This is a genomic window from Exiguobacterium sp. CH10, from assembly GCF_018617635.1.
GTDB classification, from domain to species: Bacteria; Bacillota; Bacilli; order Exiguobacteriales; family Exiguobacteriaceae; genus Exiguobacterium; species Exiguobacterium aestuarii_A.
Genome location: NZ_JACSKO010000003.1, coordinates 115,344 through 173,014, shown reverse-complemented (window position 1 = coordinate 173,014; position 57,671 = coordinate 115,344). Strand labels below are relative to the sequence as shown.

The window sequence follows — 57,671 nt, the reverse complement described above, 5'->3', positions numbered from 1 at the left end:
TTAACACAGAGTCTCGGCTATTCTGTCACCCTTGAAAACGATGCGAATGCGGCAGCTCTCGCAGAAGCCAAATTTGGGGCAGGGAAAGGATTCGATTCTGTTTTTTATGTAACAGTCAGCACAGGGATTGGTGGCGGATATGTCTATAAACATCAAGTCATTCGAGGGGCGAACGGCAGTACCGGTGAAATCGGAAATATGATTATCCGTTCGAACGGACCAGCTCACCCTGTACTGAATCGAGGCTCTCTCGAATCACTCGCTAGTGGTACGGCGCTCATGAATCGCGCAAGCGAAAAGGGGTATACAAACGTCCCTTCGCTATTATTAGATGATGAGTACCGCCATCACTTCGTCGAGGAACTGGCCAGCGGACTAGCTAATATCATTCATACCGTCGATCCTGATGTGATTGTATTAGGGGGCGGCGTCATGATGTCGGCCTCATTATTTTGGAACGAATTACAACAAGCAGTTTCGAATAAAATGTATCCACATGCTAGTGGAAAAACGTGTCTATGCCTCACTCAATTGTCAGGAGATGCGGGCGTGATTGGCGCTGCCTTTGTCGAAGCATAATGAAATTTGAAAAACGGACGTTCATCGTGAATGTCCGTTTTTCCGTATACAGAAATGAAAAATAAATCAACATTATACTTTACGAATCATTTGCGATTTCTTTTCTAGATTGAGTTAGATTCGTTTACTTTAGCGTGGTAACGTGAAATGATAATGATACCAACTCTTTAAAGTGAGGTGACGGTGTGTCTAACACAGAGCACGAACAAGCGACATCTATTTTGCATCACCTCTTTACCGCCTCATCATTTGTCGGAATCGACTTCGGATCGGGTCCGAACCATCATCTCCTCTATTTCAGTCGCCAAGGATTGGAATCTTGGATTTCCATTGAGGGACCATGGCATGTCCATGCGACGCAAAGTACGTTCGACGAAGGAGAACAACTCGAACAACTCATGCGACTTCGTCGAGAGCGCATCCATCACGTACGACTCGGTCACGAACATCCCCATCTCGAACTCGAATTTGAATCAGGTTCTCTCCTATTCATCAATGGATTTCAAGAACAATTTGAATGTTGGCAAGCAGGTGACGCGCGACCGCTCGGCGGAGACGCCTATCTGTTGGTCGCGATGCCGCAAGGTGAGCTTGCTGTGTTTGCTGACGGAGACGACGAATGAGCGCATGGATGGAGATTGTCTTATACATGTTGGTTGCCGGGGGCGTTAGCCTCGCGATCATCTTATTGCGAAAGATTACGAAAGCATGAAAAAAGCGGCCGAGGCCGCTTTTTTCATTTGACTGATTCTTCTTCATATAAGCTCGCGCCTTGTGAACGAATCACATCTTGGTACCAGAAGAACGATTCTTTCCGTTTTCGTTCTAACGTCCCGGTACCGTCGTCATGTCGGTCTACGTAAATGAAACCGTACCGTTTGCTATACTCACCTGTCGAGGCACTCACCAAGTCGATACAGCCCCAACTCGTGTACCCCATCACTTCAACCCCGTCTTCGATTGCATCCATCATCCCTTTTAAATGGTCGCGTAAGTAATCAATCCGATAGTGATCATGAATTGTTCCATCCGACTCGATTTGATCATATGCACCTAATCCGTTCTCGACGATGAACAACGGGAGCTCATAACGCTCATATAACTTGTTTAAGATGACGCGAAGTCCGGTCGGGTCAATCTCCCATCCCCAATCGCTCGCCTGTAAATATGGATTCTTGACCCCGCTCATGATATTTCCTTCCGCTTCATCTTGGTCTTTTTCTGCCTTTTCAGTACGCGACATATAGTAACTGAGCGAAAAGAAATCAACTGTATTTTCTTTTAGAATTTCAAGATCACCATCTTCCATTTCGAGTTCAATGCCGTTCTCCCGGAAGAAGCGCTTCGCAAAACTTGGATATTTCCCACGTACATGGACATCCCCGCAGAAGAAGTTCATCATCCGCTCAGCATCGTGTGCAAACCACACATCGTCCGGGTTTGAGCTGTATGGATAGACTGGAGCTGCAATGAGCATACATCCAATTTGCATCGTTGGGTCAATCTCGCGTGCCGCTTTCGTTGCGAGTGCACTTGCTACCAGTTGGTGATGAAGTCCCTGATATGTGAGTTGTAATGTATTTTCCTCTTCGCGAACCGCAATTCCTAGACTGAGCATTGGCATAAATTGTGCTCCGTTGATTTCATTGAACGTCAACCAATATTTGACCTTACCTTGATAACGTTCGAATAAGACGCGACTATACCGTTCAAAATATTCCACGAGACGGCGATCACGCCAACCTCCATAATGTTTTGCAAGATGCAACGGCATCTCATAGTGAGAAATCGTGACGAGTGGTTCAATGCCTTGTGCGACCAACTCATCGATGACGCGATCGTAGAATTGAAGACCTTCCTCGTTCGGTTCAACTTCATCTCCATTCGGGAAAATTCGTGACCAAGCAATCGACATACGGAACGTCTTGAATCCCATTTCTTTAAAGAGGGCGATATCTTCTTTGTAGCGATGATAGAAGTCGATCCCTTCATGGTTCGGATACGAATATTCATCATGTAATTCAAAATCAAACGTTGGGTCATGAATGATCTTCATTCGGTGCTTCCCACCAGGCATCACGTCAGCGATCGAAAGTCCTTTACCACCTTCCTGATAACCGCCCTCTAGTTGATTGGCCGCAGTGGCCCCGCCCCATAAAAATTCACTCGATACTTGTTTCATATTGTCTCCTCCTTTGTTATACAATGACGCGCAATACGCCATGATTCGCTTCTACCGCTCCTGTGTAAGTTGGTAATACGTCTAAATAATGATCGGTATTCGTCACAATGATTGGTGTGATCGTGTCATATCCTTCACGAGCGATGGCATCCATATCAAACCGGACGAGCGAATCTCCTTCTTTCACTTTCTGTCCATCCGTCACAAGTGTTTCAAAGTACTTCCCGTTTAATTTAACCGTGTCTAAACCAATGTGAATCAATACTTCCACTCCCGTGTCAGATCGGAGGCCAATCGCATGTTTTGATGGGTAAACCGTGACGATTTCGCCGTCAAACGGAGCATACACGGTACCTTCTGAAGGCATGATGGCAATCCCTTTCCCCATCGCCCCACTTGAGAATACTTCATCTCGAACCGTTTCAAGCGACACGACTTCTCCTTTCAATGGAGCTGAGACCGGAAAGCCTACCTGCTCAGATACAGACTGGGCGACCTCTTGTTCTTGCGACTCGACCGTCGCTTCTTCTTTGTGGAAGACCATTGTCAACACGAGAGCGACCACCGTTGCTACCGCCATTCCGATAAATGCTCCGTAAAATGCTAAATCGACACCCGTTGGAGGAATCATGACCGGAATGCTAAAGATTCCGAGTCCTCCCATCGCATAAGCTGCTGTACCGAACAAACCTCCTACTACACCACCAGCCGCTCCACCAACTACTCCAAACACAAATGGTTTTTTACGCGGAAGCGTCAAGCCATAGATAGCCGGCTCCGTAATTCCAAACACACCTGCGATTGTGGAAGATGTTCCTAACCCTTTCACTTTCGGGTTTTTGGCTTTTAAGGTAATCGCGAGAACCGCACCTACTTGACCAAATGTGGCCATCAATACACCGACAACAATCGTATCCATGCCGACAACCGATAAGTTGTTGATGATGATCGGCACAAGTCCCCAGTGAAGCCCGAACATGACGAGCACTTGCCAGAACGCACCGATGAATGCGATGGCGATGGTCGGACTCAAGTCATATAAGAATGAGTATCCGTTCGCCAACCCTTGACTCGCATACGTCGCGACCGGTCCGATTGCTAAAAACGTTAGCGGAACAACGAGTAACAATGCCATCATCGGCGTTGTGAAGTTTCGGACGGCCTCATGTGTATGGCGGTTGAAGAATGTTTCTACCTTTGAAGACACATATGTCGCCAAGATAATCGGGATGACCGAAGACGCATAACTCATCAAGACGACTGGTACATTGAGGAACGTTAACGACTCACCGGCTCCTTGAATGGCGACAATCGAAGGATAAACGAGCGCTCCCCCGATAATCATCCCAATATACGGGTTCCCCCCAAATTTCTTCGCAGCCGAATGTCCTAAAATCACTGGTAGGAAGTAAAATAGTGCGTCTGCCGCGGCATTTAAGACGACATACGTCCCCATCTCTTGCGTTAATAATCCGAGCGCGACGAGAATCGCAAGTAATCCTTTCAACAGACCACTACCTGCCATCGGTCCGAGGATCGGCGTAAAGATTCCGGCAATCACATCGATCAATCGGTTGAATACACCTGATTTTTCTTCATCCTCGGTTGAAGATGTCTGGAAACCACCAACGTCAACCACCTCTTTGTAGACGTAAGGTACATTGTTTCCGATGACGACTTGAAACTGTCCGCCGCTTTGAACGACGGTGATGATACCATTTTGTTGTTTTAATGTCGCCGCACTCGCTTTTGATTCATCTTTTAGTTTGAAGCGCAACCGCGTTGCACAGTGAAAGACGCTTTTGACGTTTTCTTTACCACCGACATGTTGCACAATCGTTTCTGCCAGTTGTTTGTATTGGTCCATCTTGTTCACTCCTTATCATTTTAGGTAAAAAGAAAAACCTAAATCACCACACAACAAATTGTGTAGTCATTTAGGTTTGGCCTGCATCATCAGTAACCATCCTTAGGGTCGGCGTTCTTTCATTAAGTTTTCGATATGAATCATCATATACAGCCGTTCGTCCATTGATACGTCGTAATGATATTTCGTCGCAATCAACCCGGCGATTTTTTCGACACACTCAAACGCTTCCGGGTATCGTTGCTTCACCATCAGGAACAAGGTTTCGTCACCCGTTGACTTGACCTTCTCTCCAGATGCAAGGCGCTGCACAAAATATTTTAAATGTGTCAAAAAGCGTGCATACGCGTATGACTCTTCGTCCAATTCGATTTGAAAATGGTACGTAATGATCGTCAGAATCGCTTGCGTAGCTCGCGTCATCTCGGTGACAAGATGCAGGTTTTCACCTTTGACACCAGACATCGTCGCATTGACGAGATGTAAGGCAATCGCAACTGCCTCGTCTTCATCAAGTTTGACCTTGTGCCGCTCATTGATCAGTTTAACCGCTTCTTTTCCGATAGCGAACTCCGGAGCATAAAATCGTTTCACTTCCCAAACGAGAGGATTTCGAATTTGGATTCCATCCTGATACCGACTGAGTGCAAAATGAAGGTGGTCTGCTAGCGTCACATATAACGAATCATGGATGGGTTGATCCAATCGTTGTTCAGCCAACCTGACAATCTGCTTCACCGTTTCCATCTCATCTGTCGGCATTTCATTTAAAAAGTGAACGAAACGCTCATAGCTTTCTTTACTCTCGAGCGTAAAGATTTTTTCGATTCGTGTCTGGTCAATTGGATCGCCTGGTCGCTTTTGAAACGCAATCCCGCGCCCCATCACAACCTGCTCTTGACCGTTCGCATCGATGGCTACGACATTGTTGTTGAACACTTTTGAAATATGCATGGTCTCCTCACCTCGCTCTCATTCAACTGAACTGAAAAGAAAAAAACCTAAATTCACACCAGAGTCCAATATGGAGTCATGGCATCAATTTAGGTTTTGCCTGCATCACCAGTAACAATCCCAAAGTGGATTTTCTTCTTTTCGATATAAGCATACTCCCTAGACATCTTGACGTCAACATAAAATTAAAACGCTTACATCGTGACCGTTTTATTCATCGAACAAGACCCGCTGCATCCGCTCTGGCGCATCCAAATAGTCGCGCATGACCTTTACATGTTCCAGATCATCAAACGCTGTCGGGGTAAGCCCCGTCTCCACATGCAAAATCATCGCACCTGGATACGACATCAAAATGGGTGAGTGACTCGCAATGATGAATTGACTTCCCGATTGTACGAGTTCATGCATGCGCGCGAGCATCGTTAGCTGGCGCATCGGTGACAATGCAGCCTCTGGCTCATCCAAAATGTAGAGACCGTCTCCACGAAAACGATGTAGCATGAGGGAGAGAAACGCTTCCCCGTGTGATTGTTCATGAAGGGAACGCCCGCCATACGACTCATAAAATCGTTCAAGATCGGGACCAGATTTCGCCATTTCGTCCACATAACTCGATAGCTGATATGCCGTTTCAGCACGTAAGAAAAAGCCATCTTTCGGACGATACGGGCCTCGAATCGGACGAAGCGCTTCAAACAAAGAACTATGCGTCGACTCTGTTTCAAATTGGAAGGAAGGTGCTCCGCCTTCTGGATTGAATCCGGCCGCCACGGCCATCCCCTCAATCAATGTCGATTTCCCACTCCCATTCTCTCCGACAAGAAACGTGACAGGATGATGAAACGATAGTTCATCGAGTGTCTGAAAAATCGTTAACGTATACGGATAGCCTGTCGAACGGATTCGTTTCCTCTCTAACCGTACCCCACGCAAAAACAAAGTCATGTCCATTCGATCCAAAATGTCGCCCCCTTCTCTGAATCAACCCCGTAAGAAAGTCCTTGTGCTTCAAGAAGTAATTTCGTGATGGCGAGACCTAGGCCATGTCCGTTCGAGCGGTCTCCTTTCACATACATATCCCAAATGGAATGCTGGATGGTAGGGTCAATTCCCTTCCCTTCATCTGTCACTTCTAATCGATTTGGCGTCAGTCTGATGGTGATGCATCCCCCAAGAGGACTCGCTTCATACGCATTTCTCAAGAAGTTCGAGAGAACCCGTTCCATCGCTAGACGATCAGCTTGAATCATTACAGACTCCAATTGTAAATCGAGCGTCACGTCTTTTTGTCGGAACCACTCGGACATGCGTGAAGTCAGTCGACGAATCAAGTCATCTAGTTGAAGCGACTCTATTTCAAGCGGAATCGTACCGGACGACAACTTTGAATATTCGAGCATCTGGTTGACGAGTCGGTCAATCCGGTCCACTTCCTCGGTAATACTTTTCCCGGTCATCGAAATATCCGATGTCTCCACAACACCTAGCTCCAGCATCTCCGCCTCGTTCCGAACGATGGCGAGTGGTGTACGCACATCATGCGTCACCCCGGATATAAATGATTTTTGAAGAGCCTCTTTTTCTTGAAGCGATTCATTCATACGACCAACCGTGACAGTCAAATCTCCAATCTCGTCATTCGTCACATTCGGTAGAGTGATGTCGTGTCGTCCCTCCATGATCGATGCGGTCGCTTGCTTCAACTCCACGAGCGGCTGCGTGAGCCGACGACTCATCCAAAATGTGACGCCGATGGCAACCAACAGTGCCAGGATAAACCCACCTGCTAGGATAAGATAGATTTGCTGAAACTGTGGATTCGAGAACGGTACGGGGCTGTACGTCACGATTTGAATATCCCCATCTTCTTGTAAATACGTCAAGAAGCGGGTGCCGTTCACACTCACTTCGTCCTGAACCGCTAAGTCATTCGGGTCAAGGCTGATCGGCATCATGCGATGCATCCGTCCACCACGTTCGAGCTCGACCCGTTGTCCGTCCTGAAATAGGAGCACGTCTAGTTGACCTGGAATCCCACGTCCCTCTTGAACGGCCTCATACACAATCGCCGCCTCGCGCTCCAATTGTGCATATGTTTCGTCTTCTGCGAAACGTCCAATCAATAATGACGTGAGTCCGAAAGTTAAGAGTGCCATCACAGCAAGTGGTAGAACAGCCGTCCACAGTAATTTCTTCATCAACCGATTCATGACAGTCCCTCTAAGCGATAACCGACCCGGTGAACGGTCTTCAACTGTTCTTTCAGTGTGGGTGATTTATCACGTAGTTGTTTAATATGAGTGTCGACCGTACGTGTATCTCCGACGAACGCGTAATCCCATACGTCGTCAAGCAGGCGATTCCGGTCCAACGCCTCTCCGACGTGCTTCCATAGATACAAAAGTAGTTCATACTCCTTGTTCGTCAGTCGAAGCGGATATCCGTTCTCCTGTACCATTCTCGATTTGATATCGATAGTGAGCGCTCCGAATTGAATCACATCGGTCTGTTTGACGAGACGTTTCAGTCGAATCTCCAGCTCTTTCAAGACAATCGGTTTGACCAAGTAATCGTCTGCCCCGAGCTCCAATCCGAATACGCGATCATCTGCCTCGCCTCGTGCCGTCGTCAAGATGATGGCAGGTGCGGGCTGTTGCGCTTTCAATGTCGGAATCAAGGTCCACCCTTCCCCATCCGGTAAGCGGACATCCAATAAGACTGCATCAAATCGTTGATGCAGCTGTTGTTTCGCCTCACTCAAGGTCATCGCCACAGTCACCTCAAACCCGGCATAGGTTAAAAAACGGGACATGCCGTCCGCCAGTTTTTGTTCATCTTCCACAACGAGTACGTTCATCTCCTATCGCCTCCACATCCATTATATCGCACACATCGAACGTCCCACCGTTTCCCAAAGACAATTTGCAGAAATCTTGCAACTCCCTCACAACTTCTAACGCCTTCAGTTCTACACTTGAAGTAACAAAGGAGGAGATACACATGAAATCAACAAAACTTGCAATCGCCTTAGCGGGTCTTTTAGCCGTCTCGGGCACAGGCGTATATGCCGCGACGAATGACACGACGACTGATGAATCGACAACGACAGCATCCACACAATGCGAACGTGGTGAACGGGGTCCTGGTATGTTCGGTGACCGAGAAGCGGGACATGCCGCTCTCATTGAAGCGCTCGGTTTAACGGAAGAAGAAGTGGATGCGGCTCGCGAAAACGGACAATCACTTCCTGAGCTTGCAGAAGAGAAAGGCATCTCAATCGAAGCATTCATCGATGCGATCATGTCGTCGCATGAAGAAAAACTCGCAACCGCTGTGGAAGAAGGAAACTTGACGCAAGAAGAAGCCGATCAAATCCTTGCGGACCACGAAGAACGTTTTGCCGATGTGACGAGTTACGATGATTTAGAAGATGCTCGCGGCATGCGTGGCGGACGTGAAGGTGGTCGCCATGGGCATGGGCACGGTCCACATCATGACGATTCATCCTCTTCAGATGACGATGCTTCAACAGAGAGCGACAGCAACGTAGAAAATCAAAGCAACAGCTTATAAGTCAAAAGGCAGCCACCGCAAGTGGCTGCCTTTTCATATGACGAGTAATAACAACGCATAACCCAACAATCCGATTAAAAACGCACCAAAACTACTTTCACGTTCAGCAGGCAACTCTTCTTTCATGACGTTCAAAATCACCCCTCCTGCTAAAAAAGCGACAACGATGGACAAGCCGAGTTCATTTACTTCTGCAAATGTACCGACTCCCCATCCTATAAGCACGGCAAGCGCTAAGAAGATGCGCCCTTGTCGATCGTAAAGTTGCTGATGATGCTGACGCAATCCTTGATCGACCGTGATAAAGTGTATGCCGAGCGCCACAAAGTAAAGGAACATCGTGCCATTCGATTGAAACTCACTTTCTGCGAGTACATACCCGATGCTAAACGTATAAAGCGTGAACGAACCGATGTGAATCCAAAATACATACGGTTTTTGTTTGCGTTTATTCGCCGTCGCGAAACGTTCGAGTCCATAGAAGACAGCTAGTCCTAACATACTGATAATCAAGATATGGTTTTCAAGGGAAGCGAAGACGTTATTCCCAATCTCGCCTTCAAATTCGCGTTGATATTCATTTAACTCTGGTAAGAGATGAAGAAATACATAAGCAACGGCAATCCCGCCAGCCACTGACAAAAAACGGCTCCTCGGCACTTCACGCACGTGAATGAGCTTTCCTGAAAAAAAGTGAATCACGGCAAAACCGAGTGCAAACCAAAAACTTAACTCGAACACATAAGCCCCTCCCAGATTAAGACTTCTCTTTATGTGCTCTTACCCTTTCATCGTATGCTACATTCATTTTCGGTTAGATTGCTCTTGTTTCTTTCTTTCTCGAATCTCTTTCTCCACTCGTCGCAACGCTTTTTTCGATCCTCGTGCAAAGTCGTGCGCTTCCTTTCGTTCTTGATACGTCGTAAACAACGTATCCAAATCATAATCAGCCGGATAAAGTTCTGTTGCCCGTGCTTCTAACCGCACACGGCGACTCGGCAACTCTACGTACTCTGCATCCACAAACACTCGTACATGCCGACGCGATGCATCAAACGAATAGACAAGACCGACTTGATTCGTCTCGAGTAGACGAACACGGTCACCTTTTTCAAAACGCTCTGCTTCTTCAAGTGGTACCACTTCCACTTCTCGCGTTATTTTAGATTCATCGACTTTCGTAGTGTCATACGTTTTCTCGTTCATGTAACGAGATGCCTGTTTGAGAATCGCTTCCGGCAACTTCATCTTACGAGCGATAAATAAGGCGTTGCTGTCGCCAGACTGCCCCATGAGAAGTCTGTATTTCGGTTCGAGCGTTTCCGGGTCAAACTGCATCGCAGCGTTCATGAAATCTGGATGCGCTTCAGAATACGATTTGATTTCTCCATAATGCGTCGACGCCACAACGATTGCGCCCCGTTTATATGCCGCTTCTAAAATGGCAATCGCAAGAGCGGCCCCCTCATTCGGTTCCGTCCCACTTCCGATTTCGTCGAATAACAAGAGCGACCGTTTTCCTGCAGTTTGCATGATTTTCGCGACATTGTGCATGTGTGCCGAGAACGTACTGAGCGCCGACTCCAAATTCTGATTGTCTCCAATATCGACGAACACCTCATTGAATGTCGAGATAACCGTATCGGGATGGGCAGGAATATGCAGACCCGTCATCGTCATGAGACTGAGGAGTCCAATCGTTTTCAATACGACCGTCTTTCCGCCGGCGTTCGGTCCCGTGATAATCAAGCCGCGATAGTCCGTACCGATGGCAAAATCGAGTGGCACAGCGCTTTCTAAGAGCGGATGGCGTACTCGTTTCAATTGGATGCGCCCGGTCGCATTCACATGTGGTGTCACGCCATCAATCGACTGACTGTACTTCCCTTTGGCGAAGACCATATCGTACTGGGCGATGACGTCGAGCGTCGCCTCGATGTCAGGAAGGACTTCTGCCACCGCTCCTGTCAACGTCGCTAGTACTTGATACACTTCTACCGCTTCTTCCGTACGTTTGACGACGAGTTCGGCGTTCAATTTTGAAATGGCTTCCGGTTCGATAAAGACCGTCGTGCCGCGATTCGATGTGTCCACAATCGTACCTGCTACTTTATGCTTATATGAAGCTTTGATTGGAATGGTGAAGCGGTCCTGTTTTTTCGTGACGAATCCGTCTTGAATCATCTCACGATTCGCGGCGCTCTTCAAAAATTTGGCTAACCGCTCCTCGATGCGTCCTTCCAAAATATCGACTTGTTTTCGGATTCGTTTCAACTCTTTTGACGCCTCATCGACGACCTGACCGGCTCGAATCGCTTGCGTGATGTCTTCTTCGAGCGTTCGCCATTCGCCCATTCCGGCAGCATATGCGGATAAGAGTGGTGCGAAAAATTCATGTTCGAGCATGAATCGCTTCAGCTTGCGAGCGCCACGTAAAAACTCGGCGACCGCTTCGAGCTCGTTTGCTTCGAGTTGAATCCCTCGCTGTAGTTTCCCGATGATCGTCTCCATATCAGATACCCCGATGAATGGGACATGTGACGTCGCATCTAAAATCGCTCGTGCTTCAGACGTTTCCTGCAGACGTTTCTTCACCGTCGCAATATGGCTCGTCGGACGTTGCTGTCTGAGTAGTCGTCTTCCGAATCCGCTGATGCAGTAACGCTCTACTTTTGTCATCAATTCATTGTATTGTAATTTTTCAAATGTTTGTTCGTTCATGTGTCTCTCTCCTCAAATTGTAGAATCGAGATACCGCGCAAACAAAAAAGCGTCGGTCGATGACGACCAACGCAAAAAGACAGACCGATGTCTGGCAGTTTTTGATGGGCGGTATCTGTAACGGAACATGACGGCATGACAAAAAGACGTGTCATCCGACATTTTTCAGTTCGTTAGGCAGATACAACCTCACTCATCAACATGCAACACCTTTCTTCAATAGATTCGCCCTTACTATACAATAGATTCAGTACCTTGTAAAATTTTAGAGAACGCTTTCAAAAAAAGACTTGTGTCTCAAATCCACACATGTTATGTTGAACGTGAAGAAACGAATAGCGATCACATGTGACTGATTCGATCAGGCATGGGGTAAGACGTACGGTGCATGCCACCCGTCTATACTCCATGCCTGTTTTGTTTTTCCTCGTTTTGCGTTAAGAAAGGATGTAGAAGATATGCTATGGAATAAGTTCATGAATCGACACAAACCGACACTGCACTCGCCAATGGAAGGAGACGTTATTCCACTCGATCAAGTAGCGGACCCGGTCTTCAGTGAAAAGATGATGGGTGATGGCATTGCCATCACCCCGACAGACGGAGCAGTCGTCTCACCAGCTGACGGAGAAATCGTACAAATCGCTCCGACCAAGCACGCTATCGGTATTCGGACCGAGGATGGGGCTGAGATTTTAATTCACGTCGGACTCGACACCGTCGAACTCGAAGGTCGACCGTTCGATCTCCGTGTAGATGTAGGTGACCACGTGAAAACAGGACAGCTGTTAATGACAGCAGACTTGGCTCAAATCCATCAAGCTGGTAAAGACACGGTCACGCCAATGGTCGTGACGAATGGTGGCGCCCTTGCCCATCATTACGCCTTCACATTCACGAAGGAAGCCGTTCCGGGTAAGACAATTATCGCCCGAGTGGAAGCGTGACTCCGAAACAAGGAGGACACATGATTAAGATTAAAAAGATTCTAAACAACAATGCGGTCATCGTCTCGGACGATGGGGAAGAAAAGATTGCGATTGGACCTGGCGTCGCCTTTAAAAAAGCGAAGAATGACATCGTGAATCCCCATAAAATTGAAAAATTGTTCATCATGCCGGAAAACGACAAGTTTCAACAGTTGTTGAGTCGAATCCCAGTTGAACATTTTACCGTTTCCGAAGACATTATTTCGTACGCAGAAAAACGGCTTGAGACATCGTTCAATGAACACATCCACATCGTTTTAACCGATCACATCTCATTTGCCATTGAGCGAGAGATGGAAGGCATCTCACTTCGGAACAAACTGTTGAACGAGATTAAAATCCTTTATCGGAATGAGTACGAGATTGGATTATGGGCGATTGAACACATCGCAGAAAAATTGAACGTCCAAATGCCGAAAGACGAAGCCGCGTTCATCGCGCTTCATATCCATACGATGAAAGTGAAAGGAGGTGATTTACGCAAGACGGTCAAACAGACAACGATTGTCCGCGACATGATTCAATCGATTTCACGACGACTCGATGTATCCATTGAAGAAGATGACTTATCCTATCAACGATTATTAACCCATTTACGGTTCGTCATGGATCGGGTCAACCATTACGATCATCACACGATTGATGAAGACATGCTCCGCATGATTCAGACGAAATTCACGTCTGCCTATGCGTGCGCATCTGATGTCGCAAAAGAAATGGAAGAGACATATGGCATCGTCTTGCCCGAGTCAGAACTTGGCTATATTACGCTCCACATTCAACGCCTACAAGATCAACACCACCAAAAAGGAGGAAATCAAAAATGATGAACTTTTTCCAACGTCTCGGACGTTCCCTCATGTTACCGGTTGCCGTACTTCCAGCTGCCGCGATTCTCATGGGGATCGGTTACTGGATTGACCCAGTCGGCTGGGGATCTGAAAACATTGCAGCTGCATTCTTAATTAAAGCGGGTGCGGCGATTATCGATAACATTCCAATTCTTTTCGCAGTCGGGGTCGCTCTCGGAATGGCTAAAAACCGCGATGGTTCTGCAGCACTCAGTGGACTCGTCGCCTTCTTGACCGTCACAACACTTCTCTCTGCTGGCACGGTCGCCTTATTCCAAGGTGTGGATGTCGAAGCCGTCAACCCAGCATTCGGCAAGATTGCCAACGCATTCGTCGGGATTCTTTCTGGTCTCGTCGCTGCTTCGATGTACAACCGCTTTAGTCACGTCAAATTACCGGATGCCCTCGCGTTCTTTAGTGGGAAGCGTCTCGTTCCAATCATGACGGCATTCTCGATGATTCTCGTATCGGTCGCGCTCTACTTCATCTGGCCGGTCGTTTACACAGGCCTCGTTGGATTCGGGGAATCGATTTCTAAACTTGGCGCATTTGGTGCCGGACTTTACGGATTCTTCAACCGTCTCTTGATCCCAACCGGACTTCACCACGCCCTCAACTCGGTCTTCTGGTTCGACGTTGCAGGGATTAACGACATCGGAAACTTCTGGTCTGGTGAAGGTGAGAAAGGTGTAACGGGAATGTACCAAGCGGGTTACTTCCCAATCATGATGTTCGGTCTCCCGGCCGCAGCACTTGCGATGTACCATACAGCGAAGACAAAACGTAAAAAACAAGCAGCCTCACTTCTTCTCGCAGCTGCATTCGCTTCATTCTTTACAGGGGTAACTGAACCACTCGAGTTCTCGTTCATGTTCCTCGCACCAGTTCTTTACCTTGTACACGCAGTCCTTACAGGAATCTCGCTCTTTATCGCGGCAACGTTCCAATGGACAGCCGGTTTCGGATTCAGCGCAGGACTCGTTGACTTCGTGTTAAGCTCACGCTTGCCGCTCGCAAACCAACCGTATATGCTACTCGTTCAAGGTCTCGTGTTTGCAGTCATCTACTACGCAATCTTCCGCTTCATGATTGTGAAGCTCAACTTGGCAACACCAGGTCGTGAACCGGATGAAGTCGTGGATGCAGTCGCAAGTGAAACGACAGACGGCGAAACGAAAGTCGCACCGGTGGCTTCTGCTTCAGGTAACGAATTCTCAGCTATGGCGAACATGATTTATGACGGTCTCGGCGGTGACAGCAACGTCACAGGAATCGAGTCTTGCATCACACGCCTACGCGTCGATGTCAAAGACATGGATACCGTCAACCAAGATCAAATCAAAAAAGCTGGTATTCCGGGAATTAAAGTGGTCAGCCCGAATCATATTCAAGTCATCGTCGGTACAAACGTTCAGTTCGTCCTCGATGAGATTGAAAAAATTCGTAGCCACCGTGCCGGATAAACGTCGAAAGCCACCTCATTCAGGTGGCTTTTCTTGTTTTTGTGCATAGTGTTTATAGAATTGAATGAAGTAGTAGAGAAAAATCCATGGCAAAAGGTATTGCGTAAGCCACATGAAAATCTTGAGTACTGTATGTACAATATATGGTCCTAATCCTAATAAAAACAATACGACTAGTAAAGAAACTCCTAAACCTATGTATATCTTTTTATCCAACTCATCCACCCCCTTATTTTCCCAATTCAGTGTAACACAAAGAGCCTGCCCCAACCGGACAGGCTCTTCTCACATTTGACGAAGTCGGGAAATTCGCTCGACTGGATCAGGGTGCGTCGAGAACAGACCGCTCACTTTCTTCTTAAGTGGATCAGAGAAGTAAAGTGGTGCAGAGGCACTCGACGCTTGCTCGACCGGTGTCTCGACGTTGGCAATCTTCTCAAGCGCTGAGGCGAGAGCATCCGGGTTTCGGGTCAGTTCCGCTCCACTCGCATCTGCTAGAAACTCGCGATTACGTGAGATCGCCATATTGATCAGCATCGCGATGAGCGGAGCCAACACTAATAGAACAAGTCCGATGATGAGGAAGATGGGATTCTGATTTTGGTCACGTCGTCCCCCACTGATGCTTCGGAAAAATAACATCCGTGAACCGATATCACTCATGATGGCGATGACTGACACGAGTGCGAGTGTGACCGTCGAGAGTCGCACGTCATAATTTTTAATGTGTGCGATCTCATGCGCAATCACACCTTCCACTTCTTCACGAGACAATCGCTCTAGTAGCCCCGTCGTGACGGCGACGGCCGCCTTTTCTGGTTTCAGTCCGGTCGCAAATGCGTTCGGTGACGAATCGTTGATGATAAAGATGCGGGGCATCGGTACTCGCGCGACCATCGCCATATTTTCGACCGTATGCCATAAAAAGCGGTGTTCTTCCACCGATGTCACCTCTTGCGCCCGATTCATCTTCATGACGATATTCGTGCTCGACATGATGACGATGCCGACATAAAACAAGGAGAACACTGGTGTGAAAATCAAACCTGGGATTGCGTCTCCATAGTTCACATAGGAAATGGCCGCTCCGACGAGAAGGACAAATAAGACAAACCCTGTGACGATGAAGACCGTCTTTACTTTATTCTTTCGAATCTGTTCATAGAGGAGCATACTTGCCACCTCGATTCATCAAAACGAGACGCGAACGTTCTCGCGCTCTTCGGCACGCGCCTCAAGCATATCGCGCTTTTCAAAATGATGCACAGAGGCAATGATGTTCGTCGGTACCGATTCGATTTTTGTATTGTACTTCATGACCGTGTTGTTATAGAGCTGACGCGAGTATGCGACCTTGTTTTCCGTCTGCGTCAATTCTTCCTGCAACATCTTGAAGTTCTCGTTCGCCTTCAAATCCGGATACGCTTCACGAAGCGCGAATAGATTTTTCAGCGCCCCGCTCAGTTGATCGTTCACCGCCATCTGATCTTGGCGATTCGACTTCTCACCAAGCTGATTTCTCAGTTCGACGACCTTCGCGAGCGTCTCCTGCTCGTGTTTCGCATAGCCTTTCACCGTCTCGACCAAATTCGGAATCAAATCATATCGCCGCTTCAACTGAACATCGATTTGAGCCCATGCCTCGTCGACCCAGTTTCGATATTTGACGAGCCCGTTGTACATCGAAAAATAGATGAGTACGAGCACGACAACCGCTACAATCGCAATAATCCACCCCATGTTGGCACCTCATTTCTTCATTTTCTCCTGTATTAATTCCCTTTACTCGTATAAGATAAGCTTAACTTTCATAAAAATTAGCAAATGGTTGCAATTCTTAATGCGTTGATCACAAAGGAGTGTACGCAATGGTTGTCACGAATGCCGAAGTACGTTTGACCGAGTTGTTCGAAGAGATGGTGTCTTTACGACGCCATTTTCACCAATATCCAGAGCTATCTTTTCAAGAAGTCGAAACGCCGAAGATGATCGCCTCTTATCTCCGCGAACTTGGGATTGAAGTACGTGAACACGTTGGCGGTAATGGGGTCGTCGGTCGAATCAAAGGCGGTGATGGTCCGACCATCGCGTTACGGGCCGATTTTGACGCGCTTCCCATCCAAGATGTGAAAGACGTCCCGTATCGTTCAAAAGTAAATGGGGTCATGCATGCTTGCGGACACGATGCCCATACAGCGACGCTTCTCGTCCTCGCGAAAGTATTGACCGAGATGGACCTCCCGGGAGATGTTGTGCTGATTCACCAGTTCGCCGAAGAATTGGCTCCTGGTGGCGCTAAGCCGATGATTGAGGACGGCTGTCTCGACAACGTGGATTATATCTACGGTGCGCACATCTGGACACCTCTCCCATTCGGAACGATCGGCGTCAAAACAGGTCCCGTCATGGCGGCAGCCGATCGCTTTGAATTGACCATCACAGGAAAAGGTGGACATGGTGCGATTCCGCAACATACAGTCGATGCCCTCATGGTTGCCGTGAACGTGGCGAATCATCTCCAACAAGTGGTCAGTCGACGCATCGATCCGCTGGAACCAGCCGTTCTCACCATCGGGACTCTCCATTCCGGTCAAGCGTTCAATGTGATTGCCGAAGAGGCCAAGTTGTCTGGAACCGTGCGTACATTCACTTCAGAGACGCAAGAAAAAATCATCACGGATATGGAACGTATGATCCGTTCTGTCTGCGCTGCGAGCGATGCCGAGTACGCGCTTGACTATATAAAAGGTTATCCAGCCGTCGTCAATCATGTAAGAGAAACAGAATTCGTCCGCCAAAGTGCGAAAGAAACCGTCGGCGAAGACGGTGTCATCGAGATGGCACCACTCATGGTCGGAGAAGACTTCGCTTACTATTTAGAACAAGTACCAGGCAGCTTCTTTTTCACAGGCGCTGGAAACCCTGAACTCTCAGCGATTTTCCCTCACCACCATCCTCGTTTCGATGTGGATGAACGAGCGATGCTCCACACGGCTCACATTTTGCTAGGCGCTTTACAGCGTACTTGGATGACACATGAAGAAGAGGATTGATGCAATTCGCATCAATCCTCTTCTTTGACTGGTTCTGTTAATTCAGAAACGAGCACTTGGTCAACTCGTTTGCCGTCCATATCCACGACTTCGAAACGAAGACCGTACGCTTCGACCACGTCCCCCCGCTTCGGAAAATCACCTAATGCGTAAATGACAAGTCCGGCGAGCGTATGATACGAATTGCGCCCTTCATCGAATCGGTCATCCCGAATCTCGAACGTTCGCTTCAAATCCTCAATCCCGAGTAACCCGTCCGCTAAATACGATCCGTCCTCACGACGAACCACTTCCGGTGTATCTTCTTCAATCATCACTTCTCCGACGATTTCTTCTAAAATGTCGAACAATGTGACCATCCCAAGGAATCCGCCGTATTCATCTAAGACGAATGCGATCTCGACACCATTTTTCTGCATCATCTGAAGCACTTGGCTCGCTTCACGTTGCTTTGGCACGATCAATGGTTGCTTGATACGTTTTAAAATTTGTGACGGTTCACGCAATGTCGGTAACGTCAAAATGTCACGCACATCGATATATCCGACAAAGTCGTCGAGTGAGTCGCGACCGACTGGTAACTTGTTATGCTTACTCTCGTAAATCGATTTTTTCATGTCATCCATGTCATCCTCTAAGTCGACCCATTCAAGCGTCGTCCGAGGTTGCATGAGCTCATAAATCAATTGATCGTGAAACGCAAAGACGCGTTCAACTTGTTGCACTTCTTCATGGGCGAACTGACCTTGCTGAGCCCCCTCAAAGAGAAGCTGTTTAATCTCAAGCTCAGTCTCTCCACTCGTTTGTTCTGCCTTTAATCCAAGGAGCTTGAATAAGAAGAGCGTTGATTTCGATAAAATCCAAATGAATGGGCGCATCAACTTGCTGAATAGATCGAGCGACGGAATGATTGCCATCGTGACTTTTTCAGGCGAGACGAGCGCAATCCGTTTCGGGACCAATTCACCAATGATGAGCGACAGATACGTAATAATTGTAACAACGGCCACATAAGCAACGGTTCCGGCATACTGCGTACTCATTCCGGCTTGTTCAAATGCCGATGCGAGCGGTGCCGAGAAGCGTGCGCCCCCGTAGGCCCCGTTAATAATCCCAATCAATGTGATTCCGACTTGAACGGTCGACAACAAATCTGTCGGGTCTTTCGAATAATGAAGCGCAATCTTGGCACTTCGTTTCCCTCGATTTGCTTCAACCTCAAGTTTTGCAGGCTTCGATGAGATGAGCGCAATTTCTGTCATCGCAAAAATCCCGTTCAACACAATCAAAAACAAAACAATCAACAAATCAATCACTATGGAAGAATCCACTTTTTTCATCACCTCAGCTATTTTTAAAACCATACTGCTTCATTTTATCAAAAAATCGTTACCAACCTGTACCCGTTTTGCTCAGAAAAATAGCCACTCCTTATGAAGTGGCTTCGTTGACAGCTTGTTTGGCGATAGCCGCGGTCTGAGACTGTTTAAAGAGAATAACTCCGACGAGCAGGACCGTAAGCCCAACGACTTGTCCAGCCGATAACGTGATTTGAGGCATCCCGAAAGCGCCATATAAATCGACGAGTAACGCCCAAATGAGTTGTGACACGAGGATGAGTGACACGGACAAAGTCGGTCCAAGTAGCTGGATGCTCCGCATAACACAATACACAACACCGACCCCAAGTAACCCACCAAGCCAATAGATGGGTGACACATCACGTAATCCCGAAAGATTCCCTCCGAATAACAGTAACGGAATGATGGATCCGACCAATCCGACGATGAAGACCAACACTGTCGTCGCCCATGCTCCTAAATTTGTATTCATTTTTGCATTGACCGCTGCCTGTACACTAATGAATGCTCCGGCCACTGCTGAACAGATGATCCCAAAAATCATATAATCTCTCCTTACTCATAGAACATACCGTTCGCACGTTCCTTCAATCGTTCACTATTTAATATGACAACTTCTTTTCTCGTTCGCGTGACCAATCCTTCATCGACGAACGCCTGCAACGTCCGATTCAAATGACGATAACTCGTCCCAAGCCATTCGGCGACTTCTTTACGCTTCAGTTGACTCATCTCAGCTTGAAACAGCTCGTTACCCGATTCACTAAGGGAAATCAAATAGCCCGCCAACCGTTCTTCAAGTGTCGACATGAGATGATTGGATGAGGCGTTCGCCTCGATGAACAGTTTTTCGGACACCCCACGCAATAGATGTTCCGTGAATTCGACCGTACGATTATGACGACGAAGTGCCTCGAATGGAATCCTTAAGCAGGTTACCGAACCAACCGCCTCGACAGTATGCAATACGTTCCGACCACTCGCATATTCGATGTCCCCAATGAGCGTCGGCGCAGCTTTCAAACGAAGCAAGCGCAACTTCCCTTCTTCACTGAGTGTATAGATTTTGACGCGTCCTTCGAGCACGACAAACAAGGATTCAATATGCTGATTATTCGAACAAAGCATTGTACCTGATTCATAAGTGACTAAAGAAGAAGCTTCAAGCGTTGCGTTAGAAAAAAGATGATTCCACTGCAATCTTGTTAGTGCATCCATAATATTGATCATGAAAGTTGAACTCCTTACGCGAATGTATAGATTCCAATCCCGACGACCATCAAGACGAGTCCCATGACCTGTCCCGTATTCATCGGCTTCCGTTTGACACCAAACCAACCGTTCAAATCGATGATAAAGGCGCCTAGTAATTGTGCCACAAGCAGGACACAGATTGCCCATGTCACTCCCAGTTGTTGAATCGCTGTCAGTTCACCGAACACGACGAATACACCGAATAGTCCACCTAGACTATAATACCAAGGGACGCGTTTGAAAGCCGTCATGTCTGCATCTCGTTTGAAAAAGTAAATGACGAGCGCTAACAGAAGTCCGACAAAATGGACGATTGTGACGGACATCCATGCCCCTACCGCATCTCCTAGTTTGGCGTTAAAGATTCCTTGTAAAGCAATAAACGTGCCAGATAGTATGGCAAATATAATTCCCATGTCATTCCCCTCTCTCTTCGTCTGACTGTACAAAAAGAATGACCGCTTGAATAGGACATATGTCCAAAAATAAAAAGCAACTTCGAATAACCGAAGTTGCTTCATCTATTTATCCTAGCAATTTGACAAGTTCTTTCCCGACCGCTTCAGAAGACTGCGGGTTTTGACCTGTGACGAGTCGCTCGTCGACTGCCACATTCACTGCCCAGTTGTCGGCTCCTTTGAACTGTCCACCTTGATTGCGTAGTCCCGTCTCAAGTAAGAACGGTACAGCAGAATCGAGTTGCATTTCTTTTTCTTCTGCATCGGTGAACCCTGTCACTTGTTTATCTTTGACGAGCGGTTCATCGTTGCTCAGTTTCACATTGACCAATCCAACTGGTCCGTGGCAAACCGCACCGACAATATTTCCACTCTCATAGACGTTACGAATAACGCGTTGTAGCGTTTCATTTTCTGGGAAATCGACGACTGTCCCATGACCACCTGGCAAATAAATTGCGTCATACGACTCGTCTGCGACTTGATCAAGTCGCGCTGTGTCTTTGAGCAACTCGCGCGTATTTAGAATGTCTTCTGACAAACCATCTTCTAAACTATTCGCATCGATTGGCACGTCTCCACCTTCGATACTCGCGACCGTCACTTTGTATCCTTCTTTTTCAAATAACAAGTAAGGCACGGCAAACTCTTCAAGCCAAAGTCCCGTTGCGTGACCATTTGATAATTGATTCGCTGACGTCGTGACAATCAGTACATGTTTCGACATACTCAATTCCTCCTTCAATAATGAACATACGACACTATTGTTCCCGATTCATCATCCGTTAAACCTGATGAGCTGTCTCGATGTCATAAGGTATGTCTATTTTTGACCTGGTGATTTTTTCATCCTACCTTTATTTCAACATCCTTTTATACTGTAAATGAATCGACATTCCGACCTATGAAGGGGATATCTCGTATGACAAAACGAATGAACGACTGGGGGTTTCTCATTGTTGTCGCCATCATCATCTTGTTACTTGTGCTCGGTCAGTTGCCAATCTTCATGTAATCTTCACGGACATTCCTTCACAAACTTTAGTATGATGGCGTTGTAAGCACTTACACTAAACCCGATATGAAAGGATGAAGTTCACTATGTTAGAACGTATTTTCATCAGTCCGGCTAAGTATGTGCAAGGGAAACAAACGATTGATCGCATCGGAGAGTATGTCGCTCACTTCGGTTCAAACGCTTTACTCATCGCGGATGACGTCGTCTGGGAATTGGTCGGTTCGCGTGTGACAAATTCACTGCAGGCGAGCACTATTGAGGCGACGAAAGCAGATTTTATCGGTGAGGCATCGAAGCATGAGATCACTCGAATCGCCACAGATGCCAAAGAGAGTGGCACAGCGTTCGTGATCGGTCTCGGTGGTGGTAAGACGCTTGATACAGCAAAAGCAGTCGCAGATGAATTGGATGCGCGTATCGTCATTGTACCGACGATTGCATCGACGGATGCACCAACTAGTGCACTGTCAGTCATTTACACAGATGAAGGTAATTTCGAAAGTTATCGTTTTTATAAAAAGAATCCAGATCTCGTTCTCGTGGACACCGAATTGATTGCACAGGCACCGCCACGCTTCCTTGCTTCAGGCATTGCCGATGCTTTGGCGACGTGGGTCGAAGTGCGAAGTGTCCTTTCATTCGGAGGAAAGACGATGGCCGGTGGTGTCCCAACGCTTGCAGCGGAAGCGATTGCTGAACGTTGTGAAGAAGTATTGTTCACGTATGGTATTCAAGCATATGAAGCCGTCAAAGCAAAAGTCGTCACACCTGCGCTCGAAGCGGTCGTTGAAGCCAACACCCTATTGAGCGGTCTCGGCTTTGAAAGTGGTGGTTTGGCTGCAGCCCATGCCATTCACAATGGATTTACCGCGTTAGAAGGGGACATCCACCATTTGACGCACGGTGAAAAAGTTGCATTTGGAACACTTGTGCAACTCGCACTCGAAGGACGTCCTCAAGAAGAATTCGAGCAGTACGTTGCCTTTTATATGGCACTCGACTTGCCGGTCACACTCGAAGATATCAAATTGAAAGATGCATCTCGAGAAGATATCTTGAAAGTCGGAAAAGCCGCCACGGCAGAAGGCGAAACGATTCATAGTGGTTTTGATGTCACGCCTGAAGAAGTTGCAGACGCGATCATCGCAGCCGATCGATATGCCCGTCTTTATCAAGAGCGGTTATAAAAATAGCGAGAGGAAGCTCAGACGGCTTCTTCTCGCTGTTTTTTGGTCGGGATGAACGAAAGGACAATCCCAATCCCCATACAACTGACTGTCAAGAAAAAGAAAGTCAACTGGTTCATATAGATGATATTCGTGAACTGGTTCCATCCTTCTGCGAAAGACTCATTCGTAGATAAACGAATTCCTTCCCGAAGAGACCTCGCTTGCGATTGATTGGTCACCCAGGCAATCCCGGCCATGATGAGACTACCCAAACCTAATACGACTCTCCCGATCGGTCGCACGGATGCTGTGACCCGACGTGTCATACGGACTGTAATCCAAACAAATAATAACAGAAACGGCCACCCAATCAAGAGTACAATCCAGTATACATTCCCTTCACTCGGCGTTTCCGAATACGGGGTCGTCATCACTTCACCAAGCTTAAAAATTACAAACGCGATCAACGTCACGATAAACCATGCTTTTATTAACTTCTCCATCTCAACACCTCGTCCTTAGTATAGCAAAAACACCGTATGCGTCTGCATACAGTGTTTAGTCTTTCGGGCGGACGACGTAGTAAATCAAAATGACGAGCCACGTCCACACTCCTGTGAAAATTCCAATAATCCCGACGATGAAGAATCCGAGCGGAATCATCGATTTCGTTCGATTGTAGTCCTTCCACATATTCGATAGCCCTTTAATATTAAAGTATAAAAAGGCAAAGAACAGGACGAGCAACAACAGTGGTAATCCAAATAAGACTTCCATTCGCTCACTCCTTTCTACGATCTCATTCGTTATGTTTATTGTATCGGATTTGACTCCCCGCTTCATCGGGCCCAAGCTGTATCCTTATCTGACCTAAGGGTGGATAAAAGATGCTCACTCCGTCAAGAAAACGGGAAAAGGAACATCATCTAACCTACGAGGAGGCGTTTTGTCATGAAGTCCCTGCGTATCTTGATCATTTGTCTGCTCTTGTTGCAAACCTCGCCGGTGACGGCGGCATCATCGTCCCCACAACCAGGCTATACCATCAAAACAACCTACCTATACGGTCGTGCGATGCAATCTTCTGCTGTATTGAAGACGTTACGAACGAATGTCCCTGTCCGTTACACCACGTATAACCGAAGTTGGTCCAATGTCTATATCGGGCGTACAAAGTACTTCACTCCGACCGCGAATTTGAAAGCCGGTATCCCGAAGATGCCGACGGCTGATCGGTTACGACTCGTCAATAAAACAAATGGACTCCCGTCCACTTATCGTTCCCCACAACTTGTGACCTTAACCGTCCCAACTGTTTATCAAAAAGGCAGTGAACGTACACTGATGACAGCGGAAGCCGCTTATGCGCTAGCGAAACTGTATTACTCAGGTCGAAAGCAAGGTCATACGTTATACGCACTCAGCGCCTATCGCTCCTATTCAACTCAAAAATCGCTATATACCTACTGGGTCAATACACGCGGAGTCGCATACGCTTCAAAATATGTCGCCCGTCCCGGATACAGTGAACATCAAACCGGTCTAGCGGTGGATATGACGAGTCAACGTATGCGTCTAGGGTTATATGCATCTTTTGACCAATCACCCGAAGGAAAGTGGATGATTCAAAATGCCCATCGTTACGGCTTTATCGTCCGTTATCCGAAAGGAAAAGAAAAAATCACTGGATATAATTATGAACCATGGCACTTGCGCTATGTCGGGGTAACCGAAGCGACGATGATGAAGCAGAAGAACTGGGCGTTTGAAGAATGGTGGAGCAAACGTTGAGTGAGCATCCTTTTTCAGGCATTTCCCTGTTCACGGTATAATGGAATCATCTTATTCATATAGGGGGACATGCGGGATGTGGATTGTCATGAATAAACTAGACGTTGAAAAAGGAAAGGTCGATGCGGTCAAGGCACGTTTCGAGACGACAAAAGGAATCGAAGCGATGGATGGCTTTGTTCGCATGCAAGTGTTGACGGATACGTCCGATGCAGCAATGGACCATGTGGTCATCATGACCACATGGCGTGATGCGGCAAGCTTTGAAAATTGGCGCGACAGCAATGCCTACAAGCACGCCCATAAGAAACGGGATGACGGGACGTCGGAAGTAAAACCGATTGTCCTCGGCAACACCGTTACCCAATATGAGGTCGCGATTGAACACCTCGCCTCAACGGAGCGCGTGTAATAAATCTTGAGGACGGATGATTCCGAGTAGCGGTTCATTAGGACTACCTGTCTCCGTAATCAGGAGGGCGTCGTATCGTGCGCCCTCTTTCATTTGCGTGAAGCAGTGTTGTGCCTCGATCACTGTCGCATCTTTTCGAATGAATCGATACCGATGCATATGTGGGTCATGATGAAGTACATGCTTCACGCGAACTCCTTTGAGTGACAAGTTGGTTCCGTCGATCGTCTCGGCCAGCCAACTGGTCACTCCTTTTTTCGTCAGAAGACCACGCCAAGATCCATTGTCGTGATATACGGGAAACTGTGAGTAGTTTTTATCGCGAATCTCTCGGAGCACTTCTGTCAAAAAATCTTCGGACTGAAACGTCACCACTGATTTCGCAAACAATGGGATGACGAGACGTGGATGAAGCAGTTCCCGTTCAACCTCTAAAATCAATTCGACGAGCGACTCGTGTGGCTCCGCGATAATGAAATCGGGTTCACGCCGCTCATGAACGATGGCATTTCGCAGTTGGCTCATCTGATGTAAATCTTCTTTATACCGATCGATGATTGGATTTTGTTTCGCTAACCGGTTCACCATGTTGCTAAAACTGAAATGCTGGCCATCTCCCATCTCTCGACTCAAGTAGTCCTCGATTCGATGATAGGATGCCAAAAATTCTTCAGCACGACTCATGTGACCACCCTCCTTAACGATACATGTATACCCTCTTTTTCATCGTTTCAGCAGGAAACCGTCCATTCATCCCGAATGACATAGAAATCATCTTGATCATCAAGGAGGGCTGTCATGGCGACTTCAGTTCAATCCACATCCCCGTCTTCACAACAGTCGACATTCCGTGCGGGACTTCGAGCAGGTATTCCTGTTGCCATTGGATATATTCCGATTGCCATCGCCTTCGGTCTTTTGGCAAAATCGTTTGATTTGCCAAACGCAATCACGTTATCCATGTCGTTTTTTATCTTTGCAGGGGCTAGTCAGTTCATCACCGTACAATTGCTGATGACCGGTTCGATGTATTGGGAAATCATTCTGACGACGTTCATTCTAAACTCTCGTCATTTTTTAATGTCCGCCTCGCTATCCCAACGGATTGAGAGTACATCTAGAAAACTACTGGCTGCCATTGCGTTCGGTGTGACCGATGAAACGTTCAGTATCGCATCCACCCGAAAAGAGGCACGTTCTGGTCTGTTCGTTCTCGGATTGAATACGATTGCCTTTCTCGCTTGGAACATCGGTACTTGGATTGGTGTCTTTCTCGCTTTCGGTCTTCCCGGCACGTTACAGGCGAGCATGGGCATTGCGCTATATGCGATGTTCATCGGGTTACTCGTCCCGTCCTTGACGACTCGACCTGTCTTCGTTGTTGCGAGTTTCGCCATCGTCATGCAAGCGATGCTTCATTGGATCATCACGCCGCTCTTTCCAATCTCGGACGGAATCCGAATCATCATCGCGACTGTTGTCGCAGCCGGAATCGGTGCTTTTCTATTTAAGGAGGATGAGATCTCATGATGTCCTTATTTTTGCTCGTCCTAGGGTTGGCGCTTGTCACGTACCTCCCTCGCCTCGTCCCGTTACTCTGGTTAAAGGAATTGGCGTTACCGGCATATATGAAACGATTTCTTTCCTTCATCCCGTATGCGGTCTTGGCTAGTCTGATTTTTCCGGGAGTCTTGTCTTCGACGACCACTACGACGTCCGCCTTGTTCGGAGGAGTGGTTGCTACGACGCTTGCGCTACTTCGGGTCAATCTCGTCGTTGTCGTCATCGGAGCCGTATTCGGTGTGTACGCATTCCAAAGCCTATCCTAAAAGGAGCCGCACACAAGGTGCGCTCCTTTTTTATGCAGATATCGCTTGTCGACGAAGCCTTACGAATACGTCTACAAATTCGGCGTCCCATTGCGTGCCACGACCGCTCTCTAAAATAGAGAGTGCCTTTTCCACAGGCATCCCAGAGCGATAAGGCCGATCAGACGTCATGGCGTCATAAGCATCGGCAATCGCCATGATTCTTCCGAACAACGGAATGTCGACCTCACTCAAGCGGTCCGGATACCCTTTTCCATCGATTCGTTCATGGTGCGACCGAACCCCAGCCAAAATCGGTTGAAGGGATGCCGGTAAATGAATTTGACTCAATATATGAATGCCAATCGTCGGATGTTCCTGAATCTTTGAAAACTCTTCGTCTGTCAACTTCCCTTCCTTCAGCAAGACATCATCACGAATCCCGATTTTTCCGATGTCGTGAAGAAGTGCAGATTTATTGAGTAAATCGATTTGTTCCTTTGGCAAATGAAGCGCACGGGCAAGTTCTACCGAGTACATCGCCACACGTTCTGAATGACCGGCAGTATAAGGGTCACGTGCATCGAGGGTTGCCGCGAATAAGATGAAGAGGCTGTCCAGCAGTTGCGCATTCTCTTGTTCCCGAGCGTTCACCGTCTCGACCATTTGGTTGAAGCCCCCAATCAATTGAGCGAACTCATCTAAATAGGGGTTTTCGATTTTTTGGAGTCGTCCTGATTCCATCTGCTCGATGCCTGACGTCAAGAGCCCAATCGGACGTTTGATATTGTCATAGAGTAAGAAACTACATAACACTGCAATCCCAACGATAATGACAAGAATCACGAACGCCCAATTCCAATATGTATCCGTCCGAGTCGAGGTCGACAATTGAACGCTCGAGGCCAACATAAACAGCATGATGGGAAAGACACCCGTAATGAGCATGCTGATCAATAATTTAGTTCGGACACTGAATGACCGATATGTTGCATGGATAGGCTGATGATACAGTTCAAGGTGCCTTTCTTTCATATACACGAGTAGCGGTTCCACCGACCGCACCGTCAAAAAGTACTCAATCAACGCATGTAACACGGCAATCATGACGGCACCGATGGCGGCGAGACCAATCAAACGATACGGTAAATCAATCCAACCTTGATAAATACAGAGTGTCGTCAAAGTGATTGACGGAATGGATAGTCCAAATAAATGAGGACCCAAAATTCGCTGTACTGTTAAAGTTGGGAAGCGACTCGCTTGTTCGAACGCCGCCGTCAGTTCTTGTATCGTCGGAGACTCAGTTGCAAAAAATCGCCGGATCGGTCGAATATGTTTACGATACAATAGAAGTTCTGACGTAATCATGATCATTCCCGAACCGAACATAATGGTCAGAAGCAGTCCGATTTCACGAACTGATAACTCAAGCGTCTGAAAAATGAAGACTCCGCCTACTCCAAAAACGGCCAATCCTGAGCCGATGACATAGTTGATTACGAGCGTTCGTTGAAATCGTTCAAACATTCCTTCACTCCTAGACTCTTTTCTTTTACTATCGACCAAATGAATGCTTTCGTTGAACACAAAAAACGGATCTCCACATGGGAGATCCGTAAAAGAATCATTTAAGGGCGTAACGGGCCATCGTTGTCGTCTAGTGAACGATTGTCTTGATCCGGAGTGATGTTTTCGTGGAACGGATTTGGTTCTGGTCCGTCTACGTGATCGCCTGTTGAATCATGAACATCTCGCTTCACTTCGTTCTTCGATTGTTCCGCTTCCTGCTTCGACTGCTCAACACCTTGTTTAGCTTGTTGTTTCGCAGCTTCCGCTTCGCGACTCATCTGTTCCTTTTCTTTCTCAAGTCCTTCTTTTGAAACTTCCGTCTCATCAATACGGTGCTCCGCTTTTTTCAAGTAGCGTGCTGCCGTCTCGCGACCGCCAAGACCGAAAGCAAGACCGAAGGCAAGAGCAACGGCTCCAAGAATGAGGAGGAAGGCCGTATTGACAATCATCGGTGCGATGCCGAGCTGACTGATGGCCATGAAGAAGACGAGTCCGAGAATCGCATATTTCGCTACGTAGCGAAGCGCGCTCGGTTGTCCTGCTCCATCGACAAGAACACTTCCGACCAAACGTTCTGCCATATTAGCTAACCAGAAGCCAACTGCCAAGATGATGAGTGCCGCAATCACCATTGGCAAGTAAGCGAAAATCGCAGTGGCGAGAGACGCCATGAACTCGAGATTCGCCACCTGAAGTGCTTCAGATACGAAGAGTAAGATGACGATCACTTGTACAACGACACCGACCACTTGGGCGATCGACATCGAAGATGCTCGTTCCCCGAAGCCCATTTTATGAGCCAATGAATTGACGCCAAGGTTTTCAAGGAGCGATACAACGACACCTTTTAACCATCTTGCCACGAATACACCAACGAGGACGAGGACGATTGCGACAAGGATGTCTGGAATCATGACAAGGACATCATTAAGCATCGCAATCGCTGGTTCCGAGATGCCTCGAATATCAAGCGCTTCAAGTGCCGAAATCGTGACCGGAATCATGATGAAGATGAAGACAATTGTACCGATCGCTTTCGCAAGACTCGATCCCTTCACATAATCAGAAAGGTGGAATCGCTCTGCCAATCGATCTAATCCTGCTGCTTCAAGGAACTTCGTCAAAATATCACGTACAATCTTCGCGACGACATAACCGATTGCGAAGATGAGCGCCGCTGCGACAAGTTTCGGAATGAATCCAAGGAAACTGTTCAACAAGTCTTCGAATGGTCCGCTGACCCCACGAAGTCCAAGTGCGTCAAGTACAGCCGGTAACGCCAATAAGAGAACGAGATAGAAGACGATATTCGCGACCGTATCGACCCATTTCGTTTGGTTGACACTTGTCGATTCTTGTCCCGTCTTTTCCATCAACTTGCTTAAGTTCAAGCGATGTCCCGCCATTTGAATCCCTTTTTTCAAAAGGGTAGCGATGACCCACGCAACGAGTAAAATCAGACCTGCTTTAATGACACCGATAATCAATCCAGAGAATCCTTCATAAATCTGACTGAATGGCTCTGTGATTGCAGGGACATTCATGAATTCAAAGATAATTAGGAATGCGAGAAGTAACACCCCAAAGAACACCACTTTTGCAATAATGCGTTCAGGTGTCCACTTATCTCCTTTTTCCCCCTCTTTTTTGATACCGGCCCGCTCATCGAGTCGTGCCTTCTTCAATGCTTTTCGTGTCACGTTTTCCAATACTTTCGCCAAGATATAACCGACTACGAGAATAACAATTGCCAGCAAAAGCTCTGGTAGCCATGACATGAACGAATTGAAGTTATACGTTGTATTGTTCATCGAATCCTCCTCCTTTTTTTATGAAATGATTGCTTTTCCTTAACAGTGCTACTTATTAAATACCTATATTTCAAAATCATCAAACCTCATGCACATGACAACTCTTTCGCATCACTATTACGATTCAATGGAAATGGGTACGTAAGTTAAGAGAGAAATCGTGTCAAATCCCGCGAGATATGATACGAATAACATGAGAAGTCATTTTAGGAGGAATTAAAATGAACATCGCTTTAGTGGCTCACGACAAAAAGAAAGACGATTTGATTGTTCTTATTAAAACGTATGCACATATTCTAGAAAAACATCAATTGTTCGCAACTGGTACAACCGGTAAACGGATTGCGGAAGCGACCGGTTTACCGGTGCATTGTTTCCGCTCAGGACCGCTTGGAGGAGACCAAGAAATTGGAGCTGCCGTCGCACGTGGTGAGATGGATATGATCATCTTCTTCCGAGACCCACTGACTGCCCAACCTCACGAACCAGACGTGAGCGCATTGATGCGTCTTTGTGACGTTTATTCCATCCCGCTTTCGACAAATATGGGAGGAAGCGAGATTTTGATTCGAAGCATCGAACAAGGTGATTTCGAGTCGCTTAAACTTTCTCATAATGACGAACCACCTGCGTGACCATGACAAATCAAGAAAGGAGAGGAATCTCCCTGGAACCGAATATGATTCATGACCCGAACGTCCAACAGTTTTTCAACGAGGTGCGCAAGCGCCTGATTGAACTACTTGGAAATGAGGCGGAAGCAGACCGTCTCTTGCTGGCTCTCGCCGGCTATATCCGCCATGCGGAGAAAAGTGGACAGTCGTTAGACAGTCTCTTAAACCAAGATCCGCATGAGTACGCTCGTTTCCTCATCGAACAACCAGAAACAAATGAAGAATATCGCCGTCGCTACCACGTCTTGATCGATGCCTCGGATGAATTAAAACCTCATGAAAAAGCTCAAGCGAATCGAGATTTCGATTGGGCGGTCAATCAACTAGACGAAGCCAAACTCTCATTGAAAGAGATTGAAGTTCGAGATCTTGCTTTCCTCGCCTATACAAAAATCGAGGCACTCAAATCATCACGTACAATTTGGAACCGATTCGGCTGGTTGCTCGGTATGATTTTGGCATTTTCATACGCCAACTTACTGCTCGTCATCGACGATGTGTTCAGCGGACGGTTGTTCACTGCACCGATTTCGACATATCCAATCGACTATCTAGCCTTCCTGTTACCTGTCCTCGTGACCGGTGCGATCTTTGGTATATTGACCCGTTTTCGGCACCACATTCATACACTCGGACGACGGATCGCCTTCGCTTTACTCATCGTGGTCGTCTATGTCACGTCCATCTTTTTGATTCAACCGCTCCTCATGACACTTGGTTGGTCGTTCATCATTCAATTGACTCCACTTTATGCGCTCATTTTGTTGGCGATCAGTGGCTTTATGGCCATTTGGACGTTGATTGAGTTCGTCTGGAAGAGTACACGTTGTTCACTCGGTGACGACACGCTCATGCTTTATTATTAATCTGCGCCGCTCCTATCAGGAGATGGCGTTTTTTGTTTCAATTGCGGATAGAACGGAAATTACTCCTATTGTGACGCTAATTGAAGGTTGGCCAAATTTAAGGGGGTATTCGATGTCAGAACGTAAAATGATTGGTCTGTTTCAAACGGAACAGGAAGTCATGCATAAAGTAGACGAGTTGAGGGCTGCAGGGGAAGCCGAAAAGAATATGCATGTCGTTGCCAAGCGAGATGGGGAAATCTCCGCATTGCGTGACCATACGGATGTAAACGCCGAGGCTGGAGTTCGAGACGTAAATTTGCTCGATCGCGTGAAAGCATTCCTACATGGAAGTGACCGTATCCGCGATGAACTTCGCAACATGGGGCTCAGCGACGCCGAGGCAGAGGAGTATTATGATGCCATCGACGAAGGTCAAATCTTACTCTATGTCGATCGTCATTCTTATGATCGCTATCCGAACATGTACAAAAAAGATAGTGAACTCGATCATGACAAAGGGGAAACGGCAGATGGGATCGCGTTTGATGCAAAGCCGTTCAATGATCATGACGAGGAACCAAAAGGGACAAAGGATGACCCGATCGTTCGTGGACATTCTGGCTTAGAAGACCATCGACGACTATAAGGAGGAACTACTATGAACGAGAAACGATTCATCAGTATGCACGATACACAAGACGCGGCGCTTGGAAAAATCGAAGAGTTGCGGGCAAAAGGGTACGAAGACTCACACATTTATGTCGTCACAAAACATGAAGACAACGTATCGATTTTGAGACGGGACACGGATGTTCATACAGAAGCTGCACACCATGCAAGTTGGTTCGATAAAGTTCGCGCCTTCTTGAGTGGTCATGAAGATGTTCATGCCGGCTTACGAAACATGGGACTCAGCGAAGAGGAAGTAAAACGTCACTATGACGACGTTGAAGCCGGTAAGATTCTTGTCTATGTCGATGAAGACTTTGAGCGTCGCCATCAAGATGGGGTGACGGTCGACGCGAAACCGTATCAAGACGCATCATCTACCCATCTCGGGAATCACACGGACGATGGTTTGGAAATCGACTCGAAACCATATCACGAGGCCCAGACCGTCGATCCAAGTCATCCGGTAGATCCGGAGCAAGATAAACTAGATGAAGAAACGAAGAAACCTGACCGAGAAGAAAAACTACGTGGTCTCGATGATCGTGCGTATCGAAATGACGTCGAAGACCCAGATAACATCCGACGCTTTTAATTGTAAGAAGAGCCTGACGCGCGCGTCAGGCTCTTTGTTATGTCAAACGATTCTTCGGTTCTTTTCCTTCAAGCACGTTCACGATGGCGTCTCGATTCAACGCCATCATCGCCAGACGTGTCCGAATTGAGGCACTCCCGATATGCGGTAGTGTCGTCACGTTCGGAAGCGTCAATAGCGGATGATCTAGGTCGACCGGTTCTTTCGTGAACACGTCGAGCCCAGCACCCCAAATCTTTTTCGCCTTGAGCGCCTCATACAACGCCTGTTCATCGATGATTTCTCCACGAGCCACGTTGATGAAAATCGCCGTTTCTTTCATCTTGGCAAACTCCTCGGCCCCAAGCATTCCACGCGTCTCGTCCGTGAGCGGCGCGAGAACGACGACGAAATCAGATTGCGTCAACAGTTCATCGAGCTCCGCATAGGTGAAGCCATACATCGACTCCGACTCGTGACGACGCGTCCGATTATGATATAGGACGTCCATGTCAAACCCTCGCGCTCGTCGTGCGACCGCTTCACCGATTCGTCCCATCCCGATGATGCCAAGCTTTGCTTGATAGAGATCCATGCCGACATACCCCATCGGAAGCCACGACTTCCACTCACCGGCACGTAAATCACGCTCGGCTTCACCGAGACGTCGCGCCGTCATCATCATGAGTCCAAACGTCAAGTCCGCTGTCGTTTCCGTCAAGACGTCCGGTGTATTGGTCACGATGACACCCTTCTCTTTCGCTGCCTTCAAGTCGATGTTGTTATAGCCGACAGCCAAGTTGGAAACGACCTCTAAATGCGGTGCACGCTCAAGCACTTCATGGTCAATCGTGTCACTAAGCATCGTCCAGAGCGCATGCGCAGATGAGACTTCTTCTAGAAGCACCTCACGAGGAACACTCTGCCCTTCATGTTCCCACATACGCACGTCATAGTGTTCACGAAGCGGCGCGACCGCTTCTTCCGGCAAGCGTCGCGTAATATAGATTCGTTTTTTCATCTTTCTCCCCCTCTCTACGATTACTTGTAGTCTAACAAAAGGGAGTCGTCAGGATGGTTGATTCGACTTCGGATTTTGTTTCAAGAACTGTTCAAACAACGAACCGAACTCTTGATTCAACAACTGCTCGATTGTTTTTGAGGAGTCCATCGCATTTCGATAGGCAATTTCGTTGATGGCGAGTCCGATCGCCCACGTGATCCCTGAGGCAACTGTCGCATTGATGACACCGGCTGCCGCATTCGCTCCCGGGAAGAACTTCATGACATTCAATAGAATCGTTTTCGATAACGTACGTCCGATTTGTGGGATAATCGTGCTTCCAATGAGCGTCTTCAGTAAATCATCACTCGCCTTCACGCCCCAATAGCGAAACAGATGGACGCTCATCGTCACTTGAATCGGTGTCAAGGCCACGGCATCTGCAAACGGAAGCGGGACTGCAGCGGCCGTTCCTGCGCTCGCCACATACCCTGAAATGATTCGATTGGCCTTCTTCCGTTTCAACTTGAGCATCGTCTCACTCTCTGCTTGAATCTCCATCAGGAGTCCTTCCTGCAAAGAAGCGTCTAGCTGTTCAACCGACCATACAATCAATCGTTCCCAATCGACAACCTGTCGTAACGTTTCATCGTTCAGTATTTCCGAGGCGATACTGACCTGAAACACGGATTCCTCCGATACGACCCCATCCAGTTCATTTCGCAATGCTGTCAGTTCATCTAAATCGACCTGATCGATTTGTGTAAATAAGACAGCGACAGCAGTCGATTCACGAAGACGACGAATGAGCGCCTTGTCGAGTGGCGTGACACGTTTTGTCGCGGCGTTGATTGTGTACCAAACGAGATGGATTCGTTCGGATGCTTCTTGTTGCTTTGCGTTCTCCACAAACCCGATGACTTCTTCCTCGTAATGTTGTTGGCGTGCACTCCCGATCTCGTACCCTTCGCTATCAAACAACGTGACCGCGATATCGTCACTCTTATATTGATGGATTCCCCGAGTGACGGGCTCCCCTGCCGCCACCTTTGTCAAATCCCGACCGAACACATGGTTCACGACCGAACTTTTCCCCGCGCCCGTCGCCCCTGCGATGAGGATGTTTGGTTTTTTTACATTTCCACGAAGTCGCTCAAGTTCTGCTTTCAAATCATAGTCTTTAAAATCAAACCGCTTTGTCGATTCCATTCTCGTTTCCCCCTTTATGAGTTGAGCGTCTGTCCAAGTTGACGCATCTCGCGCTCAAAGCCACGTCGAATCTCTTCTTCAATCGTTTGTTTCACAGATGTGTATTGTTGATCGATGGCCTTTTTGATGCCTCGTTCTGCTGTTCGGCGCTTGAATGCCCAGTAAATGAAATGCACCCCAGGAATCATGCCGAGAACCATCTTTCGGACCGTTTTTCCGAACGAATAGTCAAATCCGAGTTCGACTCGTCTCGTTCTAAATAGATGGTCTGCTTGTTCACCGACTAATGGGTACCGTTGCATGAGTTGGATATAGTGACGTACCCCTTCTGCCATCGCATCTTCTGTCGTCACGGCCGCCTGCTCGAGTGTTTTCTCTAGATCCTTTTCAATGTGACGGGCTTTCCAACTGATCATCGCCTGTGGGGTGAGCATACGGATTTTTTCTGCCGAATCGATACTTCGAATCCTCCAATCTTCCAACTCTTCTAAAAGATGATTCGTCAGATTGATGGGAAGTTTTCGTTCGATGTCTTTCCAAAGGTTCGTCCGATTCCGTTTCCATACGTCTTCGTAGCCTCTTACCGGAACACGTTTCCCGGTCAGTAACTTCTTCTCGACACTGTTGACACGAATGATGTCCCCTTCATCGATTGGCAGTTCACGTAACAATACCCGTTCCATCGCTTCTGCCTTCTGCACACTCATCGGGTCTTCTTCATTGAAGTTGGTCAGAATGAGGGTGACGTTGCTCCCCCGTTCATATAACGGCTTTAAAATCGCCTCAAGCTCGTATGCCTCGACACGTCCTGACTGCACGGACAACAAGTAATAGATGGTGTGAAACCATTCTGCGATATCGAGCGCCCCTTCGCGCTGATGAACGATGGATAGGATGGCTTGATGCCACTCTTCGGAACGGTCTGCCTCGAGCCCCCACGTATCAAAGAACCGAAACAAGATCCCCCGTTCTAAATCGTAATACTCGTACTCATGAAGCCCTTCTGCAGTGACCGGACTTCCGGCACGCGATTCGGCGACGTCATGTCCATATATATAATTGATGAACGCACTCTTTCCGACGCCAGTTTTCCCGGCAATCAAAATATTCGAGACGAGCCCTGTCCGATCCATATGCTTCCTCCCCCATTCGTTGTATAGTTCAATTATACCGAATGGAGCAATTTCAAACGTCCATCGAAAGGATGATTCTCATGCTTCACCATGTCGAACTATACGTATCCAACCTAGATGACAGTATACGCGCTTGGGAATGGCTTCTCTGTGACCAGCTAGCGTACACGCTCTACCAATCGTGGCCAGAAGGTCGAAGCTATCGTTACGGCGATACATATCTCGTGTTCGTTCAGACAGAGGAAGACCACCTCACTCCGTCCTACCATCGAAAAAAGACCGGACTCAATCACTTGGCGTTTCATGCCTCATCGCTCGCACAACTAGAAGAAATCCGACAGCAACTCACGTCACACGGTTTTCGTGAATTGTATGGTAACCGCTTCCCTCACGCAGGGGGTCCGAACTATACAGCACTGTTTTTTGAAGACCCAGACCGCATCAAAGTTGAACTCGTGGCAACGATGTGAACGGTTTCGTGAGAACTTCTTGAAAGTTTGTGAAAACAATTGCAAACTTTATGGCAACCTCCTAGACTGAAAATGTCTAAAGGAGGTCTTCTTATGGAAAAACAAGTCATCGACTATATGGAAGAAGCCGCATTTAAAAAATCGTCATTGCTTCAGCAATCATTTTCGCAATACATGTTACGTTCGATTATCGCTGGTTTTTTGATTGGGATCGGGGTCGTCTTCTCGTTCACGGTCGGAAACATGTTTATCGACGTGCCAGGAACGATGCTCATCGCCGGTGCCAGCTTCTCGGTCGCGCTCGTTTTCATCGTCTGGATGGGGGGAGAACTGTTTACGAGTAACACGATGTATCTCTACACCGGGGCAAAACGAGGTCGTGTCGCCTGGTTAGACTTAGCAAAAATATGGGGACTCAGTTGGTTCGGTAACTTGATTGGTGCCCTCATCCTGTCCTTACTCGTCATCGGCGCTCACAGTATGGGCGAAGTGACAGGTGATCATTTACTCTCCGTCGTCGCCGCGAAAAAAATCGGTGGAGATGCCCTCGCGATTTTCCTGAAAGGCATCCTATGCAACGTGCTCGTCTGTTTGGCCATCTTCATGCCGCTCAAAACAAATAACGACGTCGCGAAGATTATGCTGACGATGATTCCAGTCGTCGTATTCTTTGCTGCCGGGTTCGAGCACTCGATTGCGAACATGGGCGTTTTCGCGCTTGCGCTTCACTATGTACCGTCGGACTTTATTAACTTCAGTGGTGCCCTTTACAATCTGTTCTTCGCTACACTCGGTAATATTGTCGGTGGTGCGTTGTTCATTGCCGGAAGTTACTTATATTTGAATAAATCGGAGACGGATCAAGCCGTCAAACCGATGCGTCAACGCGCATAAAAAGACAGGGACCCCGATTAGCAGGGTCCCTGTTTGTTGCATTTTACGAATTATGATTTTGAAGAGTCCGCAGCGGCTGCTTGAACAGAACCTTGTGCCACTTCGTCTTCTTCCACGTCCCAGCACTCTGTGTTCTCGATGCCGAGTTTACGAGCAGAGAAGCGTGGGTTGAGACCTTGAGCACGTTGCTCTTCGTAGTCTTTAAGAACTTTGAAGGCAACGCCACCGAGCAATGTGATGGCCGCGATGTTGATCAATGTCATTCCTGCCATGAAGAGGTCAGCGAGGCTCCATACGAATCCGAGGCTTGCGACCGCTCCGATGAAGACGAATGCCATTGTTGCGAGACGGAATCCGAGGACTGCACCTTTGCTCTTCTTGATGAATTCGATGTTCGTTTCACCGTAGTAGTAGCTTCCTGCGATTGAGCTGAATGCGAACAAGAAGACGCTGATAGCAATGAATGCTGGAGCAAGTGCACCGATTTGTTCTGTCAAAGCGTTTTGAAGAAGGACGATCCCTTCACCGTTCCCTGAAGCATAGCTGTCTGAGAGAAGGATGATTGCTGCAGTTGCCGTACAAACAATCAACGTATCCAAGAATACACCGAGAGCTTGAAGGAAACCTTGTTTCGCTGGGTGCGATACTTCAGCAGCAGCTGCTGCGTTTGGTGCAGAACCCATACCAGCTTCGTTCGAGAAGAGTCCACGACGGACACCCATTGAGATTGCAGCACCGATTGAACCACCGACCGCTTCGTCTAAACCGAATGCGCTTTGGAAGATCATCGCGAACACAGCTGGAAGTTCAGCGAAGTTTACAACAACAACGTAGAGTGCGATTGCAAGGTACAAGACAGCCATGACAGGTACGACGATTGCCGAGAAGTTCGCGACACGTTGTACACCACCAAAGATGACGAGACCAGTAAGGACGACTAAGACTGCTCCACCGATGACTGCATCGACGCCGAACGCGTTATCGAATGCTGCAGCGATTGTGTTCGATTGAACTGAGTTGAAGATGAGACCAAATGTGACGGCGATGAGAACCGCGAATACGATTCCGAGTGCACGGTTGTTCAATCCTTTTTCGATGTAGTAAGCCGGACCACCACGGTACGCAACATCGTCTTTCACTTTGTATACTTGAGCCAATGTACTTTCAATCATGGCTGTTGCTCCACCGAGAAGGGCAACGATCCACATCCAGAAGACCGCTCCCGGTCCACCGAGTGTGACGGCTACCGTAACCCCTGCAAGGTTACCTGTACCGATACGAGTCGCAGCACCGATGAAGAATGATTTCATTGGTGTGATACTCTTTCCATCTTTTGCTGGCGTCACGTCCGATTTATCTGTAATCGTCCGGAACATTTCTTTTAAGTAACGGAACTGCATAAATCGTGTTCTGACCGTGAAGTAGATCCCGGCTCCGACGAGCACGGCGATCAATACGTACGACCATAAAATGTTGTTCAAAAAGTCGACGCTTCCCTGTAACAAACCTTGAATCGCTTCCATGAATAAGTTCCTCCCTGTTGTGTGAATCTGAAGTTGAGAATTTTTATGATGTCTTAGTTCTGAATTATACAAAGATTCTGACAATTATCAATAATTTTTTTATAGGTGATTTCACTATTTTTTCACATGTTTTAAGCAAGATTCCTTATTTATAAGCACTTAAAGCGCTTACATAAAAATGTTTAGAAATATTAAATCATGATTAATTAGACACATTTCAAAATTAAATTTCATTATTTTTGAGGATTAAATCAATCACTTCTACCCTTTTATCAACCTGTTTTTCCGCATTTAATCTATAAATCTTTTGATTAACGGGTATTAACTAACTATAGCTGTCACCTTCTGTTCACCATGAAAAGTCATCTAGAGGAAAGAAGGAATCCATCATGAAAAGGCATCGGAAGTGGTTGTCCTGGTTCGTTGTATTGGCCTTCGTGTTGTCATTGTTGCCTATGAAAGGAAACGTAGCAGAAGCGACCGTAGGAACGGAGACACAATGGTGTGTATCTACGACCTCTGATTCAACCATCTATGCAGGACAGAACATCCCAATCGGAGTCGTCGATTTTGAATTTGTCGCAGACGGTCTAAAAATTGTCATCGATCTAAATGACGGTGTGACATTAGCTGATGTGCCTGAAAACATCAAAATTGATTTTCGATTGACAAGCGAATCACTTGAACGCGGAAGTCCCGGTGCATACGAATTTAAAACATCATCGCTTGTCGATCCGACACATCTACTAATACCTTATGCTTCATTAGCAAGTTATCTTGGTGTAGACGAAAGTGTATTAAAATCAAACGGTTTCCAATTTAACGTTTTTCTTCACCTAGATACAATCGTCAATGGAGATACAGAGACTGCTTACCCTGGTGACCCAGGTACGGGTAACCCTTGGGTACGCTATGTGACATTAACCGTTGAAGAATGTACGCCACCCCCACCAGAGTTCGATTATGGAGTCTATACAATCGGTTTCTGGAAAAACATCTTCAATTACAAGAAAGTAACGTTCGAGTACGGCTCAATCGTCTATATTCAAGGAATTGCTTATGACGTCAGCACACTTGAAGGACAACAAGCCTTAGCTGCATTGATGACAAGTTCTCCAAAATCAATGACTGAAGAAAAACGATTGATTATGCAATTAACAGCAGCGAAAATCAACGTGTTATTGAATGATCCATCTCTTCTTGGTCTCGAGCTTGTTTACAAAGACAGCGGAATATCCACTGGTTTGACAGTTGGCGAATTACTTTCCGGCGCAGAAACAGCTTTAGTTAATAAGAACGTAGACCAAATGAAGTATTACCAACAACTTCTCGATCAATTCAACAACGGTTATTTCGAAAATACGTTACACGATTAATGAATCAAAAAAAGCAGTCGCTCCTTCAAGCGACTGCTTTTTAAATACCAGTACGTTTCTTCTGGTTATTTGGTTTTTTCGTCAATTGGCTCGTCAACGGTTTTTGTTTTGTACCATGTAAACCCGTCGGAACCTTTGTCTGGTTCTGTTTCTTTTCTGCCAGCTTTTGTTTCATCGCTTCTTGAAAAGATAGTTTTTTCTCACTCATCTTACTCACCTCCAGCTTCGATCACTTTCACACGACCGACCTGTCCATCGCTCAAACGCACTTTGATTCCGTGCGGATGACGTGGCGAGTTCGTCAATATATCTTGAACGACGCCTTTCGTCAGCTTCCCGCTTCGTTGATCTTGTTTCAAAACGATTTGGACATGGAGCCCTGGGCGAATGTCAGCACGTTTCGTTCCATCCATACCCGACACCCCTTTCCATTTAGTCAATCTCTATCATATGCTCTTTTCCCTTATTTGTCACAGCCTATTCCAGATCCCGATTTGTCGCATCGGTTCCGTCATATAACTTTGATCGGTTTGCAGCGTCTTCTCCGGAAGCGGATCATGGAGCACAATACGGACTCCCCGATGTGAGAAGATGACATCAATAACCTCGTTTCCGTCTATATCGCGAAGTGTCGCTGTTCCTTGAAGAGCATGAAAAGCTTCCGAGAACGCTTCCGCAAAACTGAGATATGCTGTCACGGATGTTACAATCCAGCTTTCCTCAATTTTTAAGGTTAATCGTTCACGAGTGGCACTTTCGATCACGACGTATACAGAATCATTCCCATTCGAAAATTCAATCGTATGCATCCTCACCTCACCCCTCATTCAAAAGAGGTACCTCCCTAGGAAGGTACCCCTCTATCATAAACGATATAATCGCGCTGCAAATGGTCGTAGCATGAATGTCTCGGTATCAATCGTCTCCGGATCGATTTCATTCGTCATGACAAGCGTCGCACCCGCAATCTCCGGGATGGTTACTTCTGCCGGATTCGCGGTCAAGTTGACGACCACGAAGAATCGATTGTTCTCAAATGTACGTTCATAGACGAAAGCCTGCTTATGCTCTGGCAAGACATCACGATAACGACCGTACGTAAACGTATCTTCGGCCCGGCGAAGACGAATCATTTCCTTGTAGAACGAGAGAATCGAGTGCTGATCGTTTTGCTGTGCCTCGACGTTGAGTGTCTCATACTCTTCGTGAATCGGCATCCATGGGGTTGTCGTCGAGAAGCCGGCATGCGGTGACGCATCCCATTGAATCGGCGTTCGCACGTTATCACGGGATGTGCCCCATACTTGCTGCATCGAGTCGACTTCACTCATCCCGTTCGCAATCCGTTCGAAGTATTCATTCTTCGTCGCGACGTCATCGTAATCATGGATGGATGGAAGCGGTACGTTCTTCATCCCAATCTCTTGTCCCTGGTAAATAAACGGTGTCCCGTGCATAAAGAAGTACATCATCGCGAGCGCGGTCGCACTCTCCCGCCAATAATGATGCTCATCCCCAACGAGCGAGACCGCACGCACCATGTCATGGTTTTCAATATATAGCGCGTTCCAACCCGTTTCACGTAAACCTTGTTGCCACTTATCGAAGATTCGTTTCAACTCGACAACATCGAGTGGGGCCAGACGTGACCGCCGCATAATATCGACATGGTCAAAATGAAACGCCATATTCATTGCACCGTTTTCTGGACCCATCCAAAGATCCGCTGCTTCCGGCTCTATCCCGTTCGTTTCACCAACCGTCATAATATCGTATTTCGAGAATGTTTCCCGTTTCATCTCTTGAAGATAGTCATGAATGCCGTCGATGTTCGAGTACATCGAGAACGCCGTGACGACCGGTTTGCCGTCCGGCGATGGGAGCATCGTTTCCGTTGGCATCTTTTTAATGTGACTGATCGCATCGACACGGAATCCGTCCACCCCTTTATCGAGCCACCAGTTGATCATGTCATAGATAGCCGTCCGAACTTCACGGTTCTCCCAGTTCAGATCTGGTTGCTTCTTCGAGAAGACGTGTAAGTAATATTGATCGGTCTGTTGATCGTATTCCCAAGCAGAGCCGCCAAAGATACTCGCCCAGTTGCTCGGTGGCGCACCATCTTTTCCGTCTCGCCAAATGTACCAATCCCGTTTCGGATTATCTTTAGAGCTTTTCGACTCGAGGAACCACGGATGTTCATCCGATGTATGATTGACGACGAGGTCGAGCAACAGTTTCATGCCACGTGCATGTACGGCCTCTAATAGCGCATCGAAATCTTCCATCGTCCCGAACTCTTCCATAATGTCTTGATAGTCACTAATATCGTATCCGTTGTCATCGTTTGGCGATTTATACATCGGACAAATCCAAATCACATCAATGCCAAGGTCTTCTAAGTAATCGAGTTTTTCGATGATTCCACGTAAATCTCCGATTCCATCCCCGTTCGAATCTTTAAAACTTCGTGGATAGATTTGATAGGCAATCGCCTCTTTCCACCATACACGACTCATCTCTGTCTGTTTCGTTTGGCTGAACAACGTCTCCATACGGCACGTGCCTCCTACAATAAGGTATGATTCACATCTACCATAGCACTAGTGCAAGCGTTTGCAAATAATCAACTCATAAAAAAATGCAGTTTACACTGCATTTGAATGAAGCGTCCCAACTTGTTCACAAAAAGTAGCGATGAGCTTCGATAAGTGTTTCCAATCATTGTCCATCGTCGCGACGTGATACGAGTTCGGGAGCACCGCATATTCTTTTGTACCTTGCAATTGATCGAACAACCAAATCGAATCGGTCGGTGGCACGACGTTGTCGACTGCCGAATGGATGACATATGTCGGCACATCAACCGACCCGACGTGCGGGCGTACCTCGTCAATTAACGCCAGCAATTCCCGAATCGCCTTTGTTGGCACGCGGTCGTAGACAATCTCGTATACATCCTCTGCTAGAATGTCGGGCGCGTCTTCATCGATGAATCGACACTCGGTATCTGACGCATGACACGCATACCCAGGTACGGACAAGGCTGCATTGATTGTGACGATGGCATCTGCCTTTTCTTCCAGCGCAGCTTTGAGCGCTAGCGTCCCGCCCATTGATTGACCGACGACGATGACCGTCCGACACGATTCACGTAATCGGTCGATACCTTCAACCACACTCTTATACCAACATCGATGAGTCGAACATCGAAAATCTTCCGGGTCTGTCCCGTGTCCTTTTAAACGCGGAGCATACACCGTAAAGCCTTGTTTCATCAGTTCGATTCCGACGTCTTGCACACTCTGAGGCGTTCCATTGAATCCGTGACAAAGCAAAATACCAATTTCGTTTCCTTCATAATAAAATGCGCCTGCTCCAGGAATGACTGGATAGTTGATCGCTCTCATTACTGCCTCCTTTTTAATTCACACTTAACCGATACAATTAATTCGTATTAGAAGAGTGTAAAAGTTATCGACCCAACCGTCAAGTTCTTCATGTTTCGTTTACCTTGTCATCAAACTGTAATCATAACTTCGTATTTAGTGGATTGAGTTCTGACGTCTGCTTGGTTATGTTTAACATGTAGTTAAAAACTTGGGAAATGTGTTTGTCATTTTTGACAATACACGAATAATTTTTCAAGTGATTCGTTAAAAGGAAAGTAATGTAAGCGTTATCATTTTGTTTTTTGATAAAAAGGAGGGGTATTTATACTCAATTTATGATGGTGCACAATGGGGAAATCGAATCACACAATTACATCCAAGGGAGACTTACACATGGGGAAACCAACACAATCATTTAAGGCAGTCACTGGCCTCGCTTTATCGGCAGGACTCATCGTCAGTAGCATGACGCCGATCGCGGCAAATGTACATGCTGAGACGTTGAATGCTTCAGACCTCTTCATATCAGAGTATGTAGAAGGGTCAAGCAATAATAAAGCCATCGAGTTGTTTAACGGAACGAACGCGACAATCGACCTTTCTGCCTACAAGATTGAACTCTATTCAAACGGTGGCACGACTGCTGGAAACACATTGAATTTGACGGGAACGCTCGCACCAGGAGCTACATATGTCATCGTGAACGGTAGTGCGTCGGACGCATTGAAAGCGAAATCGAATACGACGAGCGCTGTGACGAATTTCAACGGAGATGACACGATTGTCTTGAAAAAAGGAGACACTGTTCTCGACGTCTTCGGTCAACTCGGTGTCGACCCAGGTACGAAATGGGGAACGACCGTCGCGACTGCCGACCAGTCACTCATCCGAAAAGATACGGTCACGCGTGGCGACAGTGACGGAAGCGATGCTTTCGATCCTGCCGTCGAATGGACATCGACACCACAAGACTCATTCGATAACCTCGGGGTGCATACGTTCCAAGGCGTCGAGTACGGCGATGGCGGTACGACAGAACCACCTGCACCGGTCACACCGATTTCAATCGCAGACGCACGGACAAAAGCAGAAAATGAGACGGTCACTGTAAAAGGAGTCGTCACTGGAAAACTCGCGAACACGATCTCGATTCAAGATGCGACAGGTGGTCTTTCCATCCGTCCGACGTCCCTTGCGGTCAACGTTGGAGATGAAGTCGTCGTCACAGGCGTCGTCGGTTCGTATCGTGAACTCCTTCAATTGAACAGCGCGGTCGTCGTCTCGAAACAAGCAGCGACGCTTCCTACTGCACAAGTAGTAACGGGAGAACAAGTCAATGAAGACGTCGAATCAGAACTCGTAACCGTCAACAATGTCACGCTCACAGGGAGCGGTCAAAACTTGACGGCAACGGACGGAACGAAAGAGTTCATCGTCCGTGACGAGCGGGGCATCCTCGATTTGCAGACGGACGTGAACTATTCATCTATCACAGGAATCGTTCAACAGTTTGACGATGCTTATCAAATCATCCCGCGTGACCCATCGGACACGGTCATCGATACGTCAGTCCTTCGCCCGGCCGTCGCAAAACCAGGTGCCGGCACGTTTGTCGGACCGCAAGACGTCACGCTCTCAACGTCGACGGCAGACGCCGAAATTTTCTATACACTCGATGAATCTGATCCGAAAGAGAACGGGAATCGTTACGAAGGTTCGATTCGAATCGAAAACTCGACGACGCTGAAGACGGTCGTCAAAACAGGCGACACGTTCAGTGCGGTCTCGACGTTCTCATATAAGATCACAGATAAGATTCGCATTCACGACATCCAAGGAGCAAACCATACGGCTCCGATGAACGGACAGACGGTTGAGGGCGTCGAAGGAATCGTCACGTCTACGTTCGTCTCGAGCGGGACGACGTATTACTTCATCCAGACACCGGATGCTGAAGCCGACAACGATGCACGCACATCTGAAGGGATCGTCCTTTACGGCGGACGTTCAATCGTTGGTATTCAAGTCGGTGACCTCGTCAAGGTGAACGGGAAAGTGAGCGAATACGCGATTGAAGGATATAGCGATCGCCAACAGACGGACATGAAGATGACGCAAATCGATACACGTAACGGAAAAGTCGAAGTCGTCGCGAGCGGTGTGACACTCCCGACTCCGATTACAATCGATGCTTCAAATCTACCGACAGAGTTTATCGATAGTGATAACCTCGCCGTCTTCAACCCGGAGAAGGACGCGATTGACTTCTGGGAAAGCCTCGAAGGCATGCGCGTTCAAACGAACAACTTGAAATCGGTCGGACCACAAGAGTACGGTGACCTCGTGACCGTGCTCGAAGATACACCAACGGAGACTTACAATGGTGGTGTCTTATTGAAAAAGAACGACGCAAACCCGGAACGCATTCAATTCCGTCTCGAACCGAACGCAGAAGCGCGTGACTTCGATGTGGCGACAGGCGACCGTTTCAACGGGCCAATTGTCGGTGTCGTCGGTTACTCATTCGGAAACTACAAGATTCAAGCGTCACTCGAAGACATGAAAGCTGCCTTCGTCAAAGGGGATGCGCAGCGTGAGAAGACGTTCATCGAAGCAGAAGAAGATCAATTGACGATTGCGTCTTACAACTTAGAAAACTTCTCGAACAACATTAAAGAAACATCAGATGAGAAGGCGCTCAAATTGGCAAAAGCATTCGTCAATGAATTGAACAGCCCTGACATCATCGGCGTAACAGAAGTACAGGATAACGATGGACAAGACAAAGGTGCGGGTTCTGCCGCTGATCAAAGCTATCAACGCTTGATCGACAACATCGTCGCTGTCGGCGGGAAAACGTATAAGTACGTCAACATCGACCCTGAGAACAACCAAGACGGTGGTGCACCGGATGCCAACATCCGTGTCGGTTTCTTGTATGACCCTGCGCGTGTATCGTTGACGGATGGAATGCCTGCTGGTGACGCGACGACGGCAGTCGGATACGTTGACGGGAAGTTGACGCACAACCCGGGACGCATCGACCCGACGAACGAAGCGTTCAATCGCTCACGTAAACCGTTGGCAGCTCAATTTGATTTCCAAGGTGAGAACGTGATTGTCATCGCGAACCACTGGAACTCAAAAGGCGGCGACACTGGATTCTTCGGTTCACAACAGCCGGTCGTACTCGGAAGTGAAGTACAACGTAAGAAGATTGCACAAGTCGTCCACAACTTCGTGGCGGACGTGAAGACGAAAAACCCGGAAGCGAACGTTGTCGCACTCGGAGACTTTAACGATTTCGAATTCTCGGATGCGCTTCAGATCTTTAAAGGTGACTTGATGACGAACATGGTCGAGAAAGTCCCTGCTGTTGACCGCTACTCATATGTCTATCAAGGAAACTCACAAGTACTCGACCACATCCTCGTGTCGAACCGCTTGGCCGCTTCTACGAAGATTGACATGATTCACGTCAATGCGGACTTCACCGAGATGTCAGGTCGCGCGAGTGACCATGATCCGGTTCTCGCACAAATCGACTTCACTCCAGAACCTGAAGTGGAATTGACGCGTTACACGGTAGAAAATCATCCAGCCGCTCGCCTCGTCCTTCAAGAGGACTTTATCGGTGTGACGATTGGAAAAGGAACAAACTTTAAAAACGGAATCTTTGTCCGTGGCGCGTACACGGAATTGACGGGTGATGCGTTGAAAAATGTCGTCGTTCAAGTGAAACCGAAAGAAGCCGGTGCCATCATCGACTTCAAAGGCGCAACAGTGAAAGAAGTGATCGTTGACGGAAAAAACCTTGCCGAGATTCGCGGGGCGAAAAATGTCCAGCGCATCACGTATGCGAAAGGTGCTTCCCCTTCATCGATCATCATCAAGAAATAACATGTTGAAACGCAGACACATCGTCTGCGTTTTTTTGGTTTCAGCTCCCTTAAAGCGGGGATAAAAAGGAAGATGCTGAATCATGGAGGATGAAACCGATGGAATTGTATAACGGAGATTTATATTGGCCAACGACCGAATCAGATGACGTGGTGTTGCAACAACCTGAGAAAAAAGAGCAGTATGACGTGCTCGTCATCGGAGCCGGAATGTCTGGAACGCTGACAGCTTACACGTTGCAACAGGATGGTGTGGATTTCGCGGTGCTCGACGGACGAAAAGTCGGAACAGGCAGCACGTCAGCCAACACCGGTCTTATTCAATATTCAAATGACATTATGTTACATGAACTCGCCGAAAAAATCGGAGAAGACGCGGCAGTACGCTTCTATCGTCTCTGTCTCGATGCCGTCGAATCACTTGATCAAGTAGCGGAAGATGTCGGGGCAGCCGATATTTATATTCGACGGGATAGCCTCTGCTTTGCGAGTGAAGATGCTGATGTTGCCAAATTGAAACTTGAGTATGAGATGCTTTCGAAGCATGGTTTTGAAGTGGAATGGCTCGATCGCGATGCATTGCGTGAACGTTTCCCATTCGACAAACCGGCGGCCTTGATCACAAAAGGTGATGCCGAAGTCAATCCGCTCACGCTCAGTCGTCAAATCATTCGTCACTTATCGAAACAAAACGTCCCGATTTTTGAAGAAACATCGGTAGATGAAGTCGTTTCAGACGGCGAAGGATGGATTGTCCTCACTTCAAACGGTACATTCAAAGCAAACAAAGTCATTTTTGCGACAGGTTACGGTCCTGCTCCCCTACTTGATTCTCATCGGATCGATTTGAACCGTTCATACGCCATCGCAACGAATCCGATTGCAGAGTTCAGCGAATGGGAAGGACGCGCACTCATTTGGGAGACGAAACGACCATACCTATATTTACGTACGACTCCGGACGGTCGGATTATCGCTGGTGGTCTCGACGAAGACAAGGCAGAGACGCCTCACGATGAGGCACTCATGAACGACCGGGCTGAACGAGTGAAGGAGAAAATTGCAGAACTCTTCCCGATGTATGACCTTGAAGTCGATTATGCCTGGGTCGCCTTGTTTGGAGAATCGGTGGACCAACTCCCGTTCATTGGAGAGCACCCAAATCGACCGAATTTGTTTTACTTGCTCGGATATGGGGGAAATGGGACGGTGTACAGTATGCTCGGCTCTCACATCCTGAGTGCCCTCGTTCGTGGTCAGAATCATCCAGACGCTGATCTCGTTCGTCTAGACCGAACATAACCCCTATTCTTGGGGGTTGTTACATATTGAAGGAGTGTTTTTGGATTGAAGAAAAAAAGAAAAGCAAGATGGGTATACGCGTTTCGCCGACTGCTCGTGTTTCTCGTTCCACTTGGCTGTGCCATCTGGTTTTGGCCAAACGAGTCGACGCCCACTACGCAATTAAAGTCGGAACAAGTCTCTATTTCCGAGGAAATATACACAATTGAAAAGCGTTCACCCGTTGTAGAAGACGATGTCACTCGATATGAATATGATGTCGTCGTGCATGGTGAACCAAGTACGGATGAACTTCAATCCATTAGCTATGACGTCGTCGAGGACGTGCAACAGTCCGACCAATTCCAAGCCGCCTTGTTACGATTTTATGATGACGCCGCCTATATCGGGACAGAACCACCACTCGGTGAAGCCGTATTCGCTCCTGAAGGCGACTATGCACTTGCGGACTGGGTCGACCCTGGTCAAACGGACGAAATGACGTTCGGCTGGCAGCTTCGCGAGAAAGAGTGGTCGACGAAACTGGCGGAAAAAGAGATTCAAATCTGGGCGTTATGGCAGGAACAATATACGAAACAGGATCCAGACGACCCAGACGTGAAATCAAAAGTGACGCGAATCGTCTCCAATGAATATGATCTTGACCCAAAAATGGTGCAACAAATCGTCTTGAAACAGCATGTATGGGCTGCACTATAAGTCGATTGCCCGTTTGTGTGAAATCTCTCTTTTTTTGAAAAAGAGGGATTTTTTTATTTTGGTTAGGGAACACCGATACAGTAGGTCAAAACGTGACTTACAACGGTCAGTCATACTTAAGGGAGGCAATCACATGGGGAACAAGAAAGAAGAACAGTTAAAACAACATACGATTGATAACGAACAACAAGCAGGCTTGACGACGAACCAAGGATTGAAGATGGCGGAAGATGAATTTTCACTGAAGGCGGGGCGTCGCGGTCCGACCTTGATTGAAGACTTTCATTTTCGGGAGAAGATGACCCACTTTGACCACGAGCGGATTCCAGAACGGATCGTCCACGCTCGCGGCGTTGGTGCACACGGAGAGTTTCACGTATATGAACCACTCGCCGATATCACAAAGGCTGATTTCTTGAACGACCCTTCAAAGACGACACCGGTATTCGTCCGTTTCTCGACCGTCCAAGGCTCACGTGGGTCCGCGGATACGGTCCGTGATGTACGCGGTTTTGCAACGAAGTTTTATACAGACGAAGGGAACTACGACCTAGTCGGAAACAACATCCCTGTCTTCTTTATTCAGGATGCCATCAAATTCCCAGACCTTGTTCACGCCGTAAAACCTGAACCGCATACGGAAGTGCCGCAAGGGGGAAGCGCGCACGATACATTCTGGGACTTCGTCGGACAAAACCACGAGACCGCTCATATGGTCATGTGGGCGATGAGTGATCGGGGGATTCCACGTAGTCTACGCATGATGGAAGGTTTCGGGGTCCATACGTTCCGTCTCGTGAATGCGGAAGGAAAGGCACATTTCGTCAAGTTCCATTGGAAACCGAAGCTCGGCGTCCATTCACAAGTATGGGACGAAGCTCAAAAAGCAGTCGGGAAAAATGCGGACTTCCACCGTGTCGATTTGTATGAGGCCATCAACAAAGGCGATTATCCGGAATGGGAGCTCGGACTCCAGCTCATCCCTGAAGAAGATGAGTTCAACTATGACTTCGACATTTTGGATCCGACTAAACTGTGGCCAGAGGAAGAAATCCCTGTGAAACTCGTCGGGAAGATGACACTCAACCGAAACGTCGATAACTTCTTCGCCGAAACCGAACAAGTCGCCTTCCATCCGGGACACCTCGTTCCAGGAATCGATTTTTCGAACGACCCGCTCTTACAAGGGCGCTTATTCTCTTATACAGATACACAACTCTCGCGTCTCGGTGGACCAAACTTCCACCAAATTCCGATCAATAAGCCGGTTTGTCCGTTCCACAACAATCAGCGTGACGGCATGCATCAAATGGCTGTTCACAAAGGACAGACGAGCTATCATAAAAATGCGCTCAATAACAACCAACCCGAGCCCGTACCAGCTGACCAAGGCGGATTTGAGCATTATCAAGAGAAAGTCGATGGACATAAGATTCGAGGACGCAGCGACAGCTTCCTAGACTTCTATTCACAGGCGAAACTCTTCTATAACAGCATGACCGATGTCGAAAAGCAGCACATTCAAGACGCCTGCAGTTTCGAGCTCGGGAAATGTGAGTCGGATATGGTGAAAGAGAACGCCGTCGATTTATTAAACCGGATTGACCGCCATCTCGCAGAGGTCGTCGCGGATAATTTAGGTGTGCAAGTACCTGAAGAAAACAATGAAGTCCAGTCAGACAAGACGTCCCCTGCCCTCTCGATGGCGAACACGATCAAAAAACCAGATACGAAGAGCGTCGCCCTTCTCCTCGCCGGTGACGTGGATGCGAATCAAGTGAAGCAATGGGTGAAGCAACTCGCCGACCACAACGTCAACTATAGTCTCGTCGGTAAGAAAGCCTATATGCTCGGTGATTTGAAAGTAAAAGAGACGTATGACACGGTCGACTCGAGCCTCTTCGACGCCGCCTTCTTGGTGAGTGCCGCAACCTCGGTCGAAGATGACGTCCTCGAGTTCATCGAGAACACGTATAAGCACTATAAACCGCTCGCCCTGCACGTGCATCATAAAGAAGCGCTCGCAACATGTCGCGTGAAGACAGACCAGCCTGGGGTCTTCACGTTTGATACGCATAACCTCGATGGGTTCGATACGTTCATCGACGGAATCGCAACCGCCCGCTTCTGGGACCGCGCTTAACGATACCACTCGACTCGATTCACGAGTCGAGTTTTTTTATTTGCTCCATGAACTCGTGGAATGCATCATCTCAGACAATCCTGTTTTGATTTGGTATACTCTTTTAGTTATGTTTATTAACTATTCGAATTTGAAGAAAAGGAGGCGTCGTTTTCGATGCAACAACCTATCCAAAAACTGTGGACGAGAGACTTTTTGATTATCTCGCTCATCAACTTCTTCCTGACGCTCATCTTTTTCTTATTGATGGTCACCATCGGGGTACATGCCGTCGAGTCGTACGGGGCGACGACGAGTCAAGCAGGGCTCGTCACCGGCATCTTTATCATCGGGACGTTGACCGGACGATTGTTCATCGGTCGACTCATCGATTCGATTGGCCGGAAAAAGACGCTTTATATCGGGCTCGTCTTTTTCACCGCCACCATCTTGTTGTACTTCGTCCATTGGGGCGTCGGGTTCTTATTGCTCACTCGTTTCGTACACGGTCTCGGGATGGGATTATCGAGTACCGCAACCGGAACAATCGTGGCACAGGTCATTCCCGCGACACGAAAAGGCGAAGGGATTGGCTACTACAGTATGAGCTCTACCTTGGCGACAGCCATCGGGCCATTCGTTGGGTTGCTCCTTAGCCAATATACGAGCTTCACCGTCATTTTCGGACTTTGTTTCGTGATCGGACTGATCAGTTTGGCGAGTACGTTTTTCGTGAACGTACCAGAAGTAGACGCACCTGAAGTCGTTCGTGGTTTCTCATTGAAATCATTCGTTGAACCGAAGGCGTTACCGATTGCACTCATCATCGGGACGGCCGCGCTCAGCTACTCGAGCGTCTTGTCCTATATTAACTTTTACGCAAGTGAACTCGATTTGATTGAAGCGGCGAGTATCTTCTTCCTCGTCTACTCCGTCGCCGTCCTGTTGTCTCGTCCGATCACAGGGAAGTTGATGGACGCGCGTGGGGCGAATGTCGTCATGTATCCAGCAATCGCAATCTTCGCCGTCGGTCTTCTCGTGCTCAGTCAAGCGAATAGCGGCTGGATGCTGTTGCTCGCAGGTGCTCTGATCGGACTCGGGTTTGGGAATATCCAGTCGGGTACACAAGCGATTGCCGTCAAAGCATCCCCACCCCACCGGATGGGTATGGCTACTTCGACGTTCTTCATCGCACTCGATGCAGGTCTCGGGTTTGGTCCGTATTTCATCGGTCTACTCATTCCGTTGACTGGATTTTCGACGTTGTACTTGATGCTTTCCGGTGTCGTTCTCTTTACCATTTTCTTGTATTACCTCATGAACGGCCGAAGCGAACAGAAACAACTAAAAGAAGCTGCCTGACAGGATGTTCTTACATCCTGTCTTTTTTTGAAAGTTCACACATTTTATCGAAGGATACGTTAAGATAAAAATGACGTGTAAAAAATAGAATGTACGAAATGAGGGAGACGAGATGAAAGCTGACCAAACACTTCAATACAACGCATCGATTTTATTACGGACGTTCGATAAAATTTCAGACTATGTGTTCTTTATGGAAGTCGATGGTTCAGCTTATCGATACGTCTTCGTGAATGAACCCGCAAAACGCGCGATCAACTGGTCGGACGCAGATGTCGGAAAACAGATTGACGAACTCGTCCCCGCTGAAACGGCCGCGCTCATCACAACATATTACGATGAAGCGATTCGAACGAAAAAAAGTGTCGTCTATGAAGACTATCGTCTTGCTGACTCGTTCTACACCGATACGGTAGAAGCAAATGATGTATTGACGCTTCCCCTTCATTACTTCGAGTCAGAGGTGACTCCTATTTTTAATGACGAGGGACAATGTACACACATCGTCTCGGTCGTCCGCGAAGTGACGGAACGAAAGCGTCGCGAACTGGAATTATCCATTTTGAAAGATCATCATGAGTCATTAAGACGTTACTCGCCCCATGGCATTTTTGTACTTGATCATCATCTGAATATCAAATCGGTCAACCCGGCCGTCACAAGCATCACCGGATATGCTGAGCAGGAGATGCTTCATCAACCGTTCCTTCACTGGCTTCCCAAGGACGAACGCTCTCGTGTACGGAAAGGACTGCAGTTCACCCTGTCCGGTATTCCTCATAAATATTCAGTTTACGCCACTCATGAGTCTGGTGAACGGCTCGATTTGTCCGTATTGAACATCCCGATTGAAGTCGGTGGTAACATCACCGGATTGTTTGCCATCATCATCGATTTGACGCCTGAGAAGAACGCTGAACGGGCTACAATCGAAAGTGAGCGTCGCTATCGCCAACTGATCGAGACGATTCCGGAAGGCATCATCGTCCACCAAGAGGGGAAGATTTTATATGCGAACGCAATGGCGCTCGAAACGATTGGCGAGACTTATCTCGAAAGTGAGTCCATCTTCTCTTTTATTGCAGAAGAATATCACCAATCCACTCGAACACGTCTCGCTTCCCTTGAACTAGGTGGACCTGTTCAAGATACGGAGATGGTGGTTTTAACGTCGAACGGAGACCGTCTCCATATGGACATCAGCAGTCTCCTCATCGACTATGAAGGGCAGACGGCCGTATTGACGATTTTACGTGACGTTACGGAAAAGCGTGAAATGGAACAGGCCTTGAGACAAAGCGAGTTACAATACAGACTGATCACAGAAAACATGAGTGATCTCGTTTGCATATTAGAACGGGACGGAACGGTTCGTTACGCCTCCCCTTCTCATCGTACGGTTCTCGGCTTTGCGGCTGGATCCTATGAAGGGAAGAATACGCTCGACTATATCCATCCAGATGACATTCAAATCGTCCGTTCACAATTGAAGGACTTGAAAGAGCAAGACGTCTCGCTGACTCTTGAATTCCGACATTTTCACGCGGACCAACGTTGGATCTGGCTCGAGACAAAAATTCAAGCCATCTATGACGAATCAGGACATCTTCTGCACTACTTGACGGTCAGCCGAGAAATCATGCAGCGAAAAGCACTTGAGAAACGCTTAAAGCACTTGGCATATCACGACACGCTGACTGATTTGCCGAACCGACGCTACTTCCTCGCCTATCTTGAAGAAGCCATCGAAGAGACGAGATATGAGAAAGAGCAATTAGGCGTTCTCGCGCTCGATGTCGACCGTTTCAAACAAATCAACGACACGTTCGGCCATGATGTCGGGGATGAGCTCTTGCGTCAATTGGCACGCCGATTGACGTCGGTACTCCGAAAACAAGATATGGTGGCAAGACTGGGTGGAGATGAATTCGCCGTCCTCATCCGATTCACCGATCCTTCTTCTCTTCATCGTGTCGCCGAAAAGATTATCCAAGCATTACAACGCCCTTGGGAAATCGATCATCATACGTTCATCACGACTTCGAGCGTCGGTGGTGCTCGTTATACAAAAGGATTGTCGACTAAACAGCTTCTGAAACGCGCCGACCTCGCTTTATATGAGGCGAAAGCAGACGGTCGAAACCAATACGTACTCGCAAAGGACCACGAATAGTGGTCCTTTTTTCACGTGAAACATCTAATCATCCCTTAAAACCGAACATTAAATACTTAAAAATTAAAATATATTCATTTTTAGACCATTTTCATGAAGTTTATCTTTGACTTTGAGAGCTGTTCACGTTATATTACCGAATGGGCGAAGTTTTTTTATGGTTCAAGATGTTAATGTTCGTGAATAGGGGTGCAACTTATGGATAAAGTATTTGATTATGAAGATATTCAATTAATTCCTGCAAAATGTATTGTCGACAGTCGTTCGGAATGTGACCCGACCGTCGAGCTCGGGGGCTTCACGTTCCGTTTACCGGTCGTCCCGGCGAATATGCAAACGATTATTGATGAGAAAGTGGCGCTCATGTTGGCCGAGAACGGTTATTTTTACATCATGCATCGCTTCAATCCTGAGACGCGTCTCGCGTTTATTCAAGACATGCATGAGAAAGGTCTCTATGCCTCAATCAGCGTCGGGGTGAAAGAAGAGGAGTATGCATTTATCGAGATGCTACAGTCGACCGGTCATACACCAGAATTCATTACGATCGATATCGCACATGGACACTCGAACGCGGTCATCCGAATGATTCAACATATCAAGCACCACCTTCCTGGTTCATTCGTCATCGCGGGGAACGTCGGGACACCAGAGGCCGTTCGTGAATTGGAGCATGCCGGTGCGGATGCAACGAAAGTCGGAATCGGACCAGGAAAAGTATGTATCACGAAAATCAAAACGGGATTCGGCACGGGCGGCTGGCAATTGGCAGCACTACGCTGGTGTGCCAAGGCGGCGACGAAGCCAATCATTGCGGATGGGGGAATCCGTACACATGGGGACATCGCCAAATCGATTCGTTTTGGCGCTTCGATGGTCATGATCGGTTCATTGTTCGCTGGCCATGACGAATCTCCAGGGGAAACGTTTGAGCAAGACGGAAAGCAACTGAAAGAGTATTTCGGCTCAGCATCCGAGTTCCAAAAGGGTGAGCGGAAAAACGTCGAGGGGAAAAAGATGTTTGTCGAACACAAAGGGGCATTGCAAGATACATTGACCGAGATGGAGCAAGACCTCCAGTCGGCGATTTCTTACGCGGGTGGCGACAGTCTCGAGGCATTGCGCACCGTAGACTATGTCATGGTGAAAAACTCAATCTTCAATGGGGATAAAGTATATTAAGAATGGCAATCGTAAAACCTGAGTTTGGTGTTCAACCAAACTCAGGTTTTTTTTCGCTACTGGATGTGCTGTTGGTTATTGCATGGATCGAAGACGCTTCAAGACTGTCCTGATTGGGAATCGTAGGATAAAGGCGGCGATACGTGTCGATTTTTTCTGAAATCATCCGCTCTGTTTCCTGGAGAGCCTCTAATTGCGCCACCACATTCGCATGATGCGCTTCAAGCAAGGCAAGGCGCTCCTGTGTCGTATCTTGTTCTTCCTGAGCAAGAAACAAT

Annotated in this window: 56 protein-coding genes (2 of these 56 cut by a window edge); 26 read left to right on the top strand and 30 right to left on the bottom strand. The window is 47.6% G+C overall.

Annotated elements, in window-relative coordinates; translation table 11 throughout:
- Both KNP04_RS11320 and KNP04_RS11315 read left to right on the top strand, forming a co-directional pair.
- A protein-coding gene (locus KNP04_RS11320) for a type I phosphomannose isomerase catalytic subunit (protein ID WP_214876176.1) crosses the window boundary here: on the top strand, positions 1 to 579 show its final stretch. Its footprint begins 1,209 nt before the window's first position; only the last 579 of its 1,788 coding nucleotides appear in the window; the start codon falls outside the window, past its left edge; its stop codon occupies positions 577 to 579.
- A gap of 185 nt (positions 580 to 764) precedes the next feature.
- On the top strand, positions 765 to 1,202 hold the full coding sequence (locus tag KNP04_RS11315) for a hypothetical protein (RefSeq protein WP_214876173.1): 438 nt from the start codon (positions 765 to 767) through the stop codon (positions 1,200 to 1,202).
- Positions 1,203 to 1,315: 113 nt separating this feature from the next.
- Here the strand turns inward: KNP04_RS11315 and KNP04_RS11310 are convergent, their stop codons facing one another.
- The 6 genes from KNP04_RS11310 to KNP04_RS11285 all read right to left on the bottom strand — a co-directional run bounded on the left by KNP04_RS11310 (position 1,316) and on the right by KNP04_RS11285 (position 8,442).
- Positions 1,316 to 2,761, bottom strand: a complete 1,446-nt coding sequence (locus KNP04_RS11310; RefSeq protein ID WP_214746748.1) for a glycoside hydrolase family 1 protein — start codon at positions 2,759 to 2,761, stop codon at positions 1,316 to 1,318.
- Positions 2,762 to 2,777: 16 nt separating this feature from the next.
- A complete protein-coding gene (locus KNP04_RS11305; protein WP_214876170.1) occupies positions 2,778 to 4,628 on the bottom strand; it encodes a beta-glucoside-specific PTS transporter subunit IIABC in 1,851 nt (616 codons plus the stop codon).
- A 102-nt stretch (positions 4,629 to 4,730) separates the two neighbouring features.
- Complete coding sequence (gene licT, locus KNP04_RS11300) at positions 4,731 to 5,582, bottom strand: BglG family transcription antiterminator LicT (protein ID WP_214746742.1); 852 nt, start codon at positions 5,580 to 5,582, stop codon at positions 4,731 to 4,733.
- Positions 5,583 to 5,792: 210 nt separating this feature from the next.
- Positions 5,793 to 6,536, bottom strand: coding sequence for an AAA family ATPase (locus KNP04_RS11295; RefSeq protein WP_214876423.1), 744 nt, complete (start codon positions 6,534 to 6,536; stop codon positions 5,793 to 5,795).
- Positions 6,527 to 7,783, bottom strand: coding sequence for a HAMP domain-containing sensor histidine kinase (locus KNP04_RS11290; protein WP_214876167.1), 1,257 nt, complete (start codon positions 7,781 to 7,783; stop codon positions 6,527 to 6,529). Before KNP04_RS11290 ends, KNP04_RS11295 begins: the two co-directional genes overlap by 10 nt.
- Before the next feature lie 8 nt (positions 7,784 to 7,791).
- Positions 7,792 to 8,442, bottom strand: a complete 651-nt coding sequence (locus KNP04_RS11285; RefSeq protein WP_214876165.1) for a response regulator transcription factor — start codon at positions 8,440 to 8,442, stop codon at positions 7,792 to 7,794.
- Positions 8,443 to 8,585: 143 nt separating this feature from the next.
- Here KNP04_RS11285 and KNP04_RS11280 point away from each other — a divergent pair, with 143 nt between their 5' ends.
- Positions 8,586 to 9,158: a hypothetical protein gene (locus KNP04_RS11280; protein ID WP_214876162.1), complete on the top strand. Its 573-nt coding sequence runs from the start codon at positions 8,586 to 8,588 to the stop codon at positions 9,156 to 9,158.
- 33 nt (positions 9,159 to 9,191) lie between these two features.
- Here the strand turns inward: KNP04_RS11280 and KNP04_RS11275 are convergent, their stop codons facing one another.
- Positions 9,192 to 9,899, bottom strand: coding sequence for a hypothetical protein (locus KNP04_RS11275; RefSeq protein WP_214876159.1), 708 nt, complete (start codon positions 9,897 to 9,899; stop codon positions 9,192 to 9,194).
- Positions 9,900 to 9,962: 63 nt separating this feature from the next.
- Complete coding sequence (locus KNP04_RS11270; RefSeq protein WP_214876156.1) at positions 9,963 to 11,879, bottom strand: endonuclease MutS2; 1,917 nt, start codon at positions 11,877 to 11,879, stop codon at positions 9,963 to 9,965.
- A 458-nt stretch (positions 11,880 to 12,337) separates the two neighbouring features.
- On the opposite strand from KNP04_RS11270, the gene KNP04_RS11265 reads away from it, so the two are divergent.
- The 3 genes from KNP04_RS11265 to nagE are packed head-to-tail and all read left to right on the top strand — an operon-like array spanning position 12,338 to position 15,182.
- Positions 12,338 to 12,826 carry a PTS sugar transporter subunit IIA gene (locus KNP04_RS11265; protein ID WP_214876153.1) on the top strand — a complete coding sequence of 163 codons (489 nt, stop codon included), beginning with the start codon at positions 12,338 to 12,340 and terminating at the stop codon, positions 12,824 to 12,826.
- A gap of 20 nt (positions 12,827 to 12,846) precedes the next feature.
- Positions 12,847 to 13,695 (top strand): PRD domain-containing protein, encoded by an 849-nt coding sequence (locus KNP04_RS11260; RefSeq protein ID WP_251129926.1) that lies wholly within the window; start codon positions 12,847 to 12,849, stop codon positions 13,693 to 13,695.
- Positions 13,692 to 15,182: an N-acetylglucosamine-specific PTS transporter subunit IIBC gene (gene nagE, locus KNP04_RS11255; RefSeq protein ID WP_214876150.1), complete on the top strand. Its 1,491-nt coding sequence runs from the start codon at positions 13,692 to 13,694 to the stop codon at positions 15,180 to 15,182. Before KNP04_RS11260 ends, nagE begins: the two co-directional genes overlap by 4 nt.
- A gap of 285 nt (positions 15,183 to 15,467) precedes the next feature.
- On the opposite strand, the gene htpX is transcribed toward nagE, so the two are convergent.
- Both htpX and KNP04_RS11245 read right to left on the bottom strand, forming a co-directional pair.
- The gene (gene htpX, locus KNP04_RS11250; protein ID WP_214876419.1) at positions 15,468 to 16,355 is read right to left on the bottom strand and encodes a zinc metalloprotease HtpX; all 888 of its coding nucleotides are present in this window, start codon (positions 16,353 to 16,355) and stop codon (positions 15,468 to 15,470) included.
- A gap of 18 nt (positions 16,356 to 16,373) precedes the next feature.
- A complete protein-coding gene (locus KNP04_RS11245) occupies positions 16,374 to 16,922 on the bottom strand; it encodes a LemA family protein (protein ID WP_015880351.1) in 549 nt (182 codons plus the stop codon).
- A 128-nt stretch (positions 16,923 to 17,050) separates the two neighbouring features.
- Here KNP04_RS11245 and KNP04_RS11240 point away from each other — a divergent pair, with 128 nt between their 5' ends.
- Positions 17,051 to 18,235 carry an amidohydrolase gene (locus KNP04_RS11240; RefSeq protein ID WP_214876148.1) on the top strand — a complete coding sequence of 395 codons (1,185 nt, stop codon included), beginning with the start codon at positions 17,051 to 17,053 and terminating at the stop codon, positions 18,233 to 18,235.
- A gap of 11 nt (positions 18,236 to 18,246) precedes the next feature.
- Here KNP04_RS11240 and KNP04_RS11235 read toward each other — a convergent pair whose 3' ends face one another.
- The 5 genes from KNP04_RS11235 to KNP04_RS11215 all read right to left on the bottom strand — a co-directional run bounded on the left by KNP04_RS11235 (position 18,247) and on the right by KNP04_RS11215 (position 22,035).
- Entirely contained in the window at positions 18,247 to 19,575 is a 1,329-nt protein-coding gene (locus KNP04_RS11235; RefSeq protein ID WP_214695701.1) for a hemolysin family protein, read from the bottom strand.
- Between the two features lie 91 nt (positions 19,576 to 19,666).
- Positions 19,667 to 20,140, bottom strand: a complete 474-nt coding sequence (locus KNP04_RS11230) for a DMT family transporter (protein WP_083600207.1) — start codon at positions 20,138 to 20,140, stop codon at positions 19,667 to 19,669.
- An 11-nt stretch (positions 20,141 to 20,151) separates the two neighbouring features.
- Positions 20,152 to 20,826 (bottom strand): Crp/Fnr family transcriptional regulator, encoded by a 675-nt coding sequence (locus KNP04_RS11225; protein WP_214876145.1) that lies wholly within the window; start codon positions 20,824 to 20,826, stop codon positions 20,152 to 20,154.
- 14 nt (positions 20,827 to 20,840) lie between these two features.
- Positions 20,841 to 21,266: a DMT family transporter gene (locus KNP04_RS11220; RefSeq protein WP_214785523.1), complete on the bottom strand. Its 426-nt coding sequence runs from the start codon at positions 21,264 to 21,266 to the stop codon at positions 20,841 to 20,843.
- Positions 21,267 to 21,375: 109 nt separating this feature from the next.
- Entirely contained in the window at positions 21,376 to 22,035 is a 660-nt protein-coding gene (locus KNP04_RS11215; protein WP_214695688.1) for a type 1 glutamine amidotransferase domain-containing protein, read from the bottom strand.
- A gap of 374 nt (positions 22,036 to 22,409) precedes the next feature.
- Between KNP04_RS11215 and KNP04_RS11210 the strand changes: the two genes are divergently transcribed.
- Complete coding sequence (locus tag KNP04_RS11210; protein WP_214876142.1) at positions 22,410 to 23,513, top strand: glycerol dehydrogenase; 1,104 nt, start codon at positions 22,410 to 22,412, stop codon at positions 23,511 to 23,513.
- 17 nt (positions 23,514 to 23,530) lie between these two features.
- Here the strand turns inward: KNP04_RS11210 and KNP04_RS11205 are convergent, their stop codons facing one another.
- Positions 23,531 to 23,998 (bottom strand): hypothetical protein, encoded by a 468-nt coding sequence (locus KNP04_RS11205; protein ID WP_214876139.1) that lies wholly within the window; start codon positions 23,996 to 23,998, stop codon positions 23,531 to 23,533.
- Between the two features lie 55 nt (positions 23,999 to 24,053).
- A complete protein-coding gene (locus KNP04_RS11200; RefSeq protein ID WP_074036747.1) occupies positions 24,054 to 24,272 on the bottom strand; it encodes a hypothetical protein in 219 nt (72 codons plus the stop codon).
- Positions 24,273 to 24,446: 174 nt separating this feature from the next.
- Between KNP04_RS11200 and KNP04_RS11195 the strand changes: the two genes are divergently transcribed.
- Both KNP04_RS11195 and KNP04_RS11190 read left to right on the top strand, forming a co-directional pair.
- On the top strand, positions 24,447 to 25,286 hold the full coding sequence (locus KNP04_RS11195; protein ID WP_214876137.1) for a M15 family metallopeptidase: 840 nt from the start codon (positions 24,447 to 24,449) through the stop codon (positions 25,284 to 25,286).
- Between the two features lie 76 nt (positions 25,287 to 25,362).
- Positions 25,363 to 25,698, top strand: a complete 336-nt coding sequence (locus KNP04_RS11190) for an antibiotic biosynthesis monooxygenase (protein ID WP_074036751.1) — start codon at positions 25,363 to 25,365, stop codon at positions 25,696 to 25,698.
- Here the strand turns inward: KNP04_RS11190 and KNP04_RS11185 are convergent.
- Entirely contained in the window at positions 25,681 to 26,382 is a 702-nt protein-coding gene (locus KNP04_RS11185) for a CBS domain-containing protein (RefSeq protein ID WP_214876134.1), read from the bottom strand. The genes KNP04_RS11190 and KNP04_RS11185 overlap by 18 nt on opposite strands.
- Before the next feature lie 114 nt (positions 26,383 to 26,496).
- On the opposite strand from KNP04_RS11185, the gene KNP04_RS11180 reads away from it, so the two are divergent.
- Complete coding sequence (locus KNP04_RS11180; protein WP_214876126.1) at positions 26,497 to 27,228, top strand: AzlC family ABC transporter permease; 732 nt, start codon at positions 26,497 to 26,499, stop codon at positions 27,226 to 27,228.
- Positions 27,225 to 27,527: an AzlD domain-containing protein gene (locus KNP04_RS11175; protein ID WP_214876123.1), complete on the top strand. Its 303-nt coding sequence runs from the start codon at positions 27,225 to 27,227 to the stop codon at positions 27,525 to 27,527. Before KNP04_RS11180 ends, KNP04_RS11175 begins: the two co-directional genes overlap by 4 nt.
- 30 nt (positions 27,528 to 27,557) lie before the next feature.
- On the opposite strand, the gene KNP04_RS11170 is transcribed toward KNP04_RS11175, so the two are convergent.
- The gene (locus KNP04_RS11170; RefSeq protein ID WP_214876120.1) at positions 27,558 to 29,036 is read right to left on the bottom strand and encodes an HD-GYP domain-containing protein; all 1,479 of its coding nucleotides are present in this window, start codon (positions 29,034 to 29,036) and stop codon (positions 27,558 to 27,560) included.
- 101 nt (positions 29,037 to 29,137) lie between these two features.
- Positions 29,138 to 30,889 carry a mechanosensitive ion channel gene (locus KNP04_RS11165; protein WP_214876117.1) on the bottom strand — a complete coding sequence of 584 codons (1,752 nt, stop codon included), beginning with the start codon at positions 30,887 to 30,889 and terminating at the stop codon, positions 29,138 to 29,140.
- A 221-nt stretch (positions 30,890 to 31,110) separates the two neighbouring features.
- On the opposite strand from KNP04_RS11165, the gene KNP04_RS11160 reads away from it, so the two are divergent.
- The 4 genes from KNP04_RS11160 to KNP04_RS11145 all read left to right on the top strand — a co-directional run bounded on the left by KNP04_RS11160 (position 31,111) and on the right by KNP04_RS11145 (position 33,675).
- The gene (locus tag KNP04_RS11160) at positions 31,111 to 31,524 is read left to right on the top strand and encodes a methylglyoxal synthase (RefSeq protein ID WP_026824646.1); all 414 of its coding nucleotides are present in this window, start codon (positions 31,111 to 31,113) and stop codon (positions 31,522 to 31,524) included.
- A gap of 44 nt (positions 31,525 to 31,568) precedes the next feature.
- A complete protein-coding gene (locus KNP04_RS11155; RefSeq protein ID WP_214876115.1) occupies positions 31,569 to 32,429 on the top strand; it encodes a hypothetical protein in 861 nt (286 codons plus the stop codon).
- Between the two features lie 112 nt (positions 32,430 to 32,541).
- On the top strand, positions 32,542 to 33,057 hold the full coding sequence (locus KNP04_RS11150) for a YflT domain-containing protein (protein WP_214876113.1): 516 nt from the start codon (positions 32,542 to 32,544) through the stop codon (positions 33,055 to 33,057).
- Positions 33,058 to 33,069: 12 nt separating this feature from the next.
- Positions 33,070 to 33,675, top strand: a complete 606-nt coding sequence (locus KNP04_RS11145; RefSeq protein WP_214876110.1) for a YflT domain-containing protein — start codon at positions 33,070 to 33,072, stop codon at positions 33,673 to 33,675.
- Positions 33,676 to 33,712: 37 nt separating this feature from the next.
- Here KNP04_RS11145 and KNP04_RS11140 read toward each other — a convergent pair whose 3' ends face one another.
- From KNP04_RS11140 to KNP04_RS11130, 3 genes are read right to left on the bottom strand one after another with little or no spacing between them, the layout of a single operon-like run.
- Positions 33,713 to 34,675 carry a 2-hydroxyacid dehydrogenase gene (locus KNP04_RS11140; RefSeq protein WP_214876108.1) on the bottom strand — a complete coding sequence of 321 codons (963 nt, stop codon included), beginning with the start codon at positions 34,673 to 34,675 and terminating at the stop codon, positions 33,713 to 33,715.
- Positions 34,676 to 34,723: 48 nt separating this feature from the next.
- On the bottom strand, positions 34,724 to 35,866 hold the full coding sequence (locus KNP04_RS11135; protein ID WP_214695659.1) for a YcjF family protein: 1,143 nt from the start codon (positions 35,864 to 35,866) through the stop codon (positions 34,724 to 34,726).
- A 14-nt stretch (positions 35,867 to 35,880) separates the two neighbouring features.
- Positions 35,881 to 36,999 (bottom strand): GTPase, encoded by a 1,119-nt coding sequence (locus tag KNP04_RS11130; RefSeq protein ID WP_214695657.1) that lies wholly within the window; start codon positions 36,997 to 36,999, stop codon positions 35,881 to 35,883.
- 80 nt (positions 37,000 to 37,079) lie between these two features.
- Between KNP04_RS11130 and KNP04_RS11125 the strand changes: the two genes are divergently transcribed.
- The gene (locus KNP04_RS11125) at positions 37,080 to 37,469 is read left to right on the top strand and encodes a VOC family protein (RefSeq protein WP_214876105.1); all 390 of its coding nucleotides are present in this window, start codon (positions 37,080 to 37,082) and stop codon (positions 37,467 to 37,469) included.
- Positions 37,470 to 37,562: 93 nt separating this feature from the next.
- Complete coding sequence (locus KNP04_RS11120) at positions 37,563 to 38,363, top strand: formate/nitrite transporter family protein (protein WP_214876091.1); 801 nt, start codon at positions 37,563 to 37,565, stop codon at positions 38,361 to 38,363.
- A 50-nt stretch (positions 38,364 to 38,413) separates the two neighbouring features.
- On the opposite strand, the gene KNP04_RS11115 is transcribed toward KNP04_RS11120, so the two are convergent.
- Positions 38,414 to 39,886: an alanine/glycine:cation symporter family protein gene (locus KNP04_RS11115; RefSeq protein WP_214876089.1), complete on the bottom strand. Its 1,473-nt coding sequence runs from the start codon at positions 39,884 to 39,886 to the stop codon at positions 38,414 to 38,416.
- 389 nt (positions 39,887 to 40,275) lie between these two features.
- Here KNP04_RS11115 and KNP04_RS11110 point away from each other — a divergent pair, with 389 nt between their 5' ends.
- Positions 40,276 to 41,262, top strand: a complete 987-nt coding sequence (locus tag KNP04_RS11110) for a hypothetical protein (protein WP_214876086.1) — start codon at positions 40,276 to 40,278, stop codon at positions 41,260 to 41,262.
- A gap of 40 nt (positions 41,263 to 41,302) precedes the next feature.
- Here the strand turns inward: KNP04_RS11110 and KNP04_RS11105 are convergent, their stop codons facing one another.
- From KNP04_RS11105 to KNP04_RS11085, 5 genes are all read right to left on the bottom strand, one after another.
- Positions 41,303 to 41,470, bottom strand: coding sequence for a hypothetical protein (locus KNP04_RS11105; RefSeq protein ID WP_015880321.1), 168 nt, complete (start codon positions 41,468 to 41,470; stop codon positions 41,303 to 41,305).
- 1 nt (position 41,471) lies between these two features.
- The gene (locus KNP04_RS11100; protein ID WP_015880320.1) at positions 41,472 to 41,675 is read right to left on the bottom strand and encodes a YwbE family protein; all 204 of its coding nucleotides are present in this window, start codon (positions 41,673 to 41,675) and stop codon (positions 41,472 to 41,474) included.
- 57 nt (positions 41,676 to 41,732) lie between these two features.
- Entirely contained in the window at positions 41,733 to 42,071 is a 339-nt protein-coding gene (locus KNP04_RS11095) for a hypothetical protein (RefSeq protein ID WP_214876083.1), read from the bottom strand.
- 54 nt (positions 42,072 to 42,125) lie between these two features.
- On the bottom strand, positions 42,126 to 43,781 hold the full coding sequence (locus KNP04_RS11090; protein WP_214876417.1) for a glycoside hydrolase family 13 protein: 1,656 nt from the start codon (positions 43,779 to 43,781) through the stop codon (positions 42,126 to 42,128).
- A gap of 129 nt (positions 43,782 to 43,910) precedes the next feature.
- Entirely contained in the window at positions 43,911 to 44,672 is a 762-nt protein-coding gene (locus KNP04_RS11085; RefSeq protein ID WP_214876080.1) for an alpha/beta hydrolase, read from the bottom strand.
- Positions 44,673 to 45,047: 375 nt separating this feature from the next.
- On the opposite strand from KNP04_RS11085, the gene KNP04_RS11080 reads away from it, so the two are divergent.
- The 7 genes from KNP04_RS11080 to guaC all read left to right on the top strand — a co-directional run bounded on the left by KNP04_RS11080 (position 45,048) and on the right by guaC (position 57,393).
- Positions 45,048 to 48,554: a lamin tail domain-containing protein gene (locus tag KNP04_RS11080; protein WP_214876077.1), complete on the top strand. Its 3,507-nt coding sequence runs from the start codon at positions 45,048 to 45,050 to the stop codon at positions 48,552 to 48,554.
- Between the two features lie 98 nt (positions 48,555 to 48,652).
- Positions 48,653 to 49,855, top strand: a complete 1,203-nt coding sequence (locus KNP04_RS11075; protein ID WP_214876075.1) for an NAD(P)/FAD-dependent oxidoreductase — start codon at positions 48,653 to 48,655, stop codon at positions 49,853 to 49,855.
- Between the two features lie 45 nt (positions 49,856 to 49,900).
- Positions 49,901 to 50,554, top strand: coding sequence for a hypothetical protein (locus tag KNP04_RS11070; protein WP_214876073.1), 654 nt, complete (start codon positions 49,901 to 49,903; stop codon positions 50,552 to 50,554).
- A 133-nt stretch (positions 50,555 to 50,687) separates the two neighbouring features.
- Positions 50,688 to 52,697, top strand: a complete 2,010-nt coding sequence (locus KNP04_RS11065) for a catalase (protein WP_214876071.1) — start codon at positions 50,688 to 50,690, stop codon at positions 52,695 to 52,697.
- Between the two features lie 156 nt (positions 52,698 to 52,853).
- Entirely contained in the window at positions 52,854 to 54,038 is a 1,185-nt protein-coding gene (locus tag KNP04_RS11060) for an MFS transporter (RefSeq protein ID WP_214876068.1), read from the top strand.
- Between the two features lie 112 nt (positions 54,039 to 54,150).
- A complete protein-coding gene (locus tag KNP04_RS11055) occupies positions 54,151 to 56,211 on the top strand; it encodes a PAS domain S-box protein (RefSeq protein ID WP_214876063.1) in 2,061 nt (686 codons plus the stop codon).
- A gap of 198 nt (positions 56,212 to 56,409) precedes the next feature.
- Complete coding sequence (gene guaC / locus KNP04_RS11050) at positions 56,410 to 57,393, top strand: GMP reductase (RefSeq protein ID WP_074036799.1); 984 nt, start codon at positions 56,410 to 56,412, stop codon at positions 57,391 to 57,393.
- A 31-nt stretch (positions 57,394 to 57,424) separates the two neighbouring features.
- Here the strand turns inward: guaC and KNP04_RS11045 are convergent, their stop codons facing one another.
- On the bottom strand, positions 57,425 to 57,671 hold the 3' portion of the coding sequence (locus KNP04_RS11045) for a MerR family transcriptional regulator (protein WP_214876060.1). 200 nt of this gene lie beyond the right edge of the window; the window shows 247 of its 447 coding nt (coding positions 201-447); its start codon lies beyond the right edge, outside the window — the gene reads right to left on this strand; its stop codon occupies positions 57,425 to 57,427.

Excerpts from the sequence above, each read along its gene's own strand:
- KNP04_RS11270 (WP_214876156.1), bottom strand. The coding sequence starts at position 11,879 with ATGAACGAACAAACATTTGAAAAATTACAATACAATGAATTGATGACA.
- licT (WP_214746742.1), bottom strand. The coding sequence starts at position 5,582 with ATGCATATTTCAAAAGTGTTCAACAACAATGTCGTAGCCATCGATGCG.
- KNP04_RS11060 (WP_214876068.1), top strand. The coding sequence starts at position 52,854 with ATGCAACAACCTATCCAAAAACTGTGGACGAGAGACTTTTTGATTATC.
- KNP04_RS11170 (WP_214876120.1), bottom strand. The coding sequence starts at position 29,036 with ATGTTTGAACGATTTCAACGAACGCTCGTAATCAACTATGTCATCGGC.
- htpX (WP_214876419.1), bottom strand. The coding sequence starts at position 16,355 with ATGCTCCTCTATGAACAGATTCGAAAGAATAAAGTAAAGACGGTCTTC.
- KNP04_RS11100 (WP_015880320.1), bottom strand. The coding sequence starts at position 41,675 with ATGGATGGAACGAAACGTGCTGACATTCGCCCAGGGCTCCATGTCCAA.
- KNP04_RS11185 (WP_214876134.1), bottom strand. The coding sequence starts at position 26,382 with ATGAGTCGTGCTGAAGAATTTTTGGCATCCTATCATCGAATCGAGGAC.
- KNP04_RS11220 (WP_214785523.1), bottom strand. The coding sequence starts at position 21,266 with ATGGGAATTATATTTGCCATACTATCTGGCACGTTTATTGCTTTACAA.
- KNP04_RS11290 (WP_214876167.1), bottom strand. The coding sequence starts at position 7,783 with ATGAAGAAATTACTGTGGACGGCTGTTCTACCACTTGCTGTGATGGCA.
- KNP04_RS11240 (WP_214876148.1), top strand. The coding sequence starts at position 17,051 with ATGGTTGTCACGAATGCCGAAGTACGTTTGACCGAGTTGTTCGAAGAG.
- KNP04_RS11085 (WP_214876080.1), bottom strand. The coding sequence starts at position 44,672 with ATGAGAGCGATCAACTATCCAGTCATTCCTGGAGCAGGCGCATTTTAT.
- KNP04_RS11095 (WP_214876083.1), bottom strand. The coding sequence starts at position 42,071 with ATGCATACGATTGAATTTTCGAATGGGAATGATTCTGTATACGTCGTG.
- KNP04_RS11200 (WP_074036747.1), bottom strand. The coding sequence starts at position 24,272 with ATGGAAGTCTTATTTGGATTACCACTGTTGTTGCTCGTCCTGTTCTTT.
- KNP04_RS11075 (WP_214876075.1), top strand. The coding sequence starts at position 48,653 with ATGGAATTGTATAACGGAGATTTATATTGGCCAACGACCGAATCAGAT.
- KNP04_RS11110 (WP_214876086.1), top strand. The coding sequence starts at position 40,276 with ATGAAAAGGCATCGGAAGTGGTTGTCCTGGTTCGTTGTATTGGCCTTC.
- KNP04_RS11195 (WP_214876137.1), top strand. The coding sequence starts at position 24,447 with ATGAAGTCCCTGCGTATCTTGATCATTTGTCTGCTCTTGTTGCAAACC.
- KNP04_RS11115 (WP_214876089.1), bottom strand. The coding sequence starts at position 39,886 with ATGGAAGCGATTCAAGGTTTGTTACAGGGAAGCGTCGACTTTTTGAAC.
- KNP04_RS11130 (WP_214695657.1), bottom strand. The coding sequence starts at position 36,999 with ATGGATCGGACAGGGCTCGTCTCGAATATTTTGATTGCCGGGAAAACT.
- KNP04_RS11145 (WP_214876110.1), top strand. The coding sequence starts at position 33,070 with ATGAACGAGAAACGATTCATCAGTATGCACGATACACAAGACGCGGCG.
- KNP04_RS11210 (WP_214876142.1), top strand. The coding sequence starts at position 22,410 with ATGTTAGAACGTATTTTCATCAGTCCGGCTAAGTATGTGCAAGGGAAA.
- KNP04_RS11165 (WP_214876117.1), bottom strand. The coding sequence starts at position 30,889 with ATGAACAATACAACGTATAACTTCAATTCGTTCATGTCATGGCTACCA.
- guaC (WP_074036799.1), top strand. The coding sequence starts at position 56,410 with ATGGATAAAGTATTTGATTATGAAGATATTCAATTAATTCCTGCAAAA.
- KNP04_RS11285 (WP_214876165.1), bottom strand. The coding sequence starts at position 8,442 with ATGAACGTACTCGTTGTGGAAGATGAACAAAAACTGGCGGACGGCATG.
- KNP04_RS11180 (WP_214876126.1), top strand. The coding sequence starts at position 26,497 with ATGGCGACTTCAGTTCAATCCACATCCCCGTCTTCACAACAGTCGACA.
- KNP04_RS11080 (WP_214876077.1), top strand. The coding sequence starts at position 45,048 with ATGGGGAAACCAACACAATCATTTAAGGCAGTCACTGGCCTCGCTTTA.
- KNP04_RS11150 (WP_214876113.1), top strand. The coding sequence starts at position 32,542 with ATGTCAGAACGTAAAATGATTGGTCTGTTTCAAACGGAACAGGAAGTC.
- KNP04_RS11190 (WP_074036751.1), top strand. The coding sequence starts at position 25,363 with ATGTGGATTGTCATGAATAAACTAGACGTTGAAAAAGGAAAGGTCGAT.
- KNP04_RS11135 (WP_214695659.1), bottom strand. The coding sequence starts at position 35,866 with ATGGAATCGACAAAGCGGTTTGATTTTAAAGACTATGATTTGAAAGCA.
- KNP04_RS11215 (WP_214695688.1), bottom strand. The coding sequence starts at position 22,035 with ATGTCGAAACATGTACTGATTGTCACGACGTCAGCGAATCAATTATCA.
- KNP04_RS11260 (WP_251129926.1), top strand. The coding sequence starts at position 12,847 with ATGATTAAGATTAAAAAGATTCTAAACAACAATGCGGTCATCGTCTCG.
- KNP04_RS11295 (WP_214876423.1), bottom strand. The coding sequence starts at position 6,536 with ATGGACATGACTTTGTTTTTGCGTGGGGTACGGTTAGAGAGGAAACGA.
- KNP04_RS11090 (WP_214876417.1), bottom strand. The coding sequence starts at position 43,781 with ATGAGTCGTGTATGGTGGAAAGAGGCGATTGCCTATCAAATCTATCCA.
- KNP04_RS11155 (WP_214876115.1), top strand. The coding sequence starts at position 31,569 with ATGATTCATGACCCGAACGTCCAACAGTTTTTCAACGAGGTGCGCAAG.
- KNP04_RS11125 (WP_214876105.1), top strand. The coding sequence starts at position 37,080 with ATGCTTCACCATGTCGAACTATACGTATCCAACCTAGATGACAGTATA.
- KNP04_RS11225 (WP_214876145.1), bottom strand. The coding sequence starts at position 20,826 with ATGATCAATATTATGGATGCACTAACAAGATTGCAGTGGAATCATCTT.
- KNP04_RS11065 (WP_214876071.1), top strand. The coding sequence starts at position 50,688 with ATGGGGAACAAGAAAGAAGAACAGTTAAAACAACATACGATTGATAAC.
- KNP04_RS11205 (WP_214876139.1), bottom strand. The coding sequence starts at position 23,998 with ATGGAGAAGTTAATAAAAGCATGGTTTATCGTGACGTTGATCGCGTTT.
- KNP04_RS11120 (WP_214876091.1), top strand. The coding sequence starts at position 37,563 with ATGGAAAAACAAGTCATCGACTATATGGAAGAAGCCGCATTTAAAAAA.
- KNP04_RS11175 (WP_214876123.1), top strand. The coding sequence starts at position 27,225 with ATGATGTCCTTATTTTTGCTCGTCCTAGGGTTGGCGCTTGTCACGTAC.
- KNP04_RS11235 (WP_214695701.1), bottom strand. The coding sequence starts at position 19,575 with ATGAAAAAAGTGGATTCTTCCATAGTGATTGATTTGTTGATTGTTTTG.
- KNP04_RS11280 (WP_214876162.1), top strand. The coding sequence starts at position 8,586 with ATGAAATCAACAAAACTTGCAATCGCCTTAGCGGGTCTTTTAGCCGTC.
- KNP04_RS11055 (WP_214876063.1), top strand. The coding sequence starts at position 54,151 with ATGAAAGCTGACCAAACACTTCAATACAACGCATCGATTTTATTACGG.
- KNP04_RS11245 (WP_015880351.1), bottom strand. The coding sequence starts at position 16,922 with ATGGGGTGGATTATTGCGATTGTAGCGGTTGTCGTGCTCGTACTCATC.
- KNP04_RS11310 (WP_214746748.1), bottom strand. The coding sequence starts at position 2,761 with ATGAAACAAGTATCGAGTGAATTTTTATGGGGCGGGGCCACTGCGGCC.
- KNP04_RS11230 (WP_083600207.1), bottom strand. The coding sequence starts at position 20,140 with ATGATTTTTGGGATCATCTGTTCAGCAGTGGCCGGAGCATTCATTAGT.
- KNP04_RS11305 (WP_214876170.1), bottom strand. The coding sequence starts at position 4,628 with ATGGACCAATACAAACAACTGGCAGAAACGATTGTGCAACATGTCGGT.
- nagE (WP_214876150.1), top strand. The coding sequence starts at position 13,692 with ATGATGAACTTTTTCCAACGTCTCGGACGTTCCCTCATGTTACCGGTT.
- KNP04_RS11105 (WP_015880321.1), bottom strand. The coding sequence starts at position 41,470 with ATGAGTGAGAAAAAACTATCTTTTCAAGAAGCGATGAAACAAAAGCTG.
- KNP04_RS11160 (WP_026824646.1), top strand. The coding sequence starts at position 31,111 with ATGAACATCGCTTTAGTGGCTCACGACAAAAAGAAAGACGATTTGATT.
- KNP04_RS11265 (WP_214876153.1), top strand. The coding sequence starts at position 12,338 with ATGCTATGGAATAAGTTCATGAATCGACACAAACCGACACTGCACTCG.
- KNP04_RS11140 (WP_214876108.1), bottom strand. The coding sequence starts at position 34,675 with ATGAAAAAACGAATCTATATTACGCGACGCTTGCCGGAAGAAGCGGTC.